The organism is Mesorhizobium sp. P2_D6 (assembly GCF_056404315.1).
Genome location: NZ_JBFUEG010000009.1, coordinates 1 through 56519 on the forward strand (window position 1 = coordinate 1; position 56519 = coordinate 56519).

A 56519-nucleotide genomic window follows, 5' to 3' on the forward strand; every position below is an offset into this window, starting at 1 on the left:
CTCTTCATCGTCGCAGCCATCGTGGCTAAGTTCGATCCACATCTCAAAGCGTTCGCTCAAAGGTTGCAACTGGCGGGAAAGCCCAAAATGCTCATCCGCATCGCGCTTGCCAGAAAACTTCTCGTCATCCTCAATGCAAAAGCACGCGACGCGAGAAGTGAGTTCGCAAATGCAACTTGACCCCCCAGATAGTCGCTCTCCCCCACTTTGTGGGGGCGAGGAACCCAAGCATTCGGAGGGCGCGACCTCAGAGATTAGCGTTTCCTCGCCCCCATGAAATGGGGGAGAGGTGGCCGCGTAGCGGACGGAGAGGGGGCGCCATAGGCGATTGCCCTGCCGGCTGGCGAGTGACCTGATGGGCGCGCGCAGAACGCAACCATCCACCGCATCGGCCCCTGCCCCGTGGCTATGGACGAATCCCCTCATGCACAATAAGGATTGGCATACGGTCTGCTGCGGCGATTTCGCGCCCAGGCAGGCGACGTTCGATCAATGACGCTGCGCCGGGCGCCTGTTCGATGACGCCGCCCTGCAAACGTGTCGAAACCGGGGGACCTGGTCATGACCGACAACAACAAGCCGACAACAGACGTTTCCAAGGACTGGCAAGCATCGCAGGGCCAGAAGTCCGGCGCCACGCGCCTTAGGCTTTTCGCCGTGCTGTCGTGGATCATTGCCATTGGCGGCGAGATCGCCGGGATCGTCTTGCTCTACAAGCACAAGTTCGACCAGGGCAACCTGCCGCTGCTGATCGGCATTCTGGTCGGGATCGCGATTTTCGCCATCGCCGGCAGCCTGCTCTGGAAGGCGGCCAACAGGAAGGACCCGGCCCGCGAATCCGACACATTCAGGTTCTTCGTCCAGAACCAGCTCGGCGCGATCATCACGCTGATTGCCTTCCTGCCGCTGGTTCTCTTGATCCTCAACGACAAGAACATGGATCCGAAGAGCAAGAAAATTGCCGGCGGCGTCGGCGCTGTGCTGGCCGTGCTGGCGACGCTGATCGGGGTCAGCTACCAGCCGCCATCGGTCGAGCAGTACACGCAGGACATGAACCAGTGCGCGGCGCAGATCAAGGCGGGGCAGCCGACCACAGCCTGTTCGCCCGAGGTCGCCGCCCAGGCACAGGCGATCGCCACCGACTCCACCACAGTGGCCGAGGCGACGAAGGACGCGGCACACCCCAACGGTCAGGATATCGTGTACTGGATCGCGCCGGAAAACGGCGCCGCGAAGTCCGACACGGAGCATGTCTTCCACCTCTGCGCCGCCGTCAGCCCGCTGAAGGACAAGACGGTGAACAGCGGCACCGTGACCGAAGCCTACGCCCAGAACGCCATCCGCATCACCAAGCAGATCGAGATGGAACAGAAGCAGTGCGGGTTCACGACCACGGCGCCGGCGCCGGCGCCCGCGGCAGCGGCACCCGCACCAGCGCCCGCGCCCGCGCCGGCGCAATAATCCGACGGTGCGCTGGCGGGCGGCCAAAGCCCGCCAAAGGCACCTCATCTGCGACTAGGCGGCAACGATCGCGCTTACCAGTCGGGCGGTGCGCGGCGCGAGCGTCAGCCCTATGTGTCCATGGCCGAAGGCAAGGATCACATCCCGCCCACCTCTCGACGGCCTGATGACGGGCACGGAATTGGGCATTGAAGGCCGGAAGCCGAGCCAAGTCCGGCTCGGCTCCCCCAGCTTTGGGAAAACCCGACGCGAGTTTGCCGCGAGCGCCGCCAGCAAGCGCTGATTGGCGGGAGCCCCCAAGCCGCCGAGTTCCACCAGGCCCGCAACGCGCAACCGGCCCCGCATCGGGCAGAGATAGAAGCCAAGCGCTGTCGGGCAGACCGGCCGTTCAATCGGCGGGTGGGTCATGTCAAATTCGATGTGATAGCCGCGTTCGGTGTCCAGTCTGACCGGATCGCCGATCTGGGCGGCGAGCCTTTGCGAGTGAGCGCCGGCTGAGATAACAGCGGTCCGGGCGCGGATGTCGAAGGGCGCGGCGATGATCCGGATTCCATTCGCTTCCCGGGCGACCGTTTGTGCAGAGGCCTTGACGAATTCCATACCCGCCCGCCGAACCGTTGCGGTCAGCCGAGCCATCGCATCGCCCGGATCGCTAAGATTGATCGCGCCGGGAAAAAACAGGCCGCCGCCTTCGAAGGGCGGTAGCCGAGGTTCGAGCCGATGCACTTCATCGGCCGAAAGCAGTTCCTGACCAACGCCATAGAAGCGGCGCAGATCGATGTCGGTGGCTGCCGCCCTGAAGGCCTTGGGCGTTTCGTAGAGATAGAGACAGCCCTTCGCGGAGAGCAGGTCCGATGCCGATATTTCGGCCGCGAACTCTCTCCATTCCGACGATGCGTCCGATACGAGTTCGGCGATCGCCCGGGTGTTTTGCCTGAAACGGTGCGGCAAGGATTCGTAGGCGAACCGCGCCAGCCAGGGGAACAGGGTCGGCAAGGCGGAAGCGCGGATCGACAACGGACTGCGCGCATCGAGCAGCAAGGAAGGCAAATTCCTCAGAACCGCCGGCGTCCCGACGGGGATTACCGCATAGTCCGCGATGGTCCCGGCGTTGCCGTAAGATGCGCCACTGCCAGGTTCGTTCGGTTCGATCACGACAACCTCGCGTCCGTCAGCGCGAAGCCGAAGTGCAATCGCCAAACCTATGACGCCACCGCCGATGACGGCGATGTCGGTCGAAATCCTGCTCATCTGGTCCACATGCGTTGAGGCAAAGACGGTGGCTGGCGCCCGAGACCCTGCGAAACGGCGATGGCAGTGCCGTGCCCGGATCGCACATGCGCCAATGGGTTCTGCTAGGACTGTTTGCTGGCTGGCGTTCAGGCAGGCGCGGCGTAGCGCGCGACATAGGCAGCCGTTCGTGCTTCACGCGGGTTGTCGAGCACGTCAGCCGCCTTTCCCTGCTCGATGATCCGGCCGCCGTCAATGAAGACGACCCAGTCCGAGACTTCACGGGCGAAAGGCAGTTCGTGGGTGACGAGGATCATGGTCATGCCGTCCTTTGCCAGTTCTCGCATCACACGCAGCACCTCACCGGTCGATTCTGGATCGAGCGCGGAGGTCGGTTCGTCGAACAGAAGCACAGTCGGGCCGAGGGCCAGGGCGCGCGCGATCGCGACGCGCTGCTGCTCGCCGCCAGACATGCGTTCCGGATAGGCTGTTGCCCGATGCGCGAGACCGACGCGCTTGAGCAGGCGCACCGCACGCTCGACCGCTTCGCGCTCCCCGATTGCGGCGGCATGCATCTGGGCGAGAACGACGTTTTCCACCGCTGTCAGATGCGGGAACAGGTTGAAGCGCTGAAACACCATGCCGACGCGCTGGCGCAGCTTGGCGAGGTTCCTGCACGTCACCGCACCCTTGTCGCAGATCGTCTCACCGTTGACCTCGATGACGCCGTCGTCGGGCTGCTCGAGCAGGTTGACGCAGCGCATCAGCGTCGTCTTGCCGCCGCCGCTTTGGCCGATGATGCTGACGATCCGACCAGCCGGCACGTCGAGATCTATGCCGCCGAGCACCTGCCTCCCGTCGAAGGATTTCCGCAAGCCACGGATAGTGACTGCCGGGCCGGAAGCCGTCGTGCCAAGCTCCCTATTGAGTGTCTCGTGTGCCATCGGTCTAGGCTCCGCCCGCGAGCAGCGTCTTCGCCAGCTTCAGCCGCCGCCGGCGCCCCAGCGACAGCGGTACGCCAGCCTGAATGGTCCGCTCCAGCCAGAGCAGGCATTGCGAAATCGGATAGCAGACGGCGAAATAGATAGACGCAATCACCAGATAGACTTCGAGTGCCCGAAACGTTTCGGAGGCGATCAGCTGCGCCTGGGTCATCAGTTCAACGGCAGAGATCGTCACCAGAAGCGACGTCGATTTCAGAAGGTCGACGAACATGGTGTTGGTGCCAGGCAATGCCAGCCTCAACGCCTGAGGTAGAATGACGTGGCTAAAGGTGGTGCCGCGGCCAAGGCCCAGCGCCTGCGCAGCCTCGTTCTGACCGGAATGGATGCCGGCGATGGCCGCGCGGAAAATCTCCGAGAGATAGGCGGCATAGAACAACATGAGGCTCAGCACGCCGGCGACGAAGACGCTGAGCTTGATGCCGACCGACGGCAGGCCGAAATAGGTGACGAAGATAATCGCGAGCAACGGGACGTTCTTGAATATCTCCGTGTAGATGGCGGCCGGCAGACGCACCAGACGCAAGCGATTGAGGCGCATCAGCGCCAGCACGAGGCCGAGGACGGCAGCACCGACAAAGCTGACGATGGTGTAGGCCAGGGTCCTGAGCAGACCCCAGCCGAGATTGCTTGCGTAGTCGCTCCAGGGAACCTGGAAAAACCCGGTGAGCGTGTGGAAAAGGGACATCTGCTTGCCCCGACGCTCAAGGCGCGATTGAGGGCGGCGACCAATCCGCGGGGCGGTCCACGCCCCGGCGCTGAGCCGCCATCTCCGGCGAAGGAACCAGGAACTGCTTCGGATCGCCGCCCCATTTTGTGACGAGCGCGGCAAGCGAGCCGTCCTTGTACATTGCATCGATCTGGTCCGAGACAGCTGCCGCGAGCTTCGGCGCCTCTTTCGGCAGGTAAAAGCCGGTCATGTAGGGCTGGAAATACTGATAGTCGGGATGGGCCTTGATCTCGTCGGCGGTTGGCGGCGCCAGATAGGCGACGCGGAACTTCATGTCCGGCCGTTCCTTCTGCTGATAGATGATCAGCAGCGGGTCGAGAAAGCCGACATCCAGCCTGCCTGATGACAGGTCCTGAAAGACACTGTCGGCCGTGGGATAGGTGTGCGGGGTGGCATTGGGCACCTGCGCGATCGATTTCGCCCAGACATAGCCGGTGACGGTCCCGAGATCCTTGCCCTCCAGGCTCTTGACGTCCGGATAGTCGGCAGTGCCTTGCACCGCCATTGCCGGTGGCGAATAGTAAGGCGGATCGGTGAAGAGACCGACCTTCTGGCGCGCGTCCGACCAGGCGATGCCGCCGATCGTGATGTCGGCACGCCGCGACTGGACCGATGCCAGCATACCGGGAAAATCGGTGACGCTGACTTCCATCTTGAGACCCAATTTGTCGGCGACCGCGGCAAGGATATCGCTGTCCAGCCCGACGAGCTTCTCGTCCTTCATCGCCGTGTAGGGCATATAGGGCTCGATCGTGACCTGTAGGACGCCCGGCTTCAGCGTCTCAAGCCCGTCCGCATGCGCCACCGTAGCCAGCAATCCAATTCCCAGCAAGGCGGCAATGCCGACCTTGAATTGCGAGCGAGACAAAACACCCTTTTCCATCCCCGATATCTCCCTGTCACCGGATCAATATATTTGTGATATATTGATTAGTATATTATATGAATCCGTTGTCAAGTGATTCCTTGGCGATCGGGATCGACCCCTGTGAGGTGAGTTGGATGGATGCGCGGATGCCGGAAGACGATGCCGACAATGTCGAGGCTGGCTCGACATTGGCCGAGCGCACCTATCTGCAGCTGAGGGAGGACATCATCACGGTTAAGCTGGCGCCCGGCACCCTGCTTCGCGAAACCGATCTCATGCGGCGGCTGGACGTCGGTCGCACGCCGGTGCGCGAGGCGTTGTTGCGGCTGCAACGCGATGGCTTCGTCGACGTCAACGGCCGCCGCGGCACCTCGGTCAGCACGATCGACATCAGCGATCTATCGGCGATCTATGAGGCCAGGGCGAGAATTGAATCCTGGGCGACGCGACTGGCCGCCGAACGTCTGCGCGAGCCCGAGCGCCGCGAAGCCCGCGGCCTGATTGCCGAACTCGCCGCCTTTGCGAATCCTCCCGAACTCGAGCCCCTGCTGGCGCTCGACCGACGCATCCACCGCTTTATCTATCGCGCTGCCAAGAATCCTTACCTGTTCGACACGCTCGACCACTACCACAACCTGTCGCTCAGGATATTGCATGTCGCGACGCGGCGGTTTCCGGAGCTAATGTCTGGCCTCGACAAGGTGCTCCAGGAGCAAACCCTTATGCTCGAGGCGGTTTGCCGGGGAGATGGCGAAACGGCCGAGCGCATCGCGCTGCATCACGTGCTTAGCTTCGAACAGGATGTTCGCAAGATCATCTAGCCGATTTTGTCGTAGGATCAGCCTTACCCCCAAAACAAACAAGGCCCCTCCCGGGGCCTTGTGCATTACCTCAGTGCCGGGCTCCCCTCACTTCCCCATCAGCTGCTTGGCATTCTCGGCCGTGATCGCGTTGGCGTGCGGCTCCCAGGGACCGAATGCTTACCTGGCAGAGCTGAACGCAACGTAGGCAGGCGGCGGCTCGCTAAATCCCAGTGGCGTTCCCACCTCCGATGACGTGGTCGCGAAAGCTAACCGTTCCTTATGGGGCTTCGTAGAGTTCCAGCGGCAATCCATCTGGGTCTCTGAAAAAGGTAAACCGTTGGTCTGTATATGGGTCGATCCGGATCGGCTCAACGGCAACGCCGGCGGCTTCCAGGCGCATAATTACGGGATCGAGATTCGCCACGGCAAATGCCAGATGTCTCAGGCCTGTCGCCTCTGGATGGGACGGCCGCATCACTGGTGCAGGGAAGGAGAACAATTCCAGTTGGACGGACCCGATCTGCAGGTCCGCCTTCCATGACTGCCGCTCTTCCCGATAGACCTCCCGGATCAGTTCGAGGCCGAGGAGTTCGACGTAGAACCGTCGCGACCGGTCGTAGTCGGTGCAGATGAGCGCGACGTGGTGAATGGCGTTCAGCATGCTACGAACTCTAGCCAAGCCGGGATTTCAGGCCAAGGTCACCATCGGGTACGCGGGGCACTTTGTTGATGTCGCCGTTCGCGAGGGTCGCCTTGTCCGGATTGGGCACAGCGTCGGATGGTCGGCCTGCCCGTTGTCTGTCAGTGCCCCGCCCGGGCCCCCGACGCAATAGAGCGCCTCAATCGCAGCGCCCGCCCCCGTGGCGGATGTCATAATCGGATGGCTTATGGTGCTGATCATGGCTCTGATCGGGTTCTTCGTGCCGCTGAGAAAAGCAGTTCGTGCAGCCCGTTCCATGGGCTATAATGCGCGCAGCATTGAGGTACCGGGATGCCGGGCTGGCTCGTATCGATCGTCCTTGTGAATGTCGCTTCTGCTGTCGGAGGGACATCGTGAACGTCCTGATTGTCTATGGAACGACCGAAGGGCAGACGGAGAAGATTTCCGCACGGGCGGCAACGCGTATTCGCGAGCGCGGGCACCAGGTCGAGCTGCTGGATAGCACAGCGCTCGCATCCGATTTGAAGCTCGGACACTTCGACGCGTTCGTCATTGCCGCGTCGGTCCACCAGGAGCACCACCAGGAATCCGTCACGAACTTCGTATTTGCGCATCACGAGGCGCTGAGCACCAGGCCCTCGGCCCTCATATCCGTCAGTCTGTCGGCGGCGCTGGAAGACCAAAAGACGGAGGCTCAAAAGTATGTGGATCGCTTCGTCTCCGTGACAGGGTGGCAACCACGCATGACCCTTCTTCTCGGGGGCGCATTGCGCTTCACCAAGTACGATTACTTTCAGGAGCAGTTCGTCAAATTCGTCGTTATGAAGAGCGGCGGCCCGAGCCCCGAGCGCGATTACGAATTCACTGACTGGAACGCACTCGCCGACTTCGCCGATCGATTTCTCGAGACGGCCAAACAAGGAGGTGCCTGAGTCCGGCGCAGCCTGCATCGAGATGCACAAAGTGAAGCTGGCCCTTTCACCTGGGGAGTCCCGTGACCGTCACTGAGATGACCGCCCAAGAATGCAGGATGCACCTGGCCGACAGCAGGGTCGGGCACCTCGCGTGCTTAAGGGACGGGATGCCGTACGTCGTACCGATCAGCTTCGTTTACGAGAACGGCCACATCTACAGCTTCTCCCTGATCGGCCAGAAGGTCCGGGCGATGCGCGAACATCCTCAGGTCTGCTTCGAAGTCGACGAGATTGCCAACCCTCGCAGCTGGTGGAGTGTCGTTGCTTTCGGCCTCTACGAAGAACTGGCCGAAGCGGGCCCTCGGCAGAATGAGCGCGACCATGCCTGGTCGCTGTTGCAGAAAGCGCGCCCCAACTGGTGGGAACCTGGCAGCGAGACACCTTACGCCGAGGACAAGGTGGCCAGTCCGCCTCACCTCTTCTTCCGCATCAACATCGAGAAGATCACTGGTCGTCGTGCCCTGGTCTGACCGGCCCAGCCTGTTTCATGATGATCTCGCGATGCGGATAAGGGATGCTTATGCCGTTTGCCTTGAACGTGTCCCACAGCGCCAGCAGCACTTTTCCGCGCACGTTGGTCAGGCCTTGCTGCGGGTCTCGGATCCAGAAGCGCAGGACGAAGTTCAGCGAGGAGTCGCCGAAGTCCGTCAGCCAGCAGACAGGCCGCCGGTCGGCCTCGACCCGGCCGACGCTGATCGCGGCCTCTATCGCCAGTTCGCTGACCTTGTGCGGATCGGCGTCGTAGGAGACGCCGAAGTTCACGTCGAGGCGCACGAGGTTGTCGCTGAACGACCAGTTGATAACCCTCTGGGTGATGAAGTCCTCGTTGGGGATCAGGAATTCGCGGCCGTCGCGCGTCACCACCGAGACGAAGCGCGCCCGCAATTCGCGGATCCAGCCGAAGGTGCCTTCGAGCGAAATGGTGTCGCCCGGCTTGATCGACTTGTCGAGCAGGATGATCACGCCGGAGACGAAATTCGAGACGACCTTCTGCAGACCGAAAGCGAGACCGACACCAACGGCGCCGGAAAACACCGTCAGCGCCGTCAGGTCGAGGCCGACGGCCGAAAGTGCCACGGCGCCGGCCACCAGCACGAGGCCGATCTTGGCGACCTTGCCGACGAGGACGCGGATCGACGGTGTCAGCTCCTCGGAGAGGCGGACGCGCTCATCGATGTAATTGCCAGTGACCACCGCAAGCCAGACCGTGGCGATCAGGAGCAGCGCCGCCTTCAGCACCATAAGGGCCGAAATGCGAACCGCGCCCAGAGGGATTGCCAGGCTGTCGAGGAAGGCGGCCGCCTCGTTACTGACGCCCAGTATGACAAGGGCCGCGTAGATCCAGGCCAGCCAACCCAGCGTGCGCGCGACGAGGCGGTTGCGGATGATGCGCGACAGCACGGTCGCAAACAGCCACGCCAGCGAGAGCAACAGCGCGACGAGCAGGAGATGGGTGCGGCTCGGCCAGGTGATGGCGAGCAACAGGTTGAGCGCGGCAAACAGGAAGATATTGAACAGGATCCAGTCGGTGCGACGCAACAGCGCGATGACGACCCTTAAGAGTCCGGGATGGCCCTTGATCTGGCGTGCCTGGTTCTCGATGAGAGGCTCGACCCGCAGCGCCGCCAGCTTCGCCATCGCAAAGAGCGAGGCGATGATGCCGACCTGATAGACGAACCAGGGCGCGGCGGCATAGTCGAACCATCCGCCGGCCCAGGCCAGCGCTCTATCGATGGCGTCGCGAAAATCCATTGCCACACGACCACTTGGCTACGAATTGCACGTCCACAATGTCGTCGGCCCTGTGATTGGTCAAGCCGACCTTCAGGGTCAGTAGCGGTCACTCTCGATGCCGGCTCCGCCCCAAGGCGCGGCAGCCGACTACAGCCTGTTCGCCCGAGGTCGCCGCCCAGGCGCAGGCGATCGCCACCGACTCCACCACGGTGGCCGCGGCGACGAAAGACGCGGCACATCCCAACGGCCAGGATATCGTCTACTGGATCGCGCCGGAAAACGGAGCCGCGAAGTCCGACACGGAGCACGTCTTCCACCTCTGCGCCGCCGTCAGCTCGCTGAAGGACAAGACGGTGAACAGCGGCACCGTGACCGAAGCCTACGCCCAGAACGCCATCCGCATCACCAAGCAGATCGAGATGGAACAGAAGCAGTGCGGGTTTACCACAGCGGCGGCACCCGCGGCAGCGGCTCCCGCGCCAGCGCCGGCGCCGGCGCAATAGTCCGACGGCGGGCTGGCGGGCGGCCAAAGCCCGCCAAAGGCACCTCATCTGCGACTAGGCGGCAAGGATCGCGCTTACCAGTCGGGCGGTGCGCGGTGCGAGCGTCAGCCCTGTCAGTCAGTAGGCTTCGATTGTCAGAATTGCGTTCTGGAATCGCTTGGCCGCAAGGTCCTCTGGCGTGATCCAATATTGCAGCGGCCCCATCTCCCCGACCGTCCAATTGAGCGCCATATCCGGCCCAAGTTGGAGCAACAGCAGGTAGCGGTCCTTCATCTCGTCGGCCGCGACCTGGACGACTTCCCCCTTGCCAAGCATCTGATGGGTACGGGACATGTGGCGGTGAGACAGGGCGGCCACGACGTCAGGACCGATGAGCGCTGCACCGGCCGAATCTGTCAGTCCCCCTTCGGCGCCTTTGATGGCCGCGATTGAAAGCCAATCATTCATAACCTGCGGGAGCTGCCGATGATGCGGCCGCCGCACCGAGGATGACGGCATACCGTTGGCATGCAAGTGTTCCAGAAAGGCAAGTATCTGCTGCTTCACCTCGGGAGGCGGTGCGTCATAATCCTTCAGTCCGACGTTGACCGTCGGAAAGAATGCGTTGAACATCTTCGAACCGAACGCCGACAGTTCGCGCTGCACCGTCCGTAGCCGCTTGGCCTCCGGATCATCTTCGGCAACATCGCCAAGCGCCTTCAGTTGGGCCGTGACATCGGCCGCCTCTTCGCGATGATATGCCTCCACAAGCTTCCGAACGATCCGCGCGGAATGCCAATTGGCCGGAAATCCCGGATACGGCGTCCAAAGCGTGTCTTTCGGCGCATGATGAGCGGAAAGCAGCGGATCAGGGGCGACTGACGGACCGTAGAAGGCGTCGACCCTTTCGGTGCGAATTTTGTCTGCGACCTCGAAAGCATGACCTTCGTCCGCACGCGCCGTGACTTCGGCGTCGGTCGGCTCCTCGATCCAGGCAAACTCGACCTCGACCCGGTCATAGTGGGTTCGCTTGCCCCGCAAGATTTCTTCCATGGGGTCCGATCCCTGAATCCTGGCGGTGAAGGGCATGTCAAGCGGCGCCCACTTCTGTGTCGCCTGACGTGGTTCGTAGCGCGTCACGAAGTGCATCGCGTCCGCCCCAAACGTGTCGGACATTGGCGCAAAGAAATAGAGATAGCCCTTTTCGGGGAGCAGATCTCGTCCTGGTCCCGGCGGCAGATCCGAACAGTCAATCTGCGCCATGAAATTGAGGCGCTCGAGCAATCCCTCCCGATTGTGAACCGTTGGCCAGTCGAACTCATCGGGGACAATCGGCAGCCCACCAAAATAGCTCATGCTTCGTTGGGGAAGACGCGGCGGAAAGACGTGCTTGATCGCAATGCGCGCGGCTTGCCCACGTTCGATCGCTTCGCGGCCATCGACGGAAATCGGCGGGATCTTGCGCTCGACATGCGCTTTGAACGCCGCCTTGCGCTGGTCGTCGCTGGTCTTGGCCTGCTGCTGCATGTCGGCGATCAGCTTTTCCGCCGCGGAATTGGGTTTGGGCGATATAGCGCGGGCCGCTTCAGAGGTTCGCGCACGGCCTGGCTTGTCTTTTTCTTTTGAAGACGAAAACAGCCCGGCAATGCGTTTTGCCCCGCTGTAGACCAGGCTGCCAACGATCAGGAGCATCGCCCCGACCACAAACAGCGGCATCAGCCTTTCCATGACGCTTACCCCCCGTCGTCAGCTACGTCACTCCGTCCCGCAACCAAATTATTGCCGTCATATCAGCCGTTGCGCAAGCAAGGGGCCAACTGATCCGCGATCCGGCGGCAATACCGGGCGCAGCTCACGGAGACGGAGCATGTCTTCCGCCTGTGCGCCGCCGTCAGCCCGCTAAAGGACAAGACCGTGAACAGCGGCATCGTGACGGAGCCCAAGATGGAACAGAGCGGGGTCACGACGACGCCTTGAGTGTGGTTGAGGTTAAATCAGTGTTCTAAATGCCTCTGAGTTGATGCTTCTGCTCACGCCAATGCTTGCTATCCTTTGCAGGTGACGCTATCGAATAGGGAAAGACGGGTCAGGATTTTCCTGGTACCGTTACTTTCGAAACCACTGTTTCTGCATATCTTAGAGCCTCGCCGGCGTCCAGGTAACGCCCTTGTTTGGACAGTCGAGGCGAAGCCATCGGAAGGTCTCGATTCCACAATGGGGGAACCATGTTAGGAATACCGTTTACCGACATCGAGACGCATGCCGACGCGGCCACTAAACTTCCTGCATTTAGAATAAACCTAAGTAATATAAGAAATGCAGTTTCAGATATACTCTCGGAATGGAAGAGCTCTGGCGTCTTCCTTGAATACACTGATCACAGCTTTCAGCACGTTATCGATATGCTGAAAACTGCGGAGTGGGTAATTCCACCGGAAACACAGGCAATCATGACGCCAGGTGATTGGTTGATGTTAACCCTGTCGATATACTTTCATGACATCGGCCTTCTCGTCACCAAAGATGAATTTGACGCTCGCGATCGCAATCCGGATTATACTTCTTACAAAAATAATCCAATCATAAACGCGGATAAACACAAGGAGTATATTGCTCGCCTTGGCCAATTGAATCCTGTAGAGGCCGACCGTATCCAGTACCAGGAATTTGTCCGTACATTCCATGGAAAGCGAATTAGAGCATGGGTGGAAGGCGGCTCAATCGACGACAACAAAGCCACAGCTGCTTTGAAGAGCATAGTTGGAGATCTTCTTTCCCCGTTGGATGCAACGTTCCGTCGAGACTTGGCGATGGTATGTGAAAGTCACACATTGGGACATTCGGATGCCGTAGCCGCCCTCAAGGTATCGCAACCCTATGGAGGTCCGCATGAGTCAGTTAACCTTCAATACATCGCGATTATCTTACGGACTGTTGACCTCATTCAAATTACTAACCGGCGAGCCCCTACTGTTCTTTTTCAACTAATCAATCCGAGCAATCCAACGAGCCAAGTCGAATGGCAAAAGCAGGGAGTCGTCAGAACTGTTAGAGCGGCGCCAGCACGAGATCGCGACGGCAACGTGACCAAGGACGGGGTCTCATCGTCAATAGAGGTTCACGCGACTTTCAAAGAGCCAAATGGCTTCTTTGGTCTTACGAGTTACCTCGCATATGCTCAGCGCGAGCTTGGCGCCTCATACAACCTCGTGCAGAAGTCACGGAAAGACGTTGTGGAAGCCTATAATTTTCCGTGGCGGGACATCGATGACAGGGGCATTGATACAGACGGCTTCATGACGGAGTCATTTGAATTTTCCCTTGATCAGCACAAAATACTTGATCTTCTGACGGGCCATACACTCTACAACAATTCGACCGTTGTTCTCAGAGAACTCACACAAAATGCGCTAGATGCGGTTCGCCTCCAAGCTGCAATTGATAATGCAGAGCCAGATTCCGGCTTAGTAAAAATTCATTGGGATACTCAGGAGCGGGCGCTAACAGTCACCGATTTTGGAACGGGAATGTCGCAAGAGGTCATTGAGAACCACCTCCTAACGGTGGGATCATCTCGGTATCAAGATCCCAAGTTCAAAGAGAAGTTTCCAGACTTTCACTCTATTAGTCGGTTTGGTATAGGGGTCCTATCCGCCTTTATGGTTTCTGACGACGTCGAGATAACGACCTGCAGTCCGGATGATCCGAAGGCGCGTCGCATTGCTCTGCAATCCGTTCACGGCAAATACCTTATCAAGCTGCTCGACAAGGTTAAGGATCGGGATGAGCTGCCGATGTACCCTCACGGTACGGCAGTACGGTTGAAGCTTAGGCCGCTCGCCGAAATTGGGGACGTTCTCGAGGTTGCCAGGTCTTGGCTTATGTTTCCTCGCTGCAAGGTTTCGGTCCAAATCGACAAGGCGGCACCGGTGTCGATCGGATATTTATCGCCACGACAGGCTGTTGAACAGTATGTCGAAACACTTAGAGCAGGACGATCCAAGACCGAGTATAAAGTCGAGGAGTTCAACAAGGCTGGGATAACCTTAGCTTTCGCGTTGTCGAAAACAGAACTATTCCAAGATTGGACATTCGTCTGGGTTCCTCGCGGACGGAGGACAAGCAGGCCTGATGAAGCTCCCCCTCCCGTTGCCACGTGCATCGAGGGCGTTGCGGTGGAGCCCAATTCCCCTGGATTTCAGGGGCCGAGTATTCTTGCAATAGCCAACGCAGTGGGAAAGGAGGCTCCTAAAACAAACGTAGCGCGGTCTGCTTTGGAAGATACCGCGGAACAAAGGCAGATGCTTAGGGTGGTCTATGATCTGTACGGAGAGCACGTATCAAATGAGATCGCGCGGCTAGCGAGATCAGACAGTTACTCGCTTTCGCGGGCAGTTAGCGTTGCCCCGTTCATAGCTAGTCCGCTGACCGGACTTGGTACGCCTGCTTCCAAGCCGGAGATATTGAGCGAGTCTCTAGCTAACGTGCCCTTGATTCTCGTTGAGGACAAGGACAAGCGATCCAACATATCTTTGAATATGCTGAAGGAAAGCTCGACATTCATTACGATCGAATCTCCACTTCACCGTTCGATCGAATATTTTGTTAAAGGAGGCTCCGGCTGACGTTACTGCTATGAAACTCTTGACCGTCTTGGGCAACGCAGGTCTTCAGCAGCAAGGTCAGCTTGTTGTATGCAATATGTCTTCATCCTATGTGGATGATCACGTCCGCTCCGCCTTCGATATAGCGAAAGTCGACGCTTCTCTCGAAGCGCGAGCTCTAACCCTTACATGGAAAAAACGAGGGCAAACTCCACGCTGGATGTCGAGTTCGGATGTATATAGTGATGTCGTGAAAGACGACGTCCAATTTTTTCATCGAGTCGTAGAATTTAGAGATAGGATCCGTTCCCAAGGAGGAGGACGTTACGAGCCCTCATCTATACTCAACGTCCCTCAGCACGACGTTGAAGTGGTCAACTTAGAGAAGTACGGAAGCTTTATCTCCAATCAGGAAAGGTATCTGGTTCCTGGATCGGCTTTGGTGAAATATCTGGCGCAGCTCAACGCTAGCCAGTCTGAAGATCGTCTGCGCTCCTTGGCATCGGCATTTATATTTCTTGAGGTTATTCGGTCATCTAACTGGACCTGGGACATAATGAACTCAGATTTGTATGATCGCGCTGCTGCGAATTCGGTATTTTCTTCCTTCAGAATGTATTTAGATAAATCACCTTTTTTGAAGGCGATACGAGAAACTAACTCCGCTACTTTTGATTCATACGCATGGGATCGACGTCAAGAGGGCCAATTATGAGCGATACAACAAGGCAAATCTTGTCGCTTGAGCGTTACAAATATATTTTGGATCAGAAGAAAAACCTAAATGAGAGGACATTCAAGATTGCTTCAATATACCAAGTTCTGATGATCGCAATAGCGTCTGCGCAATTTACGATTATATCGGATGCTAGCGCTGGTCGGCTAGATAAGGGAGTTGCGACTGACGCCAGCTGGGGTCTCTTCGTAATTTTTTCTCTTGTTACAACATTAATGATAGCGCTAATAGTCGGGGGAATATGCGCTTGGTTTGGCTACAGGAAAGATGAGAACGAGATAGAGCTCTTGATTGCAGGCACATCCAGGGAGATGCCGAAGCTCGGCGACGCGTTTAAGTGGTATGAAAGCTACTTAATTGTTGCAGCGATCGCCGGAGAAATGCTTTATCTGTTATCTATGGTGTTTATTATCACCCCTAGACTTTAGAAGCATGATTCGATACTTCTTACCATCGTCAATTTGTGCTCGCGGCGCTTCTGTCATTTCCATTTAGAACAACTGACTTCGCGCGTGACTGCCGCCCGGACTTTGAGTCAATTGGGCACGGTCGGCTCGCTCACACCTGTCGTCCTATGGTTGGTTGAGCGGCGTTTTAAAACAGGTGCACGGCTCCGCAATACCGATGGCACGTACACATCGCCCGGCCCACAACAAGCAAGGCCCCTTCCGGGGCCTTGCGCATCAACCTCAGAGGTGGGCTCCGCCCCCTCACTTCCCCATCAGCTGCTTGGCATTCTCGGCCGTGATCGCGGTGGTCTCCACCGTCACCGTCGGCTCAACCTCTGTTGCGCAATCCAGCAGGATCTTCTTCGACATCTCGATCGCTTCCTTGGCACCCGTCGGGTAGGTGAAGGTTGCGACCCAGTCGCCCTTGGCAACGGCCTCGATGCCGCCGGCCGGGCCCGGCAGGCCGTCGGTGCCGATGATCTTGACGTCCTTGCCTGCCCCCTTGGCGGCGAGCAGCGCGCCGGCGGCCATCATGTCGTTGGAGGCGTACAGCACCTTGATGTCGGGGTGCGCCTGAAGCATGGCGGCGAAGGCGACCTGGGCTTTATCCGGCACCCAGTCGGCGGCCTGCTCGGCCACGATCTGGACTTTCGGGTTGCCCTTCACGCCTTCCTTGAAGCCGTTGAGGCGCTCGACGGCCGGCGTCGAGCTCGGCAGGCCTTGCAGCACCGCCGCCTCGCCGCCATCGGGCAGCAGGGTCTTGGCGGTGTACTTTCCGGCTTCCTCGGCGATCTTGAAATTGTCGCCGCCGATGAAGGCGGTGTAGTCCTTGCCGGGGTCGCCGACCGTCTTGCGGTCGAGCTCGATGACCGGGATGCCGGCATCCATGGCGCGCTTCACCGCCGGCGTCAGCGGCGCCGCCTCGAAGGGCGAGATCAGCAGGATGTCGACCTTCTGGGTGATGAAATTGTCGACCTGCGAGGTCTGCGTGTTGACGTTGCCGGCGCCGTCGGCGATCTGCAGCGTGAAGCCAGGCACTTCCTTGGCCGCCGCCTCCAGCTCGTCATTGACGTGCTGGCGGTAGGGTTCGGCATTGTTGGCCTGCGAAAAGCCGATGATGAACTGGCCGTCCTTGGCGCAGGCTTTCACCAGCGGTTCGGCGGCATAGGCGGTGCCGGCAATGCACAGGCACGAGCCTGCTAGAAGCACAGTCGATAAGATCGTTTTCATACTCACTCTCCTCCTCGTCTGGCGGGGGGCCAGACCTTGGTTGACGTCGACTTTTGCCGTCTCCTCCTTGTTTGTTGATGCATGTCGTTGTCGCAAAACCGATTTCACCTTTGCGCGACATGCATTAACGACCCAAACCCTCGCGGCGGCGAACGAGGGATTGAAGCACTGCCGCCAGAACGATGATCGCGGCGGTCGCGAGCAGCTGCATGGCGGGGGTGATGTTGTTGAGCTGCAGGATGTTGGCGAGCGCGCCCAGCATGATGGTGCCGGCGACGGTGCCGACCATCGAGCCGGCGCCGCCGAACAGGCTGGTGCCGCCGATGACCACGGCGGCGATGGCCGTCAGTTCATAGCCCATGCCGTCATTGGCGCTGCCGAAATTGAACTGGCCGGCATGGACGATGCCGGCAAGGGCCGCGGCAAAGCCGGTGATGGCGTAGACCGAGATCTTCACCATCGACACCGGCACGCCCGAAATGCGCGCGGCGCGCTCATTGCCGCCGACGGCAAAGACATAGCGGCCGAAGCGCGTGGTGTTGAGCACGATGGTGGCGATGGCCGCAAAGACGATGAAGACCAGCGTCGCCACCGGCACGGTGTTGTTGAACAGGCGCTCGCCCAGCACGGCGAACACAGGCGGCGCCAGGCCCGGCCCGTCGCCATAGGAGATGTTGATGTACTGGTTGCCCGACACGACCAGCGCCAGGCCGCGCGCGGCCTGCAGGCCGGCCAGCGTGACGATGAACGGCTCCAGTCGAAAGCGGGTGGAGATGGTGCCCTGGATGGCGCCAAAGACGATGCCCATGACCAGCACGGCGAGGATGGTGGGGATTAGGCCGAAGCCGCCGGAGATCATCATCGATGCGGTGACGACGCTGGAGAGGCCCAGCACCGCGCCGACCGACAGGTCGATGCCGGCGGTGATGATGACGAAGGTCATGCCGATGGCGATGATGCCGGTCTCCGACACGGCGCGCACGATGTTGGCGATGTTGTCGGGGTTGAGGAACAGGATCTCGCCATGGCGGCGTGGCGAGAAGATGATGCCGCCGATCGCCACCAGCACCAGGCCGATCAGGCTCTGGAAGCGCACGATCAGCGCCAGCGGATCGCGATGTTTTCGGGGCGCCGCCGTCACAGGTGCGCCTGCCGCCGAAATCTTCTCGTCAGACATCAGGCCTCCCTGCCGTTTGCCGCGGCCAGCACCGTGTGCTCGTCGACGCCGCCCATGAATTCCGCCACATTGCGCCCCTGGCGCAGCACCACGATGCGGTCGCAAAGCCCGATCAGCTCCGGCATCTCGCTGGACGCGACCAGTATGCCGAGCCCTTGCGCCGCGAGTGCCCTGAGCCGCGCGTAAATCTCGCCCTTGGCGCCGACATCGACGCCGCGTGTCGGCTCGTCGAGCAGCAGCAGGCGGGGGTTGCCGAGGATTTCCTTGGCCAGCACCACCTTCTGCTGGTTGCCGCCGGACAGTGCGCCGACAGCGATGTCCGGGTTCTTCGGCCGAATATCGAACTGGCTGAAGGACTCTTTCACCGCCTCCGCCTGACGGCGCGGCGACACCAGCCAGTTCGGCGAAATCCTGGATATGACCGACATCACCAGATTGAGCCCGACCGCCATGCGCAGCATCAGGCCCGAGCCCCTGCGGTCGTCGGTGACGAAGGCGATGCCCGCGTCGCGGGCGGCCTTGATGGAGTCGAGCTTCACCGGCTTGCCCGATATGGCGACCTCGCCCTCCCAGCGGCCAGACAGGCCGGTGCCGTAGAGGGCGGACAAAAGTTCGGTGCGCCCTGCCCCCATAATGCCGGCGAGGCCGACGATCTCGCCTTCATGGACATCGAGCGACACGCCTTGCGGCGCCTGCCAGCCGGCGCTGTCGCGGGCGAGCCGAAAGCTCGCATCGCGCAGGCTGAGCAGCGGTTTGCCGGCCCCTTTGGCGCGCTGCGGATAGAGTTCGTCCAGCGGACGCCCGACCAGCAGCCGCACCAGCTCGGCCTGCGGCGCGTGCGGCTCGGTGATGCCGGCAACGCGGCCGTCGCGCATCACCGTCACGCGGTCGGCAATGCCTGGCACTTCCTCCAACCGGTGCGAGATGTAGACGATGCCGACGCCGGTAGCGGCGAGCTTGCGCATGATGTCGAACAGCCGCTCGACTTCGCCGACGGTGAGTGCGGCCGTCGGCTCGTCCATGATCAGCACGCGCGAGGCATAGGACAGCGCCTTGACGATCGCCACCACCTGGCGCTGGCCGATTGACAGGTCCGCCACCATCGCCCCTGGATCGATGGCGATCTCGATCGCCTCCAGCCGCTTCTTCGCCTCACGGCGCATCGCCGGCACGTCGAGGAAGCCGCCCGGGCGCATCAGTTCGCGGCCGAGGAAAAGATTGGCCGCGACATCGAGCGACGGCACGAGGTCGAGCTCCTGGAAGATGGTGGCGATGCCGGCGGCCTGCGCTTCGCGCGGATTGTTGAAGCGCACGGGTTTGCCGTCGATCTCGATCGTGCCTTCGTCCGGCGTGTAGACGCCCGACAATAGGTTCATCAGCGTCGACTTGCCGGCGCCGTTTTCGCCAAGCAGCGCGTGGATTTCGCCCGCCTTGAGGTCGAAGTCGACGCCGCGCAACGCCTGCACGCCGCCGAAGCGTTTGACCGCGCCGGTCATCACCAGAAGCGGCGCGGTCATTTCGGCCTCCCGCAGGATTGGCGGGTCTGCAAGGTCGCCTGCAGCCGCACGGCTTGAGGCGGCGCTTCGCTCGAGGCGATGCGGGCGCTGAGCAGTGCCGCGGCCTGGCGGCCGATCTCGGTGCAGGGCTGCTCGACCAGCGTCAGCCGTGGCTCGAAACAGTCGGCCCATTCGAAATCGTCGAAGCCGACCAGCGACAGATCGCGCGGGATCGAAAGACCCTTTTCGCGGATGGCGCGGACTGCCCCGATCGTCGTCATGTTGTTGCCGGTGACCAATGCGGTGGGCGGCGTGGGCAGCGACAGGATCGCATGCGTCGATGCGGTCGCCGCCGCCGTGTCGACATTCTCCGGCGAGACATAGTGCAGCAGGGTTTCAAGTCCATTGGCGGCGAGCGAAGCCTGGAACGCCTCGATGCGTTCGCGCGTCGTCGCCAGCCCGGGCTGGCCGGCGATGTAGCCGATGCGCTTGTGGCCGAAGGAGGCGACATGGTCGATCAGCGCGCGCATCGCCGTGTCGTTCTCGACGCCGATCTGATCGAAGCGGTCGTCGGCGAAACGGTCGATCAACACGCACGGCACTTTCTTGTCGGCGAGATAGTCGATGGCGCGCTGCGGCGAACCCGACGGCGCCAGGATGACGCCATCGACCCGGCGCTGGTGGAAGGCGCGCACCACTTGCAGCTCGCGGTCCGGGTCTTCCTGTGTGTCGGAGAGAAACACCATCAAGCCGAGGCGCGCGCATTCGGCCTCAACCGCGCAGATGATGTCGGTGAAATAGGGATTGGAAATCGCCGAGATGGCCAGGCCGACACTGTTGGTGGTGGACGCCTTCAGCGACCGCGCCAGCTCGTTGGGCTGGTAGCCCATGGCGGCAATGGCGTCGTTGATCAGCTTCGCCTTCTCCAGCGAAACGAAGCGCGTGTTGTTGACGACATGCGAGACGGTCGACACCGACACGCCGGCGCGCCGCGCCACTTCAGCCATTGTCGGCAATAAAACTCAGCGCTGACAAGCGCTCCTCCCTATGCGTTTCCCGTCCGCTCTGATTGGCGGATTTCAGGGAAGCTTAGGGTGATCGAAACGTTTGCGCAATCGATTCGATGGATTTTTTTGGCGGGCTCATCTCCCCCCTTGAGGGGGAGATGTCGCCGAAGGCGACAGAGGGGGTCGCCGCGTGAAGCGCCAACGTAATCTACAGAATCAGGCTGAGCCCGGTCGAACCGACCCCCTCTGGCCGCTTTGCGGCCATCTCCCCCTCAAGGGGGGAGATCAGCAGCGTCAGCGCCCAGCAAACTCCGCCACCAACGCCTCATACGCCTCAAGCGTCGGCAACGCCTCGTAGCTGTGCACCGCCGGCGTCTCCGCCCAGGGCAGCTTCTCGCTGGTCCATGTCTCGATGAACGGCGTGAACCAGCCGGGCTCGTCGAGCATGGTCGGGCGCAAATTGACGAACCAGTCGAGGCCCTCGGGGCGGGTGAACATCCATGTCATGCAGTGGCCGCAGAAATAGTGTTTTGACGCGCCGTGCAGGCCGCCGATCACCGGCTCGCCTTGGATGATCTCGAACCCGTCGGAGGGAATTGCGGCGCTCAGCGAATGGGCGCTGGCCGACATGGTCTGGCAGCCGGTGCAATGGCAGGCCATCGTTAAAAGCGGCTTTGCGGAAATTTTCAGCCGCACGCGTCCGCAGCGACAGCCGCCTTCGGCCGGCAAGGTCAGGGTTGGCAAGGCAGCCTCCTGTCTTCGTCGAGATTCGTGCGCTTCAGCTGCCGGTCAGCGCCTTGGTCGTCACCAGCGTGGCGCCGGCATCGGTGAAGTCGGCATTGTACCGGGCGATAATCTCGGCAGCGGTTGCGTCGGGCGTATCCAGCGTGGAATGGGCATCGGAAACCACGGTGACGGCAAGGCCTTCGGCCAAAGCGCCCTTGACGGTACCGGCGATGCAGAAATCGGTCTGCGCGCCGGCGAGCACGACTTCATCAACCCCCTGCCCGGCCACCCAGGCGCCAAGTTCGGGATTGGAAAAGGCGTTGCGGACGCTCTTGGAGAAGGTCGGCTCGTCCTTGGCCTGGCCGAGTTCCGGCCACACCGGCCAACCCGGCTCGCCCGGCGCCAGCGGATCGCCGGCCGGCCCGTCATGCCTGACGAAAGCGACCTTGCGGCCCTCGCGCCGCGCCCAGTCGATCAGGGAGCGGGTGCGCTGGGCAATGCCCGGGGCATCGTGGATCGGCGGCTCGACAAGGCCGTCGAACATGTTGGTCTGGAGATCGATGACGATGAGGGGAGCGGGAGCTTTTGACATGGCGCGAAGATAGCGCGGGAGGCGGATGGGTCAAGGAGAGGCTGCTAATCTCCCCCCTCGTGGGGGAGATGGCCGGCAGGCCAGAGGGGGGCGCTGTCCCGCCGGCTTCTCAGTCAGCCAAAGCTGCTACGCCGACAGTTTCCGGAACGAAAATACGCTATGTCGCGATCCTTCGCGCCCCCCTCTGCCCTGCCGGGCATCTCCCCCACGAGGGGGGAGATCAACTACCCTCACCCGATCCCGCCAGTCACCGTATAAGCGCCGGCGGTGCGCCCGTCCTCCAGTCTTACGACCGCCGTTACGATCGAGCCGTAAGCGCCGCGCCAGACACTGTGGGTCCGCTCATGCTCGGCGGCCGGCACCAGCACGCTGCCGTGAAAGTGGTTGCCGCTCCGCTGTATAGCGACGGGCTCGCCATTGACGTGGACCTTGACGCCTGCGGTCTCCGCGTCATTGGCATCGAGCTCGACCACTACGGCGATCTCGGTCTGGTCGCCCTGCTGTCTCGTCTCGGCGACAAGCCTGAGCGCCGGCGGCGGCGCATCGCTAGCCCGCAATCCACCGCGCCCCGCAAACACATCATCCGGCAATTCCGGCGTGCGCCGCGGGCTGGTGCGGCGTTGGGTGGCGCGCTCGTAGTCGCCGGCGAACTGCAGCAGCCTGACATCGTCATAGGCCTTGCCGGCAAATGTCAGCCCGACCGGCATGCCTATGTCGGCCATGGTGCCCATCGGCACGGTGACGGTCGGGATGCCGAGATGGCGCCAGACCAGATTGCCGTTGGCGACCCAGGTGCCGTTGCGCCAGGCAAGGTCTGCCGAGGCTTCGTTGACGTCGGCATCGGCCGGCCCGACATCGGCGACCGCCGGCAGCACCACGGCGTCGAGCTTATGCTCATCGAGCCAGTCCTCGAAATCGATGCGCCGCGTTGCCTCAAGCCCCTTGAGCCCATCGGCCAGCGTGGGGATGTCCCGGAGCGGCGTCACACCTTGCCTGGCGCGGGTGACATAGTCGGCCAGATCGAAGCCGTCATCGCCATAGCGGTCTGGCAGCGTGCCCGGAGGCTGCGGGAAAATCTTTGGACCATCGACCGCGGCCAGATCGGGGATGGCCGGGTCGGCATTGGCGCGCAAAAAGTCGTCCCATGACCAGATGCAGAGATCCCAGATTTCGCGCTCGGCGAAGGCTGCCGGGACCAGTCCGCGCTCGACCATGGACTTTGCGCCCGGACGGTCGCGCTCGCAATTGGAGACGACAGGAAAATCGACCTCGACCACTTCCGCGCCGAGTTTTTCCAGATCGCTTGCCGCCCGCCGCCAGAGGTCGAGCACCGAGGCGCGGGTTTCAATCGGTCGCTCTGCGCCGCCATCGTGGCCGATATACATTTTCGGCACGCCGAGGCGCTTGCCCTTGAGAGCGCCTTCCAGCGCCAGCCCGGTATAGCTTGGCGGCCTGAGTGCCGAAGCCTCCGGGATCGTCACCCAGGGCTGCGCACGCCAGAAATCGCCGCGCGTCTCCTGGTCGTCGGCGACGATCACGTCGAGCAGTTCAAGCATATCGGCAATCCCGCGCGTGTGCGGCACCACCACGTCCATGGTCGGCACCAGCGGCCAGTTGCCCCGGACCGAGATGATGCCGCGCGACGGCGTATAGGCGACCAGCGCATTGTTGGACGCCGGCGCACGACCCGACGACCACGTCTCTTCGCCGAGCCCGAAGGCGGCGAAGCTGGCGGCGGTGGCGGTGCCCGAGCCGTTGGACGAGCCGGAGGCGAAGGCGGCGGTCAGGTAATCGGCGTTGTAGGGGCTTTCGGCGCGGCCATAGACGCCGCGCTGCATGCCGCCATTGGCCATTGGCGGCATGTTGGTCAACCCGATCAGCACCGCGCCGCCGGCCCTGAGCCGCGCGATGCTGAAGGCGTCCTCATTGGCGACGAGATGCTCGAAGGCCGGCGAGCCGGCGGCCACCGTCAGGCCTTTCACCTTGTAGCTGTCCTTGGCGGTGTAGGGGATGCCGTCGAGCGGCCCAAGGGTGGCGCCGTTGCGGCGCCGCAGATCGGAGGCCGCTGCCTCCTCGAACATTGCGGGGTTGAGCACCGGCACGGCATTCAGCGCAACGCCATGGCGGTCGTAGTGCGCGATGCGCCTGAGGTAGGCGCCAACCAGCTCGACGCTGGTGACGGTGCCGTCTTCCAGGGCGCGACGCAGGTCAGCGATCGAGGCTTCGACGAGGTGGAGGTCGGACATGGGATGCTCGGTTTGCGGCAGGCAAAGACTCTTCGCATCAGGCGATGCAAGTGTCACGCCTCAAACGGCGGGCACGACGGCGAAGCTGCTGATCTCCCCCCTTGAGGGGGAGATGTCGCCGAAGGCGACAGAGGGGGTCGCCGCGCGTGGAGCGCTAACCTCCTTACGTCTGCGACAAAGGGGCCGAGCCCAGTCGAACCGCCCCCCTCTGGCTTGCCGGCCATCTCCCCCTCAAGGGGGAGATCGCTACCCTCACCCATTCCTCAGCGCCTGCGCGGGCGATTGCCGGTAGGCGAGGATGGACGGCACCACTGCGGCCACGCCCGCGACGCCAAGCAGGATCACCACCGAGCGCATATCCTCGATGCGGAACGTCACCGGCATGGAAAAACCGCTCACCTCGCCCATCGTATGGGCGATCGTTCGGGCGGCGAGATAGCCGAAGAGGAAGCCGAGCAGGACCCCGGCGCCGACGATGACGAACGTTTCCACCCAGACGATCCCGAACACCACCGCGCGTGGCGCGCCGAAGGCGCGCAGGGCGCCGATCTGGTGCCGCCTCTGCAAAACATGGGCGATGACGACCAGAAGAATTGCCGCCGCGACGAGGAATTGCGCACCGGCCGCCACCAAAGACAGGATGCGCCTTGCATCACCAAGGGTTCCGTAGAGCCGGGTCAGCACTTCGCCGGGGAAGACCGCCAGCGTGCGGTCGCTGCGGTATTGCTGGCGCAGCTTGTAGGCGTCGGCGATGGTGTGCGGTTTTACCAGGACGGCGGGCAGGCCGGGCGCCGAGGGATCGAGAACGGCATCGGGGTTGATCGGCGCTTCGAAACCGTGCGGCTCGGCACCGTCTTTTGCGTCAACCTGCTCGACCAGTGCTGCTATTCCGGCGCGTCCATTCTCGTGCTTATGAACATGCCAGACCGCCTCGATCGGCACGATGATCGCCCGGTCCCAAGCTGTGCCAGTAGGGCTGAGGCGGCCGACAATCGTATAGGTGAAATCATTGTGGATTTCGGTCGCCGCTTGCAGCTGGCCGTGCGCGGGATGAAAGCGGGCACCGACGCTTTTGGGCACGGCGGCGCCGACCAGCGCATCGCCAAGCAGCGCAAATGTGCGGCCCTCGGAGACGCCGCCCAGTCCATCGACCAGCGCTTGCGTGGTGCCGACGATCGGAAAGTTTTCGACAAAATCGCCGAAGCCGACAGGCGCTGCCCAGGCCACCCGCTTGTCCCTGATGAGCCCGGAGAGCACGTCGCCCGGCATCAGCGACAGCGGCGCGGCCTGGAGAAATACCGAGGACAGCACCAGCTGGGTTTCGCTGCCCGGCGCTCCGATGACGAGGTCGAATGCATCAGCGGCCTGCGCGCTGCCCAGCCGCAGCGCCCGCTCACTGAGCGTCACTGCAACGCCGAGTGCGGTCGCAAGCGCAATCAGCAAGGCCACGGCAGCCACGCCGATCCAGTGTCGCCTCAGATCCGCGGCGATGAAGCGGAGCATCGGCTATTCCTTTTTTCAAGCTCAAAATGCTTCATCGCGTATGTCCTGCGATGTCGCCTTATCGCGCGTCACCTGACCGGCTTCCAGGCGGATGATCCGGTCCAGCCTTTCGATGAGCCGTTTCTCGTGACTGGCGACGATGAGGGTGGTTCCCGCCTCACCCGCCAATTGCAGCAAGAGGTTCGCCACCGCGATTCCGGAATCGGCATCGAGGCTGGCGGTCGGCTCGTCGGCGACGACAATGGCCGGTCTGGTCACCAAAGCCCTGGCGACGGCGACCCGCTGCATCTGTCCGCGCGACATGGTTTCGACCGGCTGGCCGGGGCGTGAGATTTCGACCCGTTCGAGCAGCCGCAGTGCTTCCGCCTTCAGCTCTGCCACCGGGCGGACCCTCGACAACCGGCCGGGCAGCAACACGTTTTCCAGCGCCGACAGGCCGGGGCAGAGATAAAACTCCTGCATGACCAGGCCGACATGGGCGGAACGCCAGCGGTCGCGCCTGGCTTCGGAGAGGCTGGAAAGCTCGGTATCGCTCCAGCGCACCGAACCGTGGCGTGTCCTTTCCAGCCCGGTCACGATGTTTATGAACGTCGTCTTGCCCGATCCCGACGGCCCGGTCACGGCGACTTTCTCGCTGGCCGCGATCTCAAGCGTGGGCACGGCGAGCGCGGGCTTGTCGAGGTCACGGAAGGAAACCCGCAAATCCCTGACGGAAAGGCCAAGCATGATGGCTACGCCCGGTAGAAATGCGCATCGACGATGCGCAGAAGGCTGACGAAGCCGGTTTCCGGGTCGGTCCAGGAGCCGGCTTCCAGCCTGCCTGCCACTTCAATGAGCGCGTTTGCCTGTTCGAAGGTTTGCGCCTGGTCGAGATAGATGACGACGATGTTGTCCGGCCAGTCGGCGTCGGACGAGCAGAATGGACACAGCGCCATCGGAATCTCGGTCAGGACGAAGAATTTCGCCTCGGCCTTGAGCGGCGGCGCCATGAAACCCTTCATGGTGACGTCCTGGCCGGCAAGGGTCTTGACCTTATCGGAGAAGCTCATGCCGAGCACGCCGATCTTGGCGTAGAGGTCATCGAAGGTAAGCGGCGCTGGTGCGGCCGACGCGCTGTGCAAAGCCTGGGAAAGACAGACCGTAGCCGAACCGAGCACCATGCCGCGACGGGTGATCGGTCTGCACTCCATGATTGCCATTCCCTTATCGATTGGCGCTGGCGCCGTCAGCGCCCGAACCATCGTCCCGTCCCGCCCCATCCGCAAGCACCGGATGGAGCGGCCGGGATCATCACAGGCCGTGCGGCTCAGTTCGTCGCCGGCGCCAGTCCGAGCGCATCGGCGAGGACCTTATAGACGTCACTCTCCTCCATGTAGCCCTTGAAGCCTTCCGCACCCGGGCCGGTAGCCTGCAGCACGACGTCATCGACGGCATGGACCGCTGTATCGGCCGACTTCGGCAGGTTGCCGATGCGCAGCACGGCGCCGGGTACGTCCTTGTACTTCTCGTTGGCGACATACTGCTTGCTCTCGTTCTGCACCGCCGGCACGAACGGGCCGTCGAGCTTCGGGCGGAACGTCTCGTAATAGTCGGGGAAGTTGGCGCCGAAGATGGCCAGACGGCGCGAGACATCGACGCTGTCGGGATAGCCGTCGTTGTTCTTGTCCTCGTAGTTCGGGAAGCCTGCGTCGGCATAGATACCGACCTTGTCGCGCATGTCGGGGCCCGGCTTGCTGTCGTCGATGGTGCCGATGATGGAAACGCTGTGGGTGTGGTCGCCGGTTATCACGATCATCGTGTCGGGATGGGTCTTGGCGAATTCCATCGCAACGCCGACCGCCTTGTCGAATTCGATGACCTCGACCATGGAGCGCTCCCAGTCCATCGGATGCGACATCTTGTCGACCGAGGCGCCTTCGACCATCAGGAAGAAGCCTTCGGGGTTCTTCGACAGTTCGCCAAGTGCAACATTGGTCATTTCGACGAGACCCGGCTGATTGGGGAAGGTTTCCACGGTGCCCTTCTTGAGGAAGTCGCGGTCAAGCGTGACGTCCATGTTGCCGGTATGGAACAGGCCGAGGATCTTGCCGGTGTTGGTTTTGGCTGCAGCCTCGAGTTCGGTCTTGTCGGTGGCAAGGGCGTATCCGGCATCGCGGAATTTCGCGATGTAGTCAGTGTCGTCCTTGCGCTTGGAGCCGGCCATGCTCTGCGGCAGGAAATAGGCGGAGCCGCCGCCGAGGATGACGTCGGGCTGCGTCTGGTAGAACATGCCGACGATGTCGGCCTTGTCGCTGCGGCTGCGGGTATGGGAGACGACGGCTGCCGGCGTGGCGTCCTCGATCTCGGCCGTCGAGACGACGCCGATCGACTTCTTGCCGGTGCGCCGCAGAGCCTCGGCGATGGTCTCGACCTTCGGGTCATCCTGGCTCGGCTTGGTGCGGTCGGCATAGACGCCGAGCGCGTTCACCGCCGTCTTGTGGCCGGTCATATAGGCCGACATGGTGTTGGCGCTGTCGGTGGCAATCGCGTTGGTCGACGACGTGCCGATAAAGGCCATATGGTCGAGATCGTCCATGTTGAGCCGGCCGTTCGCCTTGCCTTCGGTCATGCCCTTGGACATGATCCGCGCACCGGTGCGATGCGCAACGGAGAGGCCGTCGCCAAGCAGGAAGATGACGTTCTTGGCGCGCGGGGTCGCCGAGGTTCCGAACACCTCCCATTTGACGGACTTGGTCTCGTCGCCAGCCTTGGCTTCGATCTCATAGGTGCCGGGCTGGGCGATGCTGGCGGCGCGGATCAAAATGGCGGAGGCATCGACCCCCTCTTCCTTCTCCACGAACTCGACCTCTTTGCCGAGGACCTCTTCGGCCGGCTTGCCGTTGATCGTCACCGTGACCTGGTCGGGGGTGACCACCTTGTCGAATTCGACCTTCAGGTCGAAAGGAGACTGGGCGAGGATCGTGGCGCGGTCGAGAGGATAGATCGTGGCAGCACCAGCAGCGCTGGCAAGACTTGTCGTAACGGCAAGTGCGATGAGGGGGCGAAGCATAAGTGACCTCCAAAATTGACTGATAAAAGGCAGTTTTTGGTAGTCGTTGCCGATGTCCGTTATATGACAAAACCTCTCCGGGGCCGCTCACATTTCTGCGTCATCCGAAGCCGGTTGAGAATCGGGATTGAACGAAGCTGCGGATGCGGCGTCGCTTGTATTGCTGGCTATCTGCGCTCAAGGGAAGATCGGAAGCGTCGCCCATTTCATCAGCGTTGCCTGAGTACTCAGCTCACAGCGTCTTGCTGTCGAACTGGCCTTTTTCCTTCATCATTTGAAGAAAGGTCCCGGCCTCGGCGTTTCCGTGGCCCGCTGCCGTGGAAAACCACTTGGCGGCTTCCGGATAGTTCGGCTTGCCGTCGATGCCGGTATAATAGATCTTGCCAAGGTTGAGTTCTGCTTCGACATTTCCCGCCTTGGCCGCCTTCAGAAACCAAAACTCGGCGGATTTGTTGTCCTTGGCTATCCCTCTGCCTTGGGCATAAGCACCCCCCAGATACAGTTCAGCCGAAACATCGCCCTGCTTTGCAGCCTTGAGCCACCACGAAACGGCATTCGCGTCGTTCTGGGCCAGCCCAGCGCCTGTCCAATATGCGATGCCCAGGCTCATCTGCGCATAGGCTTCTCCCTGGCTCGCCGCCTTCAGCCACCAGGACGCCGCTTCAGCGTCGCTTTTGGCAACGCCCCTGCCCGTAGCATAGGCGTAGGCCACCGCAGACTGCGCCGGGACATAGCCCTGTTCTGCCGCTTTGACCAACCAAACGAACGACTGGGCGTCGTCCTTGCCGATGCCTTTTCCCAACTCATATGCGTTTGCCATGGAGTATTGCGCTTCCGGCACGCCGGCGGCCGCAGCCTTCATCCACCATTCGAAGGCCAGACGGTCATCCTGACCAACTCCATGGCCAAGCGAATACAGAGTGCCCAGCAGAGACTGGGCATTCGGCTCACCCTTGTCGACCGCCTTTCGCAACCACGTCACGGCGAGCTGGTCGTCCTTCTTGACCCCTTGGCCGAGATAATACGCCCGACCGATACAGTAGACGGCTTCAGTGTTTCCGCCATCGGCTGCCTTGCGCCACCAGGAGAGCGCCTGCTCATAGTTTTGAGTAACACCTTGGCCCTGCGCATACAGGCCGCCGACGGAGTACTGACCATTCGCATTGCCCTTGTCGGCTGACTGCATTGCAAACTTCAACGCCAGCTGATCGTTTCTTTCGACACCTCGACCCTGGGAGTAGGCTTGGCTGAGCCCAGCTGCCGCCTCGGCATTTCCTTGCTCGACCGCCTTGCCCCACCAGTAGGCCGCCAGCTTGTCATTTTGGGCGATACCCAGACCGCTCCAGTACATCGCGCCTAGACCGGACTGTGCGTCAGCATTTCCCATCTCGGCAAGCACAGAGGTCTGATGGAATTGCTCGCGATAGTCCTTGGCCAGGAAAGCTGCTTGAGCCTTCTTTATGGCCGACCATTGCACCAAATAATTTCGGACAGGCCCGAGCAGCACGAAGCCGGCCAGCACGACCAGGACGATGGGCAGGACCGTTCTACGAAGCGGCGCAGGCGAACGGTAAACAGTTGTATCGGCTTCAGGCGGCCAGTCATTGTTGTTCAAGTTGGCGATCCATTTGCAGCCACCAGTAATCACTACCGCAATCCGCGCTGTTCTGGAATATCCGCTGCATTTAATACCGCGCTACTGTGGCGCACCGGCGAACAGCACCGTGCCATCCCCGGTGGCCGGCCAGTCCCTGATGGTGCGGTCGTCGCCGCCGGTGAGCAGCGTGCCGTCGGGCGCGAAGGCGACGGCGTAGATCGGGCCGGTGCGGCTGTCGAACATGGCGATTTGATTGCCGGTGTCGACGTCCCACAGCCGCGCCGTGCCGTCGAGCGAGCCGGAGGCCAGTCGCTTGCCATCGGCCGACAGCGCCAGCGTGTAGACGGTGCCTTCGTGGCCTTCGAAGCGGCGCAGTTCCCTAAACGTGTCGAGGTCCCAGAGCTTGATCGTGTAGTCGCCGCTGCCGGTGATGACGTGATGGCCGTCGGCGGTGAAGACGGCGCCGTAGGTGCCCTGCTCGTGGCCGTGCCAGCTGCGCAATTGCTTGCCGCTTTCGACGTCCCAGAATTTCAGCGTGCCGTCGATGGAGCCGCTCAGCGCGCGTGTGCCGTCGGGCGAGATGGCGACCGTGCTGATCGGCCAGTCGTGCCCGGTCATCACATGCAGCGCGGATTTGTTGACGAGGTCCCAGACGATGACGTTGCCGGTGTCGTGACCGCTGACGGCACGCTTTCCGTCCTGGCTGATCGCCAGCTTGCGCACACCGCCATTCTGCCCCGACGAGAACACATGCAGCACAGTGCCGTCGGCGAGCTTTCGCAGCACGACTTCGCCGTCATCGCCGGCGGTCAGCGCGGTGGCGCCGTCGGGCATGAACAGCGCCGTGCGCGCCATGTCCTTGTGTTCGCCGAGATTGCGGATCAGCCGCTTGCCGGCGATGTCCCAGAGCTTGATCATGCGATCGGTGCTGGCGCTCATGATGTCGCGGCCATCGGCTGACACGGCGAGCCAGACGACGGCGTCGCGGTGACCGTCGGGCTCGGTCGGCAGTGGTGGTTCGGCCGGCGGCAAGGGCGCGACCGTTTCCGGCGGTGTTGGAAGTGCGGCTTGTGGCGGTGTGGCTGGAGCCGGCGGCGGGGCCGCTTCCGGTGGCGGGGTTGCCGGAGCAAGTGCGACGTCAGGTGGCCGTGGCGGCGCGGGCGGCGCCGGCTCCGGCGGTTTGGCTGCCTGCACGGGCGGTGTTGGCTCAGGCGGGATAGCGATCGGCGGCGAACTCGGCGGAGTTGGCGGCGCCGCCAGGTCCGGCGGAACACTGGCGATATCCTGACCCTTCGGCTCGGCCTTGGGTTCCTTCGGGGCGGCCACCTCGCCGCCCGGAGCGGAGCGATGAACCAACCATGGGCCGAATCGATCGGCCAGCAACGCCAGAACGACAAGCGCCGGCAGAACCAGGAAAACTTGCCGCAGCCGCGGCTTGCCGGGGTTTTGCACCTCCGCCGCCCGGCCGAACAGCGGTGCTCCGGACAGGTGGGCCGAACCGCGCGGCAACAGCCCGGCAAAGAACAACAGCGCCCCGATCACGCAGCTCACGCCTGCCACGAAAAGGGCCACGGAGCGCATGGACGCGAGGGATGTCGCGATGCTTGCGTCGCCCTGCGCCAGGCGCAGCATGGCGAAGCAACCGACGCCGATAACCAGCACGACCAGCGCGAGCAGCCTGTCGGCACCCCTGTTCATTGGCTCTCTTCCCCAGGCCGCGTACTCTGCGGCCGCCCTGTCACGAAACTAGCAACGAAACGCGTAGCGCAAAATGCCAAGTATGAAAGTGGCTGACATCACGCTTCTACTTCAATTCCACCCACACCGGCGCGTGGTCGCTGGCGCCGTCCTGCCCGCGAACATCCCGGTCGATGCCGGCAGCAGTGAGGCGGCGCGCCAGTTTCTTCGACAGCAAAATGTGATCGAGCCTCAAGCCGGCGTCGCGCGGCCAGCGGTTGCGGCGATAATCCCAGAATGTGTAGAGCGTTTCTTTCGGATGCTTCTTGCGCAACGCATCCGTCCAGCCCTGCTCGAGCAGGCGCTGGAAGGAGGCGCGGCTTTCCGGCTGCACCAGCGCGTTGTCGTCATAGGAGCGGGTGGCGTAGATGTCGCGAGGCTCGGGCACGATGTTGTAGTCGCCGACCAGCGCCACCGGCAGGCCGGTGTCGAACAGCTGTTCGGCATGCGCCTCCAGCCTTTCATGCCAGGCCAGCTTGTACTGGAATTTCGGTCCCGGCTGCGGGTTGCCGTTGGGCGCATAGAGGCAAGCGATGACGACACCATTGACGGCCGCCTCGATGTAGCGGCTCTGCCTGTCGGCCTCGTCGCCCGGCAGCGTGTCCGCGGTAAGCACCGGCTCGGATCCTCGCGCCAGGATAGCAACGCCGTTCCAGGTCGGCTCGCCCTTCCACACCGCGCCATAGCCGGCGTCGGCAAGTGCCGTGCGCGGAAACTGCATGTCGCGCGCCTTCAGCTCCTGCAGGCAGACGACATCGGGTTTGGCTGCCGCCAGCCAAGCCAAAAGGTTCTGCAGCCGGCTGTTGATGTTGTTGATGTTGAAGGAGGCGAGTTTCATTCAAGGTCCGCTGATATTCGGGTGATGCCGGCCTGCAAATGGCTGACACCTGCGCTTCCGGTGCTCACGTACTTGAAGTACGCTCCGCTCCGGTTCTCGGTATCAACCATTTTCGACTCGGCCTGACCCGAATCTCAACAGACCTTGGGGCGGCGATCAGGAAACGATCCGCACTGCCCACGCCTTCACCGTCTCCGCCAGCGTCTTCAGATGATCCGCCGTCGAAAACCCCGACACGCTCTTGCGTGGTTTCAGATCGTGGTCGCCGTCCTCCAGCCAGACCACTTCGATCTTGTCGGAAAGACCGTAGGTCGCGACCTCTTCCCTGGTGCCGAACTCGTCGCGTGTGCCCTGGAAGATCAGCGTCGGCGTTTTCAGATCGGCGAGATGTTTTGTCCTGAGCTGCTCGGGCTTGGCCGGCGGATGGAAAGGATAGCCGAGGCAGACGAGGCCCGAAATCTCGCCCTTGGCAAACATCTCGTCGGCGACCATCGAGGCGACGCGGCCGCCCATCGACTTGCCGCCGATGATGAGCTTCCCGGTCACGCCCCGCGCCCTGAGATCTGCGATCGCCTTGATATATTCCGGGTTCACATTCTCGGCGCGCGGCGGCGGCTTGCGCTGGCCGTAGCGGCGCGCCGCCATATAGTGGAATTCGAAGCGCGCGACCTGGAAACCGGCCGCGGCCAGCGCCTTGGCGGTGGCGGTCATCGACGGCGAGTCCATCGACGCGCCGGCGCCATGGGCTAGCAGAATGGTGATGGGGGCGGTGTCGTAGCCGTCGAAGAGGAACGTAGTCATGAGGCGGCCTCGTTGGAGAGGTCGAGTTCCTTCACACCCCCCTCTGTCCTGCCGGACATCTCCCCCTCAAGGGGGGAGATTAGCAGCGTCCACGCGGTGCCTAATTTCCAACGGCCGCCGTTGGCGAAGCCGCAGGTGACAGCCAATCTCCCCCCTTGCGGGGGAGATGTCCGGCAGGACAGAGGGGGGTGTTCACGCGCTAACATCTTACCCCGCCGTCCGTGCCAGCTGCAGATCCACGAACTGTATCCCCTTTTGCGCCGTGCGGGCCCATTCGCTGTCAGCATCGAGTTCGAGATAGCGCGCCCAGTTCCGCCGGGCTTCGGCCAGATTGCCAGCGTCGAACTCCAGACGGGCAAGATTGAACACCGGATCGGCATAGCTCTTGTCGAGGGCGATCGCTTTCTGCAGGTGCCGGCGGGCCGAGGCAATCTTGCCCTGGTCGCTCATCAAGCCGGCGAGGTTGAACCACGCCTCGACGAAGGCCGGGTCGAGCTTTATCGCCCTTGCATAGTCATGAGCGGCCTCGCTGACACGGCCGGCGCCGCGCAGGCAGTTGGCGCGGTTGAAGGCGGCGATGGCGTCGCTCGGATCGATGCTGAGGCAGCGCTGGTAAAGGGCCGCGGCCTGCTCGTGGTCGCCTTGCTCCTCTACCGCTTCCGCTTCGGCGAACAGGTCCTCCAGCGTGTCGTCCCCAGTTGCACTCGCACTGCCGAGGTCGAACAGCAGCTGGCCGTCGAGTTCGCTTTGGCCGCCTTCGAGATAGATCGCATCGGGCCGGCCATGTTGCGAACCGACATTGAGCGATTTGGCGGTGAGCGAGGCGACCGGACCGGAGCGGTGCACAGAACGCGCAATCGCGCCCCAGGATGCGCCGCCTGCGACCAGCCCGGCATATTTGCGGGCGAGGATCAGGTCGCGGAAGGAGTAGGGTTCTGAATCATGCTCGAAAGCATCGAACAGGCTGAGCAAGTCGAGATCGGCGCCTGACAGTTTCGACTGGTCGATGAGCGATTGCCTGGACAGCGAAGACGCCTCCGGCGCCTTCATCAAGCCGAGCAGGCGCAGAAAGCCATTTTCGCTGAGGAGTGTGCGGCCGGCGGCGCGCTCGGCTGAGACGCGGCGCTCGATCTCGACATCGCCACCCTTTGCCATACCCGCCTTGGCGAGCAGCGTGCGCCCGAACACGACATGGCTGGTGCGCCTAGTGACGCCGCGCCGCAACTGGCCGTGCCGGCGCTCCACCTCGCGCGCGGCAAGCCGCAGCGGAAATGCCGCTAGCGCGCCGATGGTGCCGAAGACGGCGCCCGGGATTATACCGGTGGGCGCCGTCACCCTTTGCTCTTGCCGACGGCCTTGAGCAGGTTGGCCTTCAACGGGTTTTCCTTGGCACCGGCCTTTGCTTTGGCGGCGGGCTTTTCAACCTCGTCGGCCTTGCTCTTCGACTTGGCCGGCGGCTTGGCCGATTGCGACAGGCTCGCCTTCAGCGCATCCATCAGGTTGATGACATTGCCGCGCTCAGGGGCCGCCGCAATGATCGGCTTATGGCCTTTCAGCTTCTCGCGGATCATCGTCATCAGCGCGATCTCGTAGCGGTCCTCGTAGTTCTTCGGGTCGAAGGTGGTTTCTTTCTGCTTGATCAGCGCTTCGGCCAATTGCAGCATTTCGGGGTCGGGCTTGCCGGCCGGGATGTTGCCGAAATATTCAGCCGTGCTGCGCACTTCGTTCGGGTTCCTCAAGGTGCAGACGAACATGCCGTTCTCGCGCGAACCGATCGTCACCACGCGCTCGCGGCTGGACAGGACAAGGCGGGCGATGGCGAGCTTGCCGGACTTGCGCATCGCTTCGCGCAGCACGGCGAAGGTCTCCTCGGCCATGGCGCCATCCGGCGCCATGTAATAGGGCGCGTCCTGATAGATAACGTCGACCTCGTCTTCGTCGACGAAGGCCTCGATGTTCATCGTGTGGTTGGATTCTATGCGCACCGCTTCGAGGTCGGCATCATCGATGATGATGTACTGCTTGTCCTCGTACTCGTAGCCCTTGACCAGATCCGAACGCTCGACCAGGCCGAGTTCAGGGTCGACCGGCTTCATGTTGATGCGGTTGTGGGTCTTCTTGTGCAGCTGATTGAACGTGATGCGCTCGCTGGTCGTCGTTGCCGGATAGAGCCGAACCGGACAGCTGACGAGGCTGAGCTTGAGGTAACCTTTCCAACTTGCCCTGGGCGCCATGAACTCTCTCCTACGCGGCCACGCACTGACAACAAACTGCAGCGCTTTTCGTCCGCAGGACGATTGGCGCCGAGAAAATCCTACACCGACCCCGCACGATACAGGCAAATCCCTAGCGAAATCTTCCAGCCGCCTTGGAGGTCCAAGGTCGAGAATAATTCAAATTGTCCGGAGCGTCGATGGATTTGGGTTCCTCGCCCCCACTTTGTGGGGGCGAGGAACCTAGATTTTGAAAGCCGGCAAATCCCTCGCGAAATCCTCCATGTCCGCCCAGGGATCGCCCGACGTCGCCAAGAGCCCCGGCAGCGAGGAGTAGTTCAGATCCTGCGGCGCATCGATCGTCTCCAGGTCGCTCCAACTCAGCGGCGTCGAGGCCGGCAGGTTGGTCCGGGCGCGCAGCGAATAGGGGGCGGCGGAGGTGTGGCCGCGCGCGTTGCGGTGGTAGTCGATGAAGATACGCCGCTTGCGGTTCTCCTTGCCCATGGTGGTGGTGAAGGTGTCTGGGGCAGTGGCCGCCAGATGGGTGGAGATGGCGCTGGTCGCCTGGTGCAGCTTTTTCCAATTCTGCTTTTGCGTCACCGGCACCGTGATATGGATGCCGCTGCCGCCTGATGTTTTGGCGAACGGTACAAGGCCGAGCCCTTCCAACTGGCCCTTGATGTGGACGGCGGCCTCGACCACTTCGCGCCAGGCAATGCCCTCGCCCGGATCGAGGTCGAAGACGATCAGGTCGGGCTTGTCAAGGCTGGTGCGGTGCGTGCCCCAGGTGTGGAACTCGACGACACCGAACTGCGCCAGCGCCAGATAGCCCTTGGCGCCCTCGACCGACAGGAAGGATTTGGTCTCGCCTTCGGAATTGACGGTATCGAACGTCACCACCGAGGGTGGCATTCCGGTGAAGGCGTGACGCTGGAAGAAGCAGTCCTTCGGCAGGCCGGTCGGGCAGCGCACCAGCGACACCGGGCGACCCATAATGTGCGGCAGCATGAAATCGCCGACCAGCGCGTAATAGACGGCGATGTCGAGCTTGGTCGGCCCGGTCTTGCCGAACAGCCGGCGCTCCGGATTGGTCACCCAGATGGTGGCGAGGTCGGCCTCGGCGATCAGCCGCTTGCGCTTCGGCGATACCGGTGTCGACAGGCCGACATCGCGCAAGCCACGAAACACACCGTGGCGCAGGGAATTGTCCGCCGTGCGGTTGGCATAGTGGATGCGGGCCGACAGCATTGGCCGCACCCATTTCATCTCGCGCATGATCTCACGTGGCACACCCTCGGGTGGCGTCGCGCCATCGCGCAGCGGCTCCAGTCGGGCCAGCAATTCGGCTGCGGTTGCGGCATCGAAGCCGGTGCCGACCTTGCCGCGATAGTGCAGTTCGCCATCCTCGAATTCGGCCATGCCGAGCGCGGCCAGCCCTTCGGCCGCGTCGGAGATGGTATAGCCGGCGATGACGAAATCGCCCTTCTGCAGCGCCTTGACCTTGGTCCAGCTCTTGGTGCGGCCGCTCTGGTAGGTCGCGTTGGCGCGCTTGGAGACGATACCTTCCAGCCCGTGTTCGGTCGCCTGATCGTAAAGCCCCTGCCCGTCGCCCTCGACATGATCGCTCAGCTGGATGGCGGAGTTGGCGCCCACCCCTGCGAGCAGCTCGGCGAGCAACGCCTTGCGCCTTGCGAGCGGTGCCCTGCGCAGATCCCAGCCGTCGAGATGCAGCAGGTCGAAGGCGTAGAAATGCAATTTGCTGCGCGCACCCGCTGACAGCGCATCCTGCAGCAGGGCGAAACGCGAAATGCCCTTCTCGTCCAGCACCATGATCTCGCCGTCGATGATTGCCTGGCTGAGCGGCAGGCGCGAAAAGGCTTGCGGCAGGTCGCCATAGCGCTTCGTCCAGTCGATGCCACCGCGGGTGATCAGGCGCACCTCGCCATTGGTGACATGCGCCATGGTGCGATAGCCGTCGAATTTTATTTCGTGCAGCCAGAGCTCGCCCGTATCCTCCAGCGGCCCGCCCGGTGGCTTCGGCACCTGGGTTGCGAGTTGCGGCTCGATGCGCGACGGCGGATCGCCTTTCACCGCGCCAGGCAGAGCGCCAGGTTTCAGCGCGCCGGATTTCGGCGGCAGGCGGGCCGGCTTTTTCGGCGGCGCCACCAGCTCCTCGATGCGCTTGCCGGATTTCACGCTTTCCGGCCGCGCTTCCAGGATGTCGAGGCTGGTATCGGCGGCAAGGTCACGCTCCTTGAACAGCAGCCAGTTCTTCTTGTTCTCGTCCTCGCCGGGCTTTGGCTTCAGCCGGGTCAGCATCCAGCCGCCGTTGAGTTTCTCGCCGGCCAGCCGGAACTTGAACGCGCCGGTGCGCAGGCTCTTTTCGACATCGTCCATCGGCGCCCAGGTGCCGGTGTCCCAGACGATCATCGGCCCGCCGCCATATTCGCCTTCGGGAATGACGCCTTCGAAGTCGATATATTCGAGCGGATGATCCTCGGTCTCGACCGCGAGCCTTTTGTCGGCCGGGTTGAGCGAGGGCCCGCGCGGCACCGCCCAGCTTTTCAGCACGCCGCCGACCTGCAGGCGCAAATCGTAATGGTCGGCGGTGGCGTGATGCTTGTGCACGACGAAGCGGTTGCCATCGCCTGAAACCAGCCCGCCCGCCGGTTCCGGCGTTTTCGAAAATTCGCGCTTGGCGCGATAGGCTCTGAGCTTGGGCGGGGCGGTCATGTCCGCATGCTAGGCGGGATGCGGTCGGTGCTCAATCGATGGCAGCTCAATCGTCGGTGGCGGGCGTCAGGTCGAGCTCGGCCGGGGAAAGACCGCCCTGAAGCTGGCTCAGCCGGAACTCGTCGACCCAGTAGGCTTCGCCATCGACCAGCACGCGGGCAGAGTAGACGCCGCCGGAAAAGCTCTGCGCGGTGACATACACCTTGTGCCGGTCGAGCGCCTTGCGCACGGCGGCGCGCTTGGAATTCTGGCTGGAAGTAGGACTGACCATCCGACGCTCATACACAACAGCCGCAGGACATGACGGCTACCTAAGGATGCTGGAGATCAGGTGCTCTGTCAATTTTGACTGCTTGTCGGCGTCAGGCAGCCTTCCGCTGTATCAGACTGGCCAGAACGGTGCGCATTCCCGAATACGAAGGGCCGCCAATTTTCACTTCCCAATCTGTGTTGCGTTTCCGGGGGTGCTTCACGCTCCGCAACGCTGCGCGGAATGTGTCCGGGTCAACACCTACAGTTCGAGCCATCTCTTCGGCGGTTGTGCGATTGGCGATCATGTCATCTCCTATGCTTTCTCATCTCCTATGCTTTCCGCCACGCATATAGGGCTTTTGCACACCTCGACCAGGGAATTAGGGCGTTTGCTCTAATTTCAACCTGAGACACTACCTCAATTCCGCCGCCAACTCGCGCCGCGCTTTCACCCTACTGCGATAGATCTTCGGCGCGCTGCCGGTGATACGCTTGAAGGCGGCGGCAGCCAGTTCGCCAAGCTGCCAGGCGCGGCCGGGCTCGCTGGCGTGAATGCCCTATACGATCGATGCGGAATCCACCGAGCGCCTCTGGAAGTTGGGCAAGCGGCTCCTATAACTCCATCTATCTCCCGGAGATCACAGACAATGACATTCAGAACCCGCAAACTCGGCAGCCAAGGGCTGCAGGTGTCCGCCATCGGCCTCGGCTGCATGGGCATGAGCCAGTCCTACGGGCCGGCCGACGAGGCGGAATCGATCGCCACCTTGCACCGCGCCATCGAACTCGGCTGTACCTTCCTCGACACGGCGGAAGTCTACGGCGCCTATGCCAATGAGGAACTGCTTGGGCGGGCGCTGAAGGGCCGGCGCGATGCTGTGACGCTTGCCACCAAATTCGGCTTCCGCATCGAAAACGGCAGACAGGTCGGCACGGAGCGCGACAGCCGGCCGGCGCATATCCGCGAGGCGCTGGAAGGCTCGTTGAAGCGGCTCGGCACCGACCATGTCGACCTCTACTACCAGCACCGCGTCGATCCGGCGGTGCCGATGGAGGACGTCGCCGGCACGATCGGCCGGCTGGTTTCCGAGGGCAAGGTGCGCTTCTTCGGCCTGTCGGAGGCAGGTGCCGCCAACATCGGCCGCGCGCATGCCGTGCACCCGGTATCGGCGCTGCAGAGCGAATATTCGCTGTGGGAGCGCAATCTGGAGCCGGAGATCATCCCGCTGCTCAAAAAGCTCGGCATCGGCCTGGTGCCGTTCGCGCCGCTCGGCCGCGGCTTCCTCGCCGGCGACGTCAAGCGCGCCGAGGATTATCCGGAAGGCGATTTCCGCCGCGGCGACCCGCGCTACCAGGGTGCCAATTTCGACGCCAACGTCGCGGCGGCGGCCGCAGTGCAGGAGGTGGCCAGCACCAAGGGGGTAAAGCCTGCGCAAATCGCGCTGGCCTGGGTGCTCGGCAAGAGCGACGGTTTCGGCATCGACATCGTGCCGATCCCCGGCACCAAGCGGCGAAAGTATCTGGAGGAGAACGTCGCTGCGGCGGCAATCACGCTCGACGCGGCCGAGATGGCCGCTCTCGACGCGGCGCTGGCACCCGGCAAAGTCTCGGGCCCGCGCTACAATGAGCGGGTGATGACGACGATCGACCGGTAGGGCGCCTTCTTTCGGACCGATGCGCGGCCCTTGATTGCCGGCGCGATCTTGGCATGATCATCGCAATGACCCAGATCAGAACCATGACCGCAAGAGACGTGCCGTCGGTGTCACGGTTGTTGGGCGAATCCTGGCGACGCACCTATTCACCGATCATGGGGCCCGAGACCACCGCGCGGCTCTCGGACGACAAGCATGCGCCCGCGCGGTTGGCCGCTGAATTGCTGGATGACAACAAGATGTCATTCGTGGCCGAACGGCCGGACGGGTCGATCGCCGGCTATGCGATGGCGGCGATGGACGATCGCGGCGACGTCCTGCTCGACCGGCTGCATATCGACGAGACCGAATTCGGCAGCGGGCTCGCCACCGACCTCCTGCACGCCGTGCTTGCCGCGCATGCTGGGATTCCCAGCATTGCGCTGGAAGTGATCGAAGGCAACGACCGGGCGATCGCCTTCTACCGCAAGCACGGCTTCGAGGCGGTCGAGCGCCGGCCGGCCGCGCACGGCGTCGGCGGCCACGCGTCGCTGATCATGCGCAGGCTGCTGTCGAGGGCTTAGAGGGAAAGGCAGGAGGGCAGTAGCTGCCCTACTGCCTGCCCTGTTCCGATACTACTCGAACCCAGGAGCCGCGCTCGCCAGTTGGTCCTCGTCCTCCGGCGGGTCAAGGATTTCGATCAGCCGCGCCACCCTGGCGCCCGGCAAGGGATGGCCCTCATTGACCAGCGCCTCGTCGGCGCCGATCCAGGCGAAGGCCTCGCGTAATTCCTCGAGGCTGGCGCCAGTCAACGCGATGTCGGCGATAACGGTCTCGTCCACGGGCCCCAGAACCGAAATGATGTCGTTGCGTGTCATGGTCTCCTCCGTACCTATGCAAGCGTGCCGATCCGACGCCGTGGAGCGCCCGGCCGGAGACCGGCATCGGGATAAAATCTGCCGCGGGATGGAATCTGGGTCTGGACTTCGGGCCGGCAACCTCCAGGTCGACATTTTCCCGTTTGCGGGCGCTGGGGGAGATCGACAACTTCAACATCGCGGTCCCGCTCACGCCCCGGAATGCGGGTCGATGCTGTAGGGATGCACCGGATAGTCCGGACCGATGGCGTCCCGCACGCGATCGACCCAGGCCATGAGCATCGGGTAGTCCGCGAGAGAGAAACCGCAATCCTCTGCCCTGTGGCTGTAGGCATAAACGGCGATATCCGCGATGGTCAGGTCGTTGCCGACGAGAAACGGAATCGCGGTGAGGCTGCGCTCCAGCGCGGCAAGCGTGCGCGCGCCGGCCTCGTGCTTGCCGGCGACCATTGCCTGGTTGCGCTCGAGCCGGCCGGTCAATGTCCAGTAGCGCAGCGAGCCGATGACCGGCTCGACATTGTACTGTTCGAAAAACAGCCACTGCATGATTTTGGCGCGCCGATAGAAGTCCGCCGGCAGCAACGGCGTCCCCTCGGCAACATAGGTCAGGATCGCATTGGACTCAGCGATGGCGCGCCCGTCGTCGAGTTCGAGCACGGGGACAGCGCCGGCCGGATTGAGCTTCAGAAAAGCGTCGGTGTGGCTCTCGCCCTCGAAGATCGAGACCATGCGGCTTTCGTAGGGAATCTTGAGCAGCCCGAGCAGGACCCTGGCCTTCCAGCCATTTTGCGACGGCAGATAATCATGAAGCGTGAGCATGGCGGTCCCTTTTCGCTGCGGTCGGCGCCTAATTTGCACAGCGCTGCGATACCGGCCACCCGATTCCTTCAATGTGTACGCGCAGAAAAAATGACCTATACGCACGTAAAGTTTTATTGACTTCGCCGTATGTGCGATTTAGCCGATGGACGCTTGTCCCGGACAGCTTTGCGGCATGCAATCAGTCTGGGTGGGCGGCCAGTCTGGGTGGGATGAGGAGGAAGTGCAAGCATGAGCCTTTCGCGCCGCAGCGAGATCACCGCCGAGGCTGTGGGGCCGACGATTGTGGCCGGCGAAATCCTGATCGAGATCATGGCGACCGAACGGGGCTTTGGCTTCCTCGAGCCGCAGACGCTGACAGGGCCATTCCCTAGCGGCGCGCCGGCGATCTTCATCAACCAGGTCGGCAGGCTGGGCGGCGGCGCCGGAATTATCGGCTGCGTCGGCCGCGACGATTTTGGTACCCTCAACCTGGAAAGACTGAAGCGCGACGGCGTCGACATCTCTGCGGTCGATGTCAGCGACCGCTTCCCCACCGGAAGCGCGTTCGTGCGCTACCGGCCCGATGGTATCAGGGACTTCGTCTACAACATCGCCGAATCCGCCGCCGGCCAAATCCGCCTCACCGCCGCTGCACGTCTGCTGGCGGATAGAGCCGGCCATCTGCACATTATGGGGTCGACGTTGTCGGTGGCCGGGCTGAGGGAAATCGTCACTTACGCCGTGCAGGCAGTGCGCGCCCGCGGCGGTTCGACCTCCTTCGACCCGAACATGCGCAAGGAGTTGATTGACGGTGCCGACGGCGCGCTGTTTTCAGCACTGGTCGACGATGCCGACCTGCTGCTGCCGTCCGGCGGCGAATTGCTGGCCGCGGCCGGCGTCGATGACGAGCAACAGGCGGTGACGGCGCTGTTTGCCAGAGGCGTCGGCGAGATCGTGCTGAAGCGCGGTGACGCCGGCTCGTCCTGGTTCGGCGCCGACGGCACCCGGATCGACTGCGCCGGTTTCCAGGTCGAAGAGGTCGACCCGACCGGCGCCGGCGACTGTTTCGGCGCGACCTACTTGACCTGCCGCCGCCAGGGAATGGAGCCCGGCAAAGGGCTGCTCTATGCCAACGCCGCCGGCGCCCGCAACGTCACGCGGCAAGGCCCGATGGAAGGCACCGCCGGCTTCGACGTGCTTGACGATTTCATCGCCGGGACCGCGAGAGCGACATGAAGACCAACCCGCTTGCTGGTCTCGCCAGCGCGCGCCGGAATGGGGCGCCCTACGGCATCACCTCGATCTGCTCGGCCCATCCTGTCGTGATCCAGACGGCGATACGGCGCGCCGCCGCGGACAAGGAAGCCACCCTGCTGATCGAGGCAACCTGCAATCAGGTCAACCAGTTCGGCGGCTATACCGGGATGACGCCGGAGGTGTTCGTGGCCTTCGTACTGGAGATCGCCAGCAGGGAAGGTCTCGACCCCCGGCGTATCATCTTTGGCGGTGACCATCTCGGGCCGAACCCGTGGCGTGCGGAGCCGGCCGCACAGGCGATGAGCAAGGCCGAAGCCATGGTCACGGCTTACGTCTGGGCCGGCTTCAGCAAGATCCATCTCGACGCCTCGATGGGATGCGCCGGCGAGCCGGCGGCACTCGATGACGAGATCATCGCTATCAGGGCGGCGCGGTTGGCCAAGGCGGCTGAAAAGGCAGCGCTCGCGCGCGGTGGCGCATTGCCAGTCTACATTATCGGCACCGAGGTTCCCGCTCCGGGCGGCGTCGATCATGCGATCGGCGAGTTGAAGCCTACTGAAGCGGCAGCGGCGCGCCACACGATCGAGATTCATCGCGACATCTTTGCCCGCGAAGGCCTGACCGACACCTTTGGCCGCGTCATCGCCGTGGTGGTACAGCCGGGCGTGGAATTCGGCAGCCAGAACGTCGTCGCCTATGCGCCGGAAAAATCGAGAGGCCTGACCGGATTGCTCGAAGAGCAACCCTCGCTCGTCTATGAGGCGCATTCCACCGACTATCAGAGCCGCACGGCGCTGACAGCACTCGTCGCAAACGGCTTTCCGATCCTCAAGGTCGGCCCGGGCCTGACATTTGCCCTGCGCGAGGCGTTTTACGGTCTCGACCTGGTCGCCTCCGAAATGGTTGCCGACTATGGCGAACGGCCGCTTGCCCGCACGATGGAGCGGGTGATGCTGGCAGCACCCGGCCATTGGCACAGCCACTATCATGGCGACAAGGCGAGCCTCTATCTGCAGCGGCACTACAGCTACAGCGACCGGATGCGCTACTACTGGAGCAACCCCACCGCCATCGCCGCCGTCGACCGCCTGCGCAAGGCGCTCACAGGCGTGGCCATTCCCGAAACGCTGATACGGCAGTTCCTGCCGACGCTGCCGGCCACGCTTGGTCCGGCTGGCAATCCCGAGGCGATTTTTCATGCGGCGATCGGCCAGGTGCTGGCCGACTACGACGCCGCTTGCCGAGGCGGCAGCGATTAGCTGCTTTGTCAGCCGGCGCGCGCGATGCTAGAGCGAAGGGCATGAACTTGGCAGCCCTTTGACATCAGCATGAAACCAGTCGTTTTGTTCGTACTACTGGCGGCTTCGCTGCTCGCCTCGCCCGCACGCGCGGACTGGAAGCCGGTCGAGAAGGTCGAGACCTACGCCATATCAGGCCAGAGCGGCCCTCAACTCTACGCGTCGATCGGCGAATCAGGCCCCTTGCTGGGCAAAGGCCGCGTCATTGCACACACCAATTTCAAGCTGACCTGGACCCGGGACTACAAGCCGCAAGGCGGCGCCTGCGTGCTCAAATCGGCGCGGCCGAAACTCATCATCACCTACACCTTGCCAAAGCCGGCCGCGCCGCTGTCTCCCGCCGTGGAGAAGAGCTGGGAGATTTTCGCCGCCGGGCTCGCCGCCCATGAAAAGGTGCATGGCGCAGCCATCGTCGAGATGGTGCGCAAGATCGAGGCGATCAGCGTCGGCCTGACCGTCGCCGACGATCCCGGCTGCACAAGGATCAGAACCGAGTTGACCCGGCAGCTTGCCCAGATCTCACTGGCGCAGCGGCAGGCCAGCCGCGACTTCGACAAGGTCGAATTCGGTCCTGGTGGCAATCTGCGGCAGCTGGTTTTCAATCTGGTGACCGGGAAATAGAGCCCAACTCTTGGCAAACTGATTCAGGGTCAGGCTCTATCTCATTGTTCCCGCGCGCTTTTCTAGAGTCAAACGGCCTTGCCTTGATCAGATGGCGCGGATGATGCCGCCGTCCACGCGGATGTTCTGGCCGGTGATGTAGCCCGCACCTTCGGAAGCGAGGAAGGCGATGGTGGCGGCGATCTCCTCCGATGTGCCGTAACGCTGCATCGGAACGCTGTCGCGGCGCTCCTCGGTGGCCGGCAGGCTGTCGATCCATCCGGGCAGCACATTGTTCATGCGGACATTGTCCGCTGCATAGGTGTTGGCGAAGATCTTGGTGTAAGCGGCAAGGCCGGCGCGGAACACGGCGGAAGTCGGGAACATCGGGCTCGGCTCGACAACCCATGCCGTCGAGATGTTGATGATGGCGCCGGCCTTCTGCTTGACCATCTGCGGCGCCACGATGCGCACCGGCCGGATGACGTTCATCAGATAGACGTCGAGCCCGGTGTGCCACTGCTCGTCCGATATTTCGAGGATCGGCGCGCGCGGCCCGTGGCCGCCGCTGTTGACCAGCACGTCGATGCGGCCAAAGCGCTCAAGCGTGAGATCGGCGAGCCGCTGCAAATCGTCATTCGACTGGTTGGAGCCGGTAACGCCGAGACCGCCTAGCTCCTTGGCCAGCGCCTCGCCCTTGCCGGAAGACGACAGGATCGCGAGTTTGAAGCCGTCCGCCGCCAGGCGTTTCGCCGCCGCCGCGCCCATGCCGCTGCCACCGGCGACGACAACAGCCACTTTTTCTACACTCATTTCTTCTCTCCTTGAGGTCTTACGGCGCATGCGTTGCGCATTCAAAAGGTGATATAGCTGGATTCCGCCGCTAGCTCGAACCAGAAAGCCTGAAATCAAGCTGTAGAAAAACTCCTGCATGCCCGAAGCCTTCCTGAGCCTGCCGCCGTTGAATGCGCTGCGCGCCTTTGAAGCCGCCGCGCGTCATCTCAACTTCCGCATCGCCGCGCAGGAGCTGAACGTGACGCAAGGGGCGGTGGCGCAGCACATACGCGGGCTGGAGGCCGACCTCGGCGCAAAACTGTTCGAGCGGCTGCCCCGCGGCCTGGCGCTCACCGACGAGGGCCGCGCCTATGTGCCCAACATCCGCCGTGCCTTCGAGCTGATCTCGGAGGCGACCTTGCTGCTGCGGCCCGAACCGGCGCGGCTCACGATCAGCGTTACCCCGAGTTTCGCCACCAAATGGCTGATCCCGAAACTGCCGGAGTTCGTCGCACACAATCCACTTGTCGACCTGCGCATCCTGGCCAGCGAAAGCCTGTCGAGTTTTCAAGCCGACGGCGTCGACATTGCGGTCAGGCAAGGGCGTTCGCCCTTCGGCCCCGGCCTGATGGTGGATCTTTTGTTTCCACAGCAGATCGTCGCCATCTGCAGCCCTGCCCTTTTGCCGGCCGGCGCGAAGCAGATTGCGCCGACCGATATTCAGCATCACGTGCTGCTGCACGACGCGCACAATCTTTGGCCGGAGTTCATGGAAAAGGCGCTCAACCTGAAGATGGCCCCAGAGGCAAAACGAATGCGCTTCAACCAGACCGGACTGGCGATCGACGCCGCCATTGCCGGCCAGGGCATCGCGCTGGCCAGCCGGTTTCTTGTCGCAGCCGACATTGCCGCCGGCCGGCTGGTGCAGCCGATCAACGCTGAGATGCGTGGGACGCAGGATTTCTATGTGGTGGTGCCGCGCAAGCAACGCCATCCCGAACCGACGCAGGCGGTGCGACAATGGCTGCTGGATGAGGCGGGGGTGGAGGATAGCTGATCTCCCCCCTTGCGAGGGAGATTGGCAGCTTCGCTGACAGCGCTCCCTTTACCGCCGCCGCGCAATGTCAGCCGCCACCGCCTTCGCCTCCCTGCCGATTTCCCTGAGCAGGCCGGTGACCGGATTGTAGAAGCCGACGAGGTAGAGGCCGAGTTGCGAAGAGCGGGCGTTGACGCCGCTGCGTTCCGGCTGCAGTTCCGCCGGCAGGAATTTTTCGTAGCCGGGGCGGTAGCCGGTGGCGAGGACTACGGCGTTGAACGCTTCCTGCCTGCCGTCGGCAAACGCGGCGCCGTGCTCGGTGAAGCGCGCTATGTCGGGCGCAATCTTGATGGCGCCTTTGGTGATCGCGTCGACCGTGCCGACATCGATCACCGGGATGCGGCCGACCTCGTCGATCTGCTGCAGGATGCCCTGCTTCGGCCGGACGACGCCGTATTTTTCGAGCTTGCCCAGGGCGAAATCGAGGATGATCGGGAACATCCAGTCGTTCAGCGCCTGCGGCATTGGTCGACTGGCGATGCCGATCATCTGAATCGGTACGCCGAACAGCTGGCGCGGCACGATATGGACGCCCTTGCGCACCGAAATGGTGGGCTTGGCGCCACCTTCGGCAAGGTCCAGTGCGATCTCGGCGCCGGTGTTGCCCATGCCGACGATCAGCACCGAGCGGCCGGCAAAGGGCGCGGCCTGCGTATAGTCGGCGCTGTGCAGCACCTCGCCCTTGAAGGCTTCGATGGCGGGGAGCCGGGGAACGATCGGCTCGGCATTGTTGCCGCTGGCGATGACGACATGGCGCGCTGTCAGGCTCTCCGATCCCGTCTCGACCAGAAAACCGCTGTCGCCGCGACGAATGGCTTTCACCGTCACGCCGAAGCGCGGGCGGAGGTCGAATTTTTTGGTGTAGTCGTCGAGGTAACGAACCACCAGTTCGCGCGGCACGTAGCGCGGATAGTGTTTCGGGAACGGCAAGAACGGCAGCGAGGAGAACGACTTGACCGTATGCAGATGCAGCCGCCGATAGTGACGCCGCCAGGCGGGCGCCACCTCCGCGGCTTTTTCGAGGATAACGAAATCCACCCCTGCCCGCTTCAGGCAGGCGCCGACCGCCAGGCCGGCGGGGCCGGCGCCGACAATGACGACAGTCGTGTCCAAGCGATTCTCCTCCCGCCGGCCTGGCTGAGGCTATGCGCAGAGGCACAGGCCGGACAAGTCACCTGTTCCGCAATATCCCCGCCTTGGCCAGCGTCTCCATGCCATCGCAGAGATGTTTCTTCAGCACGCGCACGGCTTCCGCCGCGTCGCGCTTGCGGCAGGCGGCGAGCAGTTCGCGGTGTTCGGCCTGCGAGACGCCACGATAGTCGAGGCTGGACAGGAGCATGCGGACATAACGGTCGGCGGCATTATGGTGCGCTTCGATCAGGCCGAGCAGCCGGGCGTTGCCGCAGGCGCTGTAGAGCGCCAGGTGGAAGGTCCGGTTCAGCGCACCCCAACGGGCGACATCGGGCTCGGCGTCGATGCGGGCGAGCACCTGCGCTGCCTCGTCGAGCTTTTCACTGCCAAGCTTTGGGACAGACAGGTTGAGCGCCTCGCTTTCAAGCAGGTCGCGCAACGCAAAAATCTCCCTGATCTCGGTGGCGTCCATACGGGCGACATGCGCGCCCTTGGTCGGGTGTATCTGGACGATCCCTTCGGCCTCGAGCTGGCGCAACGCGTCGCGGATCGGCATGCGGCTGAAGCCGAAGCGCAGCGCAAGATCGTCCTGGCGCAGCGCCGTGCCGTCCGCCAGGCTGCCGTCGGCGATCGCCTCGCGCAGCACATTGGCGACCTGTTCGGCCACCGTCTGCGGCCGCTGCACTTCGGCAAATCCAACCATACGAGCCCCTCCTGCCAGCTGCTTCAGCGGCTCCTGCCGCCTACGTCATGGGCGCTGCCATTGGCTCTTCATCCGTACGCGTACACTCCGAGATTGTGACGGAGAGAAGGCCAAAGCTGCTGCCCCGGCGCTCACTCCCCTGTTCTTCAAAGGACGGTAAACGACGCCGACGACGACCACCTTACACAACAAACATGAGCTTGCGCGAATATATGCATGCCGCCCCCGCTACAGCGCGCTGGCTGGCAGACGCAGTGCTTTCGGGCGACGGCAATCCGAAGCAGACTTGGCTCGGGCCACAGCGATTTGCGGGATGGAAAGGATGAGGCTGGGCGACGTCGTGTCGATGTAGCCCGGCCATCATCGCGAAGAGGAAACCAGCGTTGCGCCCTAGCCGAGATGCACGGCGCGCAGCTTCTTCTTCATCTGCTCAAGGGCAACCTCCCCGCCTGCGGCCAGTTCGTCGGCGATCCTGGCCAGTTCGTTATCGGCGTTGCGGTATTTGCTGCCCCAGGCACCAAGCGTCGCCAGCACGGGCAACAGGTCAATGCCGGCCTCGGTCAGCCGGTAGATCGCCTTGAGTTTGTGGGTGGGGTCGTCGCTTCTGGTGACAATGCCCTCATCCTGCAAGGTCTGCAGCCGCTCGGCCAGCGTGCGCGACGAGATGCCCTCGTCGGACTGCAAAAACTCCCGGAAGTGAGTCTTCCCCGCGAAAATCAGATCGCGGACGATCAGCAGCGTCCAGCGGTCGCCGAGCAGTTCGAGCGAGAGGCTGACGGGGCAACCGGATCTTTCCCTGGTCGACATTTCTATGGTTCCATTTTTAAATCACTTTACTATTGACATCATTTTTTCGCCATGTCAATGGTTCCAAAAGTAAAGCAATTTTACAACTAAGCCCGCTCGGCTCGCGCTGGCGACACCAGCGCTTAATCAGGAGAGAGACGATGAGAAAGCTGATCCTGCAAATGCAGATGTCGGTCGACGGTTTTGTCGGCGCGACCGGCGACGAGCACTGGCAGCTCTGGGGATGGGGCGGAAACTGCCCTTGGGATGAAGCCTTGAAGCAGGACTTCAACGCCGTGTTCGCCGGCATCGACACCATCCTGCTCAGCCGCAAGATGGCCGAAGAGGGTTACCTCACCCATTGGGGCAATGCGGCGAAAAACTATCCGCGCGATCCCTTCTATGCCTTTGCGCAGCGCATCGTCGAGGCGCGCAAGGTGGTGCTGAGCGACAAGCTCGCGTCATCGCGGTGGGAGCGCACGACGCTTGCCAGCGGCGACCTGCCGCGCGAGGTCAAGGCGCTGAAAGCCGAGGGCGGTGGCGACATGGCGGTGTTCGGCGGCGCCGGCTTTGCCTCGGCGCTGATTGCGGCGGGGCTGATCGATGAGTTCCAGCTGTTCATCAATCCGGCGGCGCTCGGCGACGGCGAGCGGATTTTCGACCGCGGCGGCTTCAGAAAACTGCGCCTCGTCGGCTCGAAAGCCTATGCCTGCGGCATGGTGGTGAACCGCTACGCCCCGGCTTGATCTGGTTCAACGTTTGAATCTGTGAACCGCTGCAACTCCTTGTTTTCGAGAGAATTCCGGGCGGAGAACCGCTGGGTGCTTCCCTGGGACTGCTCTAGAAATTGATCTCGACCGAAGCAGCGCTGCGCTTCGCCGGGCCATGGAACACCGCCTCGATGTTGTTGCCGTCGGGGTCGAGCAGGAAGGCGGCGTAGTAGCCGGGATGATAGGGCCGCTCGCCGGGCGCACCATTGTCGGTGCCGCCGGCATCGAGGCCTGCTTTGTAGAAGGCATCGACCATCGCGTTGTCCCTGGCCTGGAAGGCCAGATGATGGCGCCCGGTCAGTTGGCCCCTCGCCGCCCGGCTATCGAGGCTGGAGATGAACAATTCGTCGGCCCAGAAATAGTCCTCGGCCTCGCCGCCGATCGGAACGCCAAGCACCTTGAACACTGCTTCGTAGAAACGCCGGCTGGCCTTGAGATCCCTGACCACGAGCTGGATGTGGTCGATGAGGCGGCCGCGATGCAGCTCCATGAGCGATATCTCCTGTTATGAGCGGATCAATCTATAACCAGCGACGATATCGTCAATGCGCGAGGCGCGAGCTCTATCTCCCCCCCTTGTGGGGGAGAAAGCGATTTCAACATCTTAGCGAAGCTAAGTGTTAGAAATCGCAAGAGAGGGGATTTGCTTGGCCGTCCCCTTTGCGTACTTCTGCCAGGATTGTCAGGCACACACCGTCGATGTTTTGCACCACCTCGTCGTTCCAGAAGCGCAGCGTCCTCAGACCCTTCATTTCGAAATGCCTGTCACGCACTGCGTCTTTTTCGGATTCCGAATGCTGGCCGCCATCGACCTCGACGATCAGCCGCGCTTCGAAACAAACGAAGTCGAGGATGTAGCCGTCCAGCGGCACTTGCCGCTTGAATTTCAAGCCATCGAGTTGCCTGTTCCGCAACGCCTGCCAAAGGATGTTTTCGGCCTTCGTTGCATCGGAACGCATCTCTCTGGCAAAGGCACGGCGTGGTGGCGGAACCTGTTGGCGCATGGCGCGTGAAAATCCCCTCTCTTGCGATTTCTAACACTTAGCCTACGGCTAAGATGTTGAAATCGCTTTCTCCCCCACAAGGGGGGAGACAGTGCGCAACGCCGCCAAAAAATCCGGATAAAAAATGCAACCGGATTGTCGGATTCGAAATCCCACCAACGTCCTTCGGACGCAAGCGGCGCAACGGAGCTGGAAAAAGTCGTGCCGCATCGAACCGATTTCGGGAGAAGACCATGAACAATTCCTATCGTTGGGTCATCGTCGCGGCGGGCGCGTTGATGACCTGTGTGGCGCTCGGCGCGATGTTTTCGCTGGCGATCTTTCTCGAGCCGATGGCGCTCGACACCAACTGGTCGCGCACCGGTATTTCCAGCGCCATGACGCTGAACTTTCTGGTGATGGGCGCCGGCGGTTTCGCCTGGGGCGCCATCTATGACCGCGTCGGCGCCCGCCCCGTCGTCTTTGCCGGCGCGGTGCTGCTTGGCCTGTCGCTGGTGGTGGCGAGCCGCGCCAATTCGCTCATCGTCTTCCAGCTGAGCTACGGCGTCATCGTCGGGCTGGCGGCGAGCGCCTTCTTCGCGCCGATGATCGCGCTCACCACCGCCTGGTTCGACACTCATCGCAGCCTTGCCGTGTCGCTGGTCTCGGCCGGCATGGGCGTGGCGCCGATGACCATCTCGCCCTTCGCGCGCTGGCTGATCACCGCCTATGACTGGCGCACAGCTATGTTCGACATCGGCATCATGGCCTGGGTGCTTTTGCTGCCGGCCGTCTTGCTGGTGCGCCAGCCATCGATGGCGGTCGCGGCAGCGGATGGCAGTGCGCCCGCGCCTGCCGCGGACGATCCCGGCTTCAGCGTCGGCCAGGCGCTGCGCTCGCCGCAATTCCTGGTGCTGGGGATGACCTTCTTCGCCTGCTGTGCTGCGCATTCGGGACCGATCTTCCACATGGTGAGCTATGCCATGTCGTGCGGCGTAGCACCCATGGCCGCCGTGTCGATCTACAGCGTCGAGGGCCTTGCCGGCCTTGGCGGGCGCGTGCTCTACGGCGTGCTCGGCGACAGGCTGGGCGCCAAGCCGGTGCTGATCGTTGGCCTCGCCATCCAGGCGGTGGTGATCGCCGCCTATCTCGCCGTCGGCAATCTCGAGCAGTTCTATCTCCTGGCCATCATCTTCGGCGCCACCTATGGCGGCGTCATGCCGCTCTATGCCGTGCTGGCGCGCGACTATTTCGGGCCACGCATCATCGGCACGATACTTGGCGCCGCTACGCTGCTGTCCAGCCTCGGCATGTCGTTCGGGCCGCTCGCCGGGGGCATGATCTTCGACGCCTATGCCAGCTATTCCTGGCTGTTCATCGGCTCGGCGCTAGTTGGCTTGGGTGCCGCCGGCATCGCCATCGCCTTCCCGCCGCAGCCCGGCCGGGAGAAGCGGGTGCAGGCGGCTTGAAATCCCTGGTTCCCGTCCAGCGCTGAAATCTGTTTGCCCCATGCATGCGATTGTGAAAGGCTTCCGGGCAAAGATACCGCACGCCGGCCAGGCCGGCGTGCATCCTTGCCAAGTCTGTTTACGGAGGCAGTTGCAGTGGGCCTGGAAGCCGAGGACGCGAGAGGCTGGTCGACCCTGTTGGGGGCGGCGGAGAAAGGCGACATCGAGACCCTCCGCGCCGAGCTGGCGGCGGGGGCTGACATCAACCAGACGGATGAAGGCGGCTGGTCGGCGTTGCATCTGGCGGCCCACAACGCCCGCGGCCCGGTGCTCGAAGCGCTGATTTCGCATCCGCAGATCGACGTGAATTCCAGGAACAAATGGAAGAGCACGCCGCTCAGCCTCGCCGCAGCCAAGGGACACCACGCCGCCATAACGGCGCTGATCAAGCATCCCGACATCGATATCGACGCGCGCGCCGACTATTATGGCCGCACGGCGCTGATCGAAGCGGCAAGGACCGGGCATCTGAATATCGTCAAGCTGCTCGTCGAACACGGCGCCGATGTCAATGCGGCCGACAAGACCGGCCGCAACAGCGCGCTCATCGAGGCGATCAAGGGGCGGCACTATGACGTGGTGCAATATCTGCTGGAAACGAGGAAGGTGAACTTCCTCAACAAGGACATGCGGCTCAATGCCTTGATCTGGGCCGGCAGCACCCGCAATGCCGAGCTTATCGAGACGCTGGAAGCAGCGATCCACGCCTTCTTCGAAGGCAAGTAAGCGCGTCAGATCGCTCCGCCACATTTCTCCCAGCGCGACAGATTGCCTTGCACATCATCAGCAACGGCATCGGCGCCCGCCGAAGTCGTCGAAATCTGCTGATGCGGCATCATATTAGTATCAAATCATATTAAGCACATCCGAGGAGACGGCTTGGTGAGCCAAGCTATCAGGCGCCGTCGGCCTCGACCGTCCGCGCGACCACCCAGCGATGCTTGCCAATCTTGCGGGCGCGCTGAAAACCTTGGCGTTCAAACATCGCCAGCGTGCCATTGTGCAGGAAGGCGCCGGCGACCGAGCGGCCTTCCGCATCCTCGGGATAGCTTTCCACCGTGCCGCCGCCGAGGCGGGCGATCTCGGCGAGCGCGCCGACAAGTGCTGCTGCTGCGACGCCCTTGCCGCGATAGGCCTTGTCGGAGAAGAAGCAGGTGATGCGCCAATCCGGTAGGCTCGTCAGCCCTTCCTCATAGGCGCGCCGGTGCTTTATGCGCGGCAGCTCCTGCGTCGGCCCGAACTGGCACCAGCCGACACACGCCGCGCCGTCGAAAATGAGGGCCGCATGTGCATGGCCCTCGCGGACGCGGGCCTCCTTCTCGGCGCGGTTCCCGGCAGCGCCGACGCCTTTGGCGTGGAACGCCATGCACCAGCAGCCGCCCCAGACGCCATTGTGCCGCTCGACCAGCGTGGCGAATTGCGACCATGTGGTCTCGTCGAGGGGTTTTGCGCTGAAGCTCATCGTGACCTCGTGAGCGACGAAGAATAACCGATCTGGAAAAACTTTGAAGCAAAGGCGTCGGAAGCTGCGATCTCTTCCTGCCGGGACAACGGCTGCAGCCGACATAGGTTGTACAGGTTTCTCCCCATCCAGCACATCCGGCGAGGTCGGGACAATTCGATTCAAATGCGGCTGTGGATGTTTGCTTTCAGGTAAAGCGAGTCGCTCATGTTCGGCGCACGGCGGGCAATAAGGAGAAGCTAATGAAAAGCGACTTTGCCGCCGCCCGGTTGCATCTGGAGCGGGCCTGCCACTATCTGCGCGGCGACGACGAAACGAGCAGCGAGGCCCTTGCGGTGCTCGACCTGTTGATCGAGGCGATCGTTGCGGCCCAGTACACACGGCCGGTGGCGCAGGTGCTGGATTTTCCACGGTCGGCAGGGCTGCGGTAGTCCCACGAAGAGGCCGCTTCGGGTAGGAGCAGCATGCCATCGGCTGACAAGTCGGCAATGGTCCGTCTTTGATTGCGTTCGACGGGTTCGGGCTCGCCGTTAGCACGTTGATAAGCATTTGGTAATAAACACAGACAATGAAATTGAGGCTCGATCCAGCGTATAGGATGCCGGTATCCTCGGCGGATTCGTGTCATGCGCATTAGAAGCCAGATCATCCTCAGCATGGTGAGCGCCGCGGCCTTGATCGGGCTGGTTGGCGGCGTTGCCATCTTCACACAGATCGCCGCGACCAAATATCTTGGACTGACCGAAGCGACCAACGTCGCGCGCGAACTGGCCGACACCATCGTCTTCAAGCCGTCCGACGGGACGCCTTCGCTGTTCGAGCGGCCAGAGGCGCTCAAGCAATTCATGGGGCACCAGCATCGCCGCATGCGTCGGGATTTCCTGGTCCTCGACCGCAACAAGACCGTCGTTGCCCATGCCGCCGACGAAGAGCACAAGATCGGCGAAAAATTCGAACATGATCCCGGCAACGAAATCGGTCAGACGCTGGAGGACGGCATCCCGCGCAAATTCGTCGACCCGGAGGAGGTCAACGCCATACTCGCGGTGCCGATCGAATATCCCGAGGATACGATCATCGGCGCCGTGTTGTTGGAGTACGATCCTGTCCTGCATGCCGCCGAAGAGCGCACCAACAGCCTGCTCTGGCTGGTTGGCCTCAGCGCGGCGGCGGCCGTGCTGGTCGCGGTGGGGTTTGCATGGATGCTGCTCAGTCGTTTCGGCTCCGGCCTCAAGGATATGATGGGCGGCATGGAAGCACTGGCGAAGGGCAATGCCATGACCCGCATCAGCCATGCCCGCAAGGATGAGTTCGGACAGCTGGCCGACGGGTTCAACATCATGGCGGACCAGCTTGCATCGGCGCGGGCGCATGTCGAGGATATCGTCGAGACGGCGGCCGAAGGCATCGCGGTGCTGGACAGCGACGGCCGCATCGCCAGCGCCAATCCGGCGGCCGCAACGATGATCGGGCGCCGCGCCGACAAGATCGTTGGGCAGCAATGGGATTCGGTGCTAACGGTGCGCGACCCGAGAGGTGGCGCCTTCGCAGCCGGCGCTTCACCGATCGAAATAGCCTTGACCACCGGCCGCCAGCACCAAGGCGAGGTGCGCCTGACCAGATCCGATGGATCTCATCTTCCGGTTATCGCCAGCTGCAGCCCACTCAGCCGATCCGACGGCGGTCTGGTCCTCACCCTCAATGACATCAGCGAGCTGCGCCGCGCCGAAGGGGTCGTCAACGAGCGTGCCGATCAGCTGGCGGTGCTTAACCGCGAACTGCACGAGAAGTCGGAGACCACCACCCGCCTGGTCAAGCTTGGCGAGCTGCTGCAGGCCTGCGTGACCTTCCCCGAAGCTTTTTCAGTGGTCGGCACGGCCATGACCGAATTCCTCGGCGGCTTGAGCG

At 62.6% G+C, this 56519-nt stretch carries 54 protein-coding genes and 1 pseudogene (1 of these 55 running past the window's edge); 20 read left to right on the forward strand and 35 right to left on the reverse strand.

The window, feature by feature from the left end; translation table 11 throughout:
• A pseudogene (locus AC1D1L_RS19730) lies at positions 1–180 on the forward strand (IS110 family transposase); the annotation flags it as partial.
• Positions 181–561: 381 nt separating this feature from the next.
• Positions 562–1461: a hypothetical protein gene (locus AC1D1L_RS19735; RefSeq protein WP_477343131.1), complete on the forward strand. Its 900-nt coding sequence runs from the start codon at positions 562–564 to the stop codon at positions 1459–1461.
• Between the two features lie 54 nt (positions 1462–1515).
• Here the strand turns inward: AC1D1L_RS19735 and AC1D1L_RS19740 are convergent, their stop codons facing one another.
• From AC1D1L_RS19740 to AC1D1L_RS19755, 4 genes are all read right to left on the reverse strand, one after another.
• Entirely contained in the window at positions 1516–2712 is a 1197-nt protein-coding gene (locus AC1D1L_RS19740; protein WP_477343132.1) for an NAD(P)/FAD-dependent oxidoreductase, read from the reverse strand.
• Between the two features lie 128 nt (positions 2713–2840).
• On the reverse strand, positions 2841–3635 hold the full coding sequence (locus AC1D1L_RS19745) for an amino acid ABC transporter ATP-binding protein (RefSeq protein ID WP_477343133.1): 795 nt from the start codon (positions 3633–3635) through the stop codon (positions 2841–2843).
• A gap of 4 nt (positions 3636–3639) precedes the next feature.
• On the reverse strand, positions 3640–4380 hold the full coding sequence (locus AC1D1L_RS19750; protein WP_477343134.1) for an amino acid ABC transporter permease: 741 nt from the start codon (positions 4378–4380) through the stop codon (positions 3640–3642).
• 16 nt (positions 4381–4396) lie between these two features.
• Complete coding sequence (locus tag AC1D1L_RS19755; protein ID WP_477343136.1) at positions 4397–5305, reverse strand: substrate-binding periplasmic protein; 909 nt, start codon at positions 5303–5305, stop codon at positions 4397–4399.
• Between the two features lie 119 nt (positions 5306–5424).
• Here AC1D1L_RS19755 and AC1D1L_RS19760 point away from each other — a divergent pair, with 119 nt between their 5' ends.
• Entirely contained in the window at positions 5425–6111 is a 687-nt protein-coding gene (locus tag AC1D1L_RS19760; protein ID WP_477343137.1) for a GntR family transcriptional regulator, read from the forward strand.
• A gap of 259 nt (positions 6112–6370) precedes the next feature.
• Here the strand turns inward: AC1D1L_RS19760 and gloA2 are convergent, their stop codons facing one another.
• Positions 6371–6754 carry an SMU1112c/YaeR family gloxylase I-like metalloprotein gene (gene gloA2, locus AC1D1L_RS19765; RefSeq protein ID WP_112561848.1) on the reverse strand — a complete coding sequence of 128 codons (384 nt, stop codon included), beginning with the start codon at positions 6752–6754 and terminating at the stop codon, positions 6371–6373.
• A 392-nt stretch (positions 6755–7146) separates the two neighbouring features.
• On the opposite strand from gloA2, the gene AC1D1L_RS19770 reads away from it, so the two are divergent.
• Positions 7147–7686, forward strand: a complete 540-nt coding sequence (locus AC1D1L_RS19770; RefSeq protein WP_477343138.1) for a flavodoxin domain-containing protein — start codon at positions 7147–7149, stop codon at positions 7684–7686.
• Between the two features lie 62 nt (positions 7687–7748).
• Positions 7749–8198 carry a pyridoxamine 5'-phosphate oxidase family protein gene (locus tag AC1D1L_RS19775; RefSeq protein WP_477343139.1) on the forward strand — a complete coding sequence of 150 codons (450 nt, stop codon included), beginning with the start codon at positions 7749–7751 and terminating at the stop codon, positions 8196–8198.
• Here AC1D1L_RS19775 and AC1D1L_RS19780 read toward each other — a convergent pair.
• The gene (locus AC1D1L_RS19780) at positions 8173–9480 is read right to left on the reverse strand and encodes a mechanosensitive ion channel family protein (protein ID WP_477343140.1); all 1308 of its coding nucleotides are present in this window, start codon (positions 9478–9480) and stop codon (positions 8173–8175) included. The two genes, AC1D1L_RS19775 and AC1D1L_RS19780, sit on opposite strands and share 26 nt — an antisense overlap.
• Positions 9481–9536: 56 nt before the next feature.
• On the opposite strand from AC1D1L_RS19780, the gene AC1D1L_RS19785 reads away from it, so the two are divergent.
• Positions 9537–9965 (forward strand): hypothetical protein, encoded by a 429-nt coding sequence (locus AC1D1L_RS19785; protein ID WP_477343141.1) that lies wholly within the window; start codon positions 9537–9539, stop codon positions 9963–9965.
• A gap of 117 nt (positions 9966–10082) precedes the next feature.
• On the opposite strand, the gene AC1D1L_RS19790 is transcribed toward AC1D1L_RS19785, so the two are convergent.
• Positions 10083–11660 carry a DUF1963 domain-containing protein gene (locus AC1D1L_RS19790; RefSeq protein WP_477343142.1) on the reverse strand — a complete coding sequence of 526 codons (1578 nt, stop codon included), beginning with the start codon at positions 11658–11660 and terminating at the stop codon, positions 10083–10085.
• 509 nt (positions 11661–12169) lie between these two features.
• Here AC1D1L_RS19790 and AC1D1L_RS19795 point away from each other — a divergent pair.
• The 3 genes from AC1D1L_RS19795 to AC1D1L_RS19805 are packed head-to-tail and all read left to right on the forward strand — an operon-like array spanning position 12170 to position 15712.
• Positions 12170–14569 (forward strand): HD domain-containing protein, encoded by a 2400-nt coding sequence (locus AC1D1L_RS19795; protein ID WP_477343143.1) that lies wholly within the window; start codon positions 12170–12172, stop codon positions 14567–14569.
• A 10-nt stretch (positions 14570–14579) separates the two neighbouring features.
• Positions 14580–15263: a hypothetical protein gene (locus tag AC1D1L_RS19800; protein WP_477343144.1), complete on the forward strand. Its 684-nt coding sequence runs from the start codon at positions 14580–14582 to the stop codon at positions 15261–15263.
• Positions 15260–15712 carry a hypothetical protein gene (locus tag AC1D1L_RS19805; protein ID WP_477343146.1) on the forward strand — a complete coding sequence of 151 codons (453 nt, stop codon included), beginning with the start codon at positions 15260–15262 and terminating at the stop codon, positions 15710–15712. The genes AC1D1L_RS19800 and AC1D1L_RS19805 overlap by 4 nt, the downstream gene beginning before the upstream one ends.
• 282 nt (positions 15713–15994) lie before the next feature.
• Here AC1D1L_RS19805 and AC1D1L_RS19810 read toward each other — a convergent pair whose 3' ends face one another.
• The 19 genes from AC1D1L_RS19810 to AC1D1L_RS19900 form a co-directional block, all read right to left on the reverse strand.
• On the reverse strand, positions 15995–16963 hold the full coding sequence (locus tag AC1D1L_RS19810) for a substrate-binding domain-containing protein (RefSeq protein WP_477343147.1): 969 nt from the start codon (positions 16961–16963) through the stop codon (positions 15995–15997).
• A gap of 124 nt (positions 16964–17087) precedes the next feature.
• On the reverse strand, positions 17088–18140 hold the full coding sequence (locus tag AC1D1L_RS19815) for an ABC transporter permease (RefSeq protein ID WP_477343148.1): 1053 nt from the start codon (positions 18138–18140) through the stop codon (positions 17088–17090).
• Positions 18140–19657 (reverse strand): sugar ABC transporter ATP-binding protein, encoded by a 1518-nt coding sequence (locus AC1D1L_RS19820; protein ID WP_477343149.1) that lies wholly within the window; start codon positions 19655–19657, stop codon positions 18140–18142. Before AC1D1L_RS19820 ends, AC1D1L_RS19815 begins: the two co-directional genes overlap by 1 nt.
• On the reverse strand, positions 19654–20652 hold the full coding sequence (locus tag AC1D1L_RS19825; RefSeq protein ID WP_477343150.1) for a LacI family DNA-binding transcriptional regulator: 999 nt from the start codon (positions 20650–20652) through the stop codon (positions 19654–19656). Before AC1D1L_RS19825 ends, AC1D1L_RS19820 begins: the two co-directional genes overlap by 4 nt.
• Positions 20653–20937: 285 nt before the next feature.
• Positions 20938–21387 (reverse strand): GFA family protein, encoded by a 450-nt coding sequence (locus AC1D1L_RS19830; protein ID WP_477343151.1) that lies wholly within the window; start codon positions 21385–21387, stop codon positions 20938–20940.
• A gap of 34 nt (positions 21388–21421) precedes the next feature.
• On the reverse strand, positions 21422–21961 hold the full coding sequence (locus tag AC1D1L_RS19835) for a cysteine hydrolase family protein (RefSeq protein WP_477343153.1): 540 nt from the start codon (positions 21959–21961) through the stop codon (positions 21422–21424).
• 230 nt (positions 21962–22191) lie between these two features.
• Entirely contained in the window at positions 22192–24207 is a 2016-nt protein-coding gene (locus AC1D1L_RS19840; RefSeq protein WP_477343154.1) for an amidase, read from the reverse strand.
• A 252-nt stretch (positions 24208–24459) separates the two neighbouring features.
• A complete protein-coding gene (locus AC1D1L_RS19845; RefSeq protein WP_477343155.1) occupies positions 24460–25710 on the reverse strand; it encodes an ABC transporter permease in 1251 nt (416 codons plus the stop codon).
• A 21-nt stretch (positions 25711–25731) separates the two neighbouring features.
• Positions 25732–26436 carry an ABC transporter ATP-binding protein gene (locus AC1D1L_RS19850; RefSeq protein WP_477343156.1) on the reverse strand — a complete coding sequence of 235 codons (705 nt, stop codon included), beginning with the start codon at positions 26434–26436 and terminating at the stop codon, positions 25732–25734.
• A 5-nt stretch (positions 26437–26441) separates the two neighbouring features.
• On the reverse strand, positions 26442–26909 hold the full coding sequence (locus tag AC1D1L_RS19855) for a hypothetical protein (protein WP_477343158.1): 468 nt from the start codon (positions 26907–26909) through the stop codon (positions 26442–26444).
• 107 nt (positions 26910–27016) lie between these two features.
• Positions 27017–28759, reverse strand: a complete 1743-nt coding sequence (locus tag AC1D1L_RS19860; protein ID WP_477343159.1) for an alkaline phosphatase — start codon at positions 28757–28759, stop codon at positions 27017–27019.
• A 232-nt stretch (positions 28760–28991) separates the two neighbouring features.
• Positions 28992–30374 (reverse strand): SEL1-like repeat protein, encoded by a 1383-nt coding sequence (locus AC1D1L_RS19865; protein WP_477343160.1) that lies wholly within the window; start codon positions 30372–30374, stop codon positions 28992–28994.
• An 81-nt stretch (positions 30375–30455) separates the two neighbouring features.
• Complete coding sequence (locus AC1D1L_RS19870; protein ID WP_477343161.1) at positions 30456–32054, reverse strand: WD40 repeat domain-containing protein; 1599 nt, start codon at positions 32052–32054, stop codon at positions 30456–30458.
• Between the two features lie 106 nt (positions 32055–32160).
• A complete protein-coding gene (locus AC1D1L_RS19875) occupies positions 32161–32931 on the reverse strand; it encodes an exodeoxyribonuclease III (RefSeq protein WP_477343162.1) in 771 nt (256 codons plus the stop codon).
• A 156-nt stretch (positions 32932–33087) separates the two neighbouring features.
• Positions 33088–33732 carry an alpha/beta hydrolase family protein gene (locus AC1D1L_RS19880; protein WP_477343163.1) on the reverse strand — a complete coding sequence of 215 codons (645 nt, stop codon included), beginning with the start codon at positions 33730–33732 and terminating at the stop codon, positions 33088–33090.
• 207 nt (positions 33733–33939) lie between these two features.
• Positions 33940–35067: a tetratricopeptide repeat protein gene (locus AC1D1L_RS19885; protein WP_477343164.1), complete on the reverse strand. Its 1128-nt coding sequence runs from the start codon at positions 35065–35067 to the stop codon at positions 33940–33942.
• A complete protein-coding gene (ku, locus tag AC1D1L_RS19890) occupies positions 35064–35966 on the reverse strand; it encodes a non-homologous end joining protein Ku (protein WP_477343165.1) in 903 nt (300 codons plus the stop codon). Before ku ends, AC1D1L_RS19885 begins: the two co-directional genes overlap by 4 nt.
• 222 nt (positions 35967–36188) lie before the next feature.
• A complete protein-coding gene (ligD, locus tag AC1D1L_RS19895; RefSeq protein ID WP_477343166.1) occupies positions 36189–38678 on the reverse strand; it encodes a DNA ligase D in 2490 nt (829 codons plus the stop codon).
• 46 nt (positions 38679–38724) lie between these two features.
• On the reverse strand, positions 38725–38949 hold the full coding sequence (locus AC1D1L_RS19900; protein ID WP_112566525.1) for a hypothetical protein: 225 nt from the start codon (positions 38947–38949) through the stop codon (positions 38725–38727).
• A 628-nt stretch (positions 38950–39577) separates the two neighbouring features.
• Here AC1D1L_RS19900 and AC1D1L_RS19905 point away from each other — a divergent pair.
• On the forward strand, positions 39578–40585 hold the full coding sequence (locus AC1D1L_RS19905) for an aldo/keto reductase (protein WP_477343167.1): 1008 nt from the start codon (positions 39578–39580) through the stop codon (positions 40583–40585).
• Between the two features lie 65 nt (positions 40586–40650).
• Positions 40651–41148 (forward strand): N-acetyltransferase family protein, encoded by a 498-nt coding sequence (locus AC1D1L_RS19910; protein ID WP_477343168.1) that lies wholly within the window; start codon positions 40651–40653, stop codon positions 41146–41148.
• Between the two features lie 51 nt (positions 41149–41199).
• On the opposite strand, the gene AC1D1L_RS19915 is transcribed toward AC1D1L_RS19910, so the two are convergent.
• Entirely contained in the window at positions 41200–41442 is a 243-nt protein-coding gene (locus tag AC1D1L_RS19915) for a hypothetical protein (RefSeq protein ID WP_477343169.1), read from the reverse strand.
• Between the two features lie 189 nt (positions 41443–41631).
• On the reverse strand, positions 41632–42261 hold the full coding sequence (locus AC1D1L_RS19920; protein ID WP_477343170.1) for a glutathione S-transferase family protein: 630 nt from the start codon (positions 42259–42261) through the stop codon (positions 41632–41634).
• 231 nt (positions 42262–42492) lie between these two features.
• Here AC1D1L_RS19920 and AC1D1L_RS19925 point away from each other — a divergent pair, with 231 nt between their 5' ends.
• From AC1D1L_RS19925 to AC1D1L_RS19935, 3 genes are all read left to right on the forward strand, one after another.
• On the forward strand, positions 42493–43479 hold the full coding sequence (locus tag AC1D1L_RS19925; protein WP_477343171.1) for a tagatose kinase: 987 nt from the start codon (positions 42493–42495) through the stop codon (positions 43477–43479).
• Positions 43476–44759, forward strand: a complete 1284-nt coding sequence (locus AC1D1L_RS19930) for a D-tagatose-bisphosphate aldolase, class II, non-catalytic subunit (protein WP_477343172.1) — start codon at positions 43476–43478, stop codon at positions 44757–44759. Before AC1D1L_RS19925 ends, AC1D1L_RS19930 begins: the two co-directional genes overlap by 4 nt.
• A gap of 69 nt (positions 44760–44828) precedes the next feature.
• Complete coding sequence (locus AC1D1L_RS19935) at positions 44829–45419, forward strand: DUF922 domain-containing Zn-dependent protease (protein WP_477343173.1); 591 nt, start codon at positions 44829–44831, stop codon at positions 45417–45419.
• Positions 45420–45506: 87 nt separating this feature from the next.
• On the opposite strand, the gene AC1D1L_RS19940 is transcribed toward AC1D1L_RS19935, so the two are convergent.
• Positions 45507–46211: an SDR family oxidoreductase gene (locus AC1D1L_RS19940; RefSeq protein WP_477343174.1), complete on the reverse strand. Its 705-nt coding sequence runs from the start codon at positions 46209–46211 to the stop codon at positions 45507–45509.
• A gap of 118 nt (positions 46212–46329) precedes the next feature.
• Between AC1D1L_RS19940 and gcvA the strand changes: the two genes are divergently transcribed.
• On the forward strand, positions 46330–47229 hold the full coding sequence (gene gcvA / locus AC1D1L_RS19945) for a transcriptional regulator GcvA (protein ID WP_477343175.1): 900 nt from the start codon (positions 46330–46332) through the stop codon (positions 47227–47229).
• Positions 47230–47277: 48 nt separating this feature from the next.
• Here the strand turns inward: gcvA and AC1D1L_RS19950 are convergent, their stop codons facing one another.
• The 3 genes from AC1D1L_RS19950 to AC1D1L_RS19960 all read right to left on the reverse strand — a co-directional run bounded on the left by AC1D1L_RS19950 (position 47278) and on the right by AC1D1L_RS19960 (position 49909).
• On the reverse strand, positions 47278–48381 hold the full coding sequence (locus AC1D1L_RS19950; protein ID WP_477343176.1) for a flavin-containing monooxygenase: 1104 nt from the start codon (positions 48379–48381) through the stop codon (positions 47278–47280).
• A gap of 58 nt (positions 48382–48439) precedes the next feature.
• The gene (locus tag AC1D1L_RS19955; protein WP_477343177.1) at positions 48440–49102 is read right to left on the reverse strand and encodes a GntR family transcriptional regulator; all 663 of its coding nucleotides are present in this window, start codon (positions 49100–49102) and stop codon (positions 48440–48442) included.
• Between the two features lie 390 nt (positions 49103–49492).
• Positions 49493–49909 (reverse strand): winged helix-turn-helix transcriptional regulator, encoded by a 417-nt coding sequence (locus AC1D1L_RS19960; RefSeq protein ID WP_477343178.1) that lies wholly within the window; start codon positions 49907–49909, stop codon positions 49493–49495.
• A 140-nt stretch (positions 49910–50049) separates the two neighbouring features.
• Here AC1D1L_RS19960 and AC1D1L_RS19965 point away from each other — a divergent pair, with 140 nt between their 5' ends.
• On the forward strand, positions 50050–50634 hold the full coding sequence (locus tag AC1D1L_RS19965) for a dihydrofolate reductase family protein (RefSeq protein WP_477343179.1): 585 nt from the start codon (positions 50050–50052) through the stop codon (positions 50632–50634).
• A gap of 94 nt (positions 50635–50728) precedes the next feature.
• Here the strand turns inward: AC1D1L_RS19965 and AC1D1L_RS19970 are convergent, their stop codons facing one another.
• The gene (locus AC1D1L_RS19970; RefSeq protein WP_477343372.1) at positions 50729–51157 is read right to left on the reverse strand and encodes a VOC family protein; all 429 of its coding nucleotides are present in this window, start codon (positions 51155–51157) and stop codon (positions 50729–50731) included.
• Between the two features lie 121 nt (positions 51158–51278).
• Positions 51279–51662, reverse strand: coding sequence for an endonuclease domain-containing protein (locus tag AC1D1L_RS19975; RefSeq protein ID WP_477343180.1), 384 nt, complete (start codon positions 51660–51662; stop codon positions 51279–51281).
• Between the two features lie 233 nt (positions 51663–51895).
• Between AC1D1L_RS19975 and AC1D1L_RS19980 the strand changes: the two genes are divergently transcribed.
• Together AC1D1L_RS19980 and AC1D1L_RS19985 are read left to right on the forward strand one after the other, a co-directional pair.
• Positions 51896–53110: an MFS transporter gene (locus AC1D1L_RS19980; protein ID WP_477343181.1), complete on the forward strand. Its 1215-nt coding sequence runs from the start codon at positions 51896–51898 to the stop codon at positions 53108–53110.
• Between the two features lie 135 nt (positions 53111–53245).
• Entirely contained in the window at positions 53246–53875 is a 630-nt protein-coding gene (locus tag AC1D1L_RS19985; RefSeq protein WP_477343182.1) for an ankyrin repeat domain-containing protein, read from the forward strand.
• Between the two features lie 169 nt (positions 53876–54044).
• Here the strand turns inward: AC1D1L_RS19985 and AC1D1L_RS19990 are convergent, their stop codons facing one another.
• Positions 54045–54611 carry a hypothetical protein gene (locus AC1D1L_RS19990; protein ID WP_477343184.1) on the reverse strand — a complete coding sequence of 189 codons (567 nt, stop codon included), beginning with the start codon at positions 54609–54611 and terminating at the stop codon, positions 54045–54047.
• Between the two features lie 242 nt (positions 54612–54853).
• Between AC1D1L_RS19990 and AC1D1L_RS19995 the strand changes: the two genes are divergently transcribed.
• On the forward strand, positions 54854–55042 hold the full coding sequence (locus AC1D1L_RS19995; RefSeq protein WP_477343185.1) for a hypothetical protein: 189 nt from the start codon (positions 54854–54856) through the stop codon (positions 55040–55042).
• A 195-nt stretch (positions 55043–55237) separates the two neighbouring features.
• On the forward strand, positions 55238–56519 hold the 5' portion of the coding sequence (locus AC1D1L_RS20000) for a sensor domain-containing diguanylate cyclase (protein WP_477343187.1). The gene runs 941 nt beyond the window's last position; 1282 of the gene's 2223 nt are visible here — the first part of the coding sequence; the start codon lies at positions 55238–55240; the stop codon falls past the right edge of the window.

Coding starts and splice junctions, on each gene's coding strand:
- AC1D1L_RS19875 (WP_477343162.1), bottom strand. CDS start 32,931: ATGAAACTCGCCTCCTTCAACATCAACAACATCAACAGCCGGCTGCAG.
- AC1D1L_RS19815 (WP_477343148.1), bottom strand. CDS start 18,140: ATGTCTGACGAGAAGATTTCGGCGGCAGGCGCACCTGTGACGGCGGCG.
- gloA2 (WP_112561848.1), bottom strand. CDS start 6,754: ATGCTGAACGCCATTCACCACGTCGCGCTCATCTGCACCGACTACGAC.
- AC1D1L_RS19855 (WP_477343158.1), bottom strand. CDS start 26,909: ATGGCAATCATGGAGTGCAGACCGATCACCCGTCGCGGCATGGTGCTC.
- AC1D1L_RS19845 (WP_477343155.1), bottom strand. CDS start 25,710: ATGCTCCGCTTCATCGCCGCGGATCTGAGGCGACACTGGATCGGCGTG.
- AC1D1L_RS19860 (WP_477343159.1), bottom strand. CDS start 28,759: ATGCTTCGCCCCCTCATCGCACTTGCCGTTACGACAAGTCTTGCCAGC.
- AC1D1L_RS19840 (WP_477343154.1), bottom strand. CDS start 24,207: ATGTCCGACCTCCACCTCGTCGAAGCCTCGATCGCTGACCTGCGTCGC.
- AC1D1L_RS19795 (WP_477343143.1), top strand. CDS start 12,170: ATGTTAGGAATACCGTTTACCGACATCGAGACGCATGCCGACGCGGCC.
- AC1D1L_RS19965 (WP_477343179.1), top strand. CDS start 50,050: ATGAGAAAGCTGATCCTGCAAATGCAGATGTCGGTCGACGGTTTTGTC.
- AC1D1L_RS19880 (WP_477343163.1), bottom strand. CDS start 33,732: ATGACTACGTTCCTCTTCGACGGCTACGACACCGCCCCCATCACCATT.
- AC1D1L_RS19900 (WP_112566525.1), bottom strand. CDS start 38,949: ATGGTCAGTCCTACTTCCAGCCAGAATTCCAAGCGCGCCGCCGTGCGC.
- AC1D1L_RS19850 (WP_477343156.1), bottom strand. CDS start 26,436: ATGCTTGGCCTTTCCGTCAGGGATTTGCGGGTTTCCTTCCGTGACCTC.
- AC1D1L_RS19810 (WP_477343147.1), bottom strand. CDS start 16,963: ATGAAAACGATCTTATCGACTGTGCTTCTAGCAGGCTCGTGCCTGTGC.
- AC1D1L_RS19940 (WP_477343174.1), bottom strand. CDS start 46,211: ATGAGTGTAGAAAAAGTGGCTGTTGTCGTCGCCGGTGGCAGCGGCATG.
- ku (WP_477343165.1), bottom strand. CDS start 35,966: ATGGCGCCCAGGGCAAGTTGGAAAGGTTACCTCAAGCTCAGCCTCGTC.
- AC1D1L_RS19910 (WP_477343168.1), top strand. CDS start 40,651: ATGACCCAGATCAGAACCATGACCGCAAGAGACGTGCCGTCGGTGTCA.
- AC1D1L_RS19995 (WP_477343185.1), top strand. CDS start 54,854: ATGAAAAGCGACTTTGCCGCCGCCCGGTTGCATCTGGAGCGGGCCTGC.
- AC1D1L_RS19835 (WP_477343153.1), bottom strand. CDS start 21,961: ATGTCAAAAGCTCCCGCTCCCCTCATCGTCATCGATCTCCAGACCAAC.
- AC1D1L_RS19805 (WP_477343146.1), top strand. CDS start 15,260: ATGAGCGATACAACAAGGCAAATCTTGTCGCTTGAGCGTTACAAATAT.
- AC1D1L_RS19960 (WP_477343178.1), bottom strand. CDS start 49,909: ATGTCGACCAGGGAAAGATCCGGTTGCCCCGTCAGCCTCTCGCTCGAA.
- AC1D1L_RS19760 (WP_477343137.1), top strand. CDS start 5,425: ATGGATGCGCGGATGCCGGAAGACGATGCCGACAATGTCGAGGCTGGC.
- AC1D1L_RS19980 (WP_477343181.1), top strand. CDS start 51,896: ATGAACAATTCCTATCGTTGGGTCATCGTCGCGGCGGGCGCGTTGATG.
- AC1D1L_RS19735 (WP_477343131.1), top strand. CDS start 562: ATGACCGACAACAACAAGCCGACAACAGACGTTTCCAAGGACTGGCAA.
- AC1D1L_RS19790 (WP_477343142.1), bottom strand. CDS start 11,660: ATGCCGCTGTTTGTGGTCGGGGCGATGCTCCTGATCGTTGGCAGCCTG.
- AC1D1L_RS19930 (WP_477343172.1), top strand. CDS start 43,476: ATGAAGACCAACCCGCTTGCTGGTCTCGCCAGCGCGCGCCGGAATGGG.
- AC1D1L_RS19915 (WP_477343169.1), bottom strand. CDS start 41,442: ATGACACGCAACGACATCATTTCGGTTCTGGGGCCCGTGGACGAGACC.
- ligD (WP_477343166.1), bottom strand. CDS start 38,678: ATGACCGCCCCGCCCAAGCTCAGAGCCTATCGCGCCAAGCGCGAATTT.
- AC1D1L_RS19920 (WP_477343170.1), bottom strand. CDS start 42,261: ATGCTCACGCTTCATGATTATCTGCCGTCGCAAAATGGCTGGAAGGCC.
- AC1D1L_RS19990 (WP_477343184.1), bottom strand. CDS start 54,611: ATGAGCTTCAGCGCAAAACCCCTCGACGAGACCACATGGTCGCAATTC.
- AC1D1L_RS19870 (WP_477343161.1), bottom strand. CDS start 32,054: ATGAACAGGGGTGCCGACAGGCTGCTCGCGCTGGTCGTGCTGGTTATC.
- AC1D1L_RS19745 (WP_477343133.1), bottom strand. CDS start 3,635: ATGGCACACGAGACACTCAATAGGGAGCTTGGCACGACGGCTTCCGGC.
- AC1D1L_RS19800 (WP_477343144.1), top strand. CDS start 14,580: ATGAAACTCTTGACCGTCTTGGGCAACGCAGGTCTTCAGCAGCAAGGT.
- AC1D1L_RS19740 (WP_477343132.1), bottom strand. CDS start 2,712: ATGAGCAGGATTTCGACCGACATCGCCGTCATCGGCGGTGGCGTCATA.
- gcvA (WP_477343175.1), top strand. CDS start 46,330: ATGCCCGAAGCCTTCCTGAGCCTGCCGCCGTTGAATGCGCTGCGCGCC.
- AC1D1L_RS19955 (WP_477343177.1), bottom strand. CDS start 49,102: ATGGTTGGATTTGCCGAAGTGCAGCGGCCGCAGACGGTGGCCGAACAG.
- AC1D1L_RS19750 (WP_477343134.1), bottom strand. CDS start 4,380: ATGTCCCTTTTCCACACGCTCACCGGGTTTTTCCAGGTTCCCTGGAGC.
- AC1D1L_RS19905 (WP_477343167.1), top strand. CDS start 39,578: ATGACATTCAGAACCCGCAAACTCGGCAGCCAAGGGCTGCAGGTGTCC.
- AC1D1L_RS19755 (WP_477343136.1), bottom strand. CDS start 5,305: ATGGAAAAGGGTGTTTTGTCTCGCTCGCAATTCAAGGTCGGCATTGCC.
- AC1D1L_RS19935 (WP_477343173.1), top strand. CDS start 44,829: ATGAAACCAGTCGTTTTGTTCGTACTACTGGCGGCTTCGCTGCTCGCC.
- AC1D1L_RS19975 (WP_477343180.1), bottom strand. CDS start 51,662: ATGCGCCAACAGGTTCCGCCACCACGCCGTGCCTTTGCCAGAGAGATG.
- AC1D1L_RS19925 (WP_477343171.1), top strand. CDS start 42,493: ATGAGCCTTTCGCGCCGCAGCGAGATCACCGCCGAGGCTGTGGGGCCG.
- AC1D1L_RS19820 (WP_477343149.1), bottom strand. CDS start 19,657: ATGACCGCGCCGCTTCTGGTGATGACCGGCGCGGTCAAACGCTTCGGC.
- AC1D1L_RS19780 (WP_477343140.1), bottom strand. CDS start 9,480: ATGGATTTTCGCGACGCCATCGATAGAGCGCTGGCCTGGGCCGGCGGA.